This window comes from Aeromonas sp. FDAARGOS 1414 (assembly GCF_019047065.1).
GTDB classification, from domain to species: domain Bacteria; phylum Pseudomonadota; class Gammaproteobacteria; order Enterobacterales; family Aeromonadaceae; genus Aeromonas; species Aeromonas veronii_A.
In genome coordinates, this window is record NZ_CP077210.1 from 2,760,862 (window position 1) to 2,810,000 (window position 49,139).

40 protein-coding genes and 2 rRNA genes (2 of these 42 only partly in view) are annotated in these 49,139 nt (G+C 59.7%); 26 read left to right on the plus strand and 16 right to left on the minus strand.

Translation table 11 applies throughout. The features are described from left to right. From acs to I6L44_RS12305, 7 genes are all read left to right on the plus strand, one after another. Nucleotides 1-580, plus strand: the 3' portion of a protein-coding gene (gene acs / locus I6L44_RS12275; RefSeq protein ID WP_216951970.1) for an acetate--CoA ligase. 1,367 nt of this gene lie to the left of the window's left edge; only the last 580 of its 1,947 coding nucleotides appear in the window; its start codon lies beyond the left edge, outside the window; its stop codon occupies nt 578-580. 286 nt (nt 581-866) lie between these two features. Continuing rightward, nucleotides 867-1,316, plus strand: coding sequence for a type II 3-dehydroquinate dehydratase (aroQ, locus tag I6L44_RS12280; protein ID WP_139743401.1), 450 nt, complete (start codon nt 867-869; stop codon nt 1,314-1,316). 36 nt (nt 1,317-1,352) lie between these two features. Further along, nucleotides 1,353-1,808, plus strand: a complete 456-nt coding sequence (accB, locus tag I6L44_RS12285) for an acetyl-CoA carboxylase biotin carboxyl carrier protein (RefSeq protein WP_216951971.1) — start codon at nt 1,353-1,355, stop codon at nt 1,806-1,808. A 15-nt stretch (nt 1,809-1,823) separates the two neighbouring features. Beyond that, the gene (gene accC / locus I6L44_RS12290; protein WP_216951972.1) at nt 1,824-3,164 is read left to right on the plus strand and encodes an acetyl-CoA carboxylase biotin carboxylase subunit; all 1,341 of its coding nucleotides are present in this window, start codon (nt 1,824-1,826) and stop codon (nt 3,162-3,164) included. 207 nt (nt 3,165-3,371) lie between these two features. Next, nucleotides 3,372-3,635, plus strand: coding sequence for a DUF997 family protein (locus tag I6L44_RS12295; RefSeq protein ID WP_254204220.1), 264 nt, complete (start codon nt 3,372-3,374; stop codon nt 3,633-3,635). Further along, on the plus strand, nt 3,625-5,082 hold the full coding sequence (gene panF / locus I6L44_RS12300) for a sodium/pantothenate symporter (RefSeq protein WP_216951973.1): 1,458 nt from the start codon (nt 3,625-3,627) through the stop codon (nt 5,080-5,082). The genes I6L44_RS12295 and panF overlap by 11 nt, the downstream gene beginning before the upstream one ends. 89 nt (nt 5,083-5,171) lie before the next feature. Beyond that, nucleotides 5,172-6,599, plus strand: a complete 1,428-nt coding sequence (locus I6L44_RS12305; protein ID WP_042080616.1) for a PTS transporter subunit EIIC — start codon at nt 5,172-5,174, stop codon at nt 6,597-6,599. A gap of 1 nt (nt 6,600) precedes the next feature. Here I6L44_RS12305 and I6L44_RS12310 read toward each other — a convergent pair whose 3' ends face one another. Beyond that, on the minus strand, nt 6,601-7,473 hold the full coding sequence (locus I6L44_RS12310; protein ID WP_216951974.1) for a LysR family transcriptional regulator: 873 nt from the start codon (nt 7,471-7,473) through the stop codon (nt 6,601-6,603). 100 nt (nt 7,474-7,573) lie between these two features. Between I6L44_RS12310 and I6L44_RS12315 the strand changes: the two genes are divergently transcribed. The 3 genes from I6L44_RS12315 (at nt 7,574) to I6L44_RS12325 (ending at nt 10,724) form a co-directional block, all read left to right on the plus strand. Further along, the gene (locus I6L44_RS12315; protein WP_216951975.1) at nt 7,574-8,590 is read left to right on the plus strand and encodes a zinc-binding alcohol dehydrogenase family protein; all 1,017 of its coding nucleotides are present in this window, start codon (nt 7,574-7,576) and stop codon (nt 8,588-8,590) included. A 537-nt stretch (nt 8,591-9,127) separates the two neighbouring features. After that, nucleotides 9,128-10,006 carry a 50S ribosomal protein L11 methyltransferase gene (gene prmA / locus I6L44_RS12320; RefSeq protein WP_005338919.1) on the plus strand — a complete coding sequence of 293 codons (879 nt, stop codon included), beginning with the start codon at nt 9,128-9,130 and terminating at the stop codon, nt 10,004-10,006. 163 nt (nt 10,007-10,169) lie between these two features. After that, nucleotides 10,170-10,724 carry a sugar O-acetyltransferase gene (locus tag I6L44_RS12325; protein WP_216951976.1) on the plus strand — a complete coding sequence of 185 codons (555 nt, stop codon included), beginning with the start codon at nt 10,170-10,172 and terminating at the stop codon, nt 10,722-10,724. 380 nt (nt 10,725-11,104) lie between these two features. On the opposite strand, the gene I6L44_RS12330 is transcribed toward I6L44_RS12325, so the two are convergent. Both I6L44_RS12330 and I6L44_RS12335 read right to left on the minus strand, forming a co-directional pair. Continuing rightward, nucleotides 11,105-11,653: an NAD(P)H nitroreductase gene (locus tag I6L44_RS12330; RefSeq protein ID WP_005338924.1), complete on the minus strand. Its 549-nt coding sequence runs from the start codon at nt 11,651-11,653 to the stop codon at nt 11,105-11,107. Between the two features lie 114 nt (nt 11,654-11,767). Continuing rightward, entirely contained in the window at nt 11,768-13,795 is a 2,028-nt protein-coding gene (locus tag I6L44_RS12335; RefSeq protein ID WP_216951977.1) for an NADPH-dependent 2,4-dienoyl-CoA reductase, read from the minus strand. A 208-nt stretch (nt 13,796-14,003) separates the two neighbouring features. On the opposite strand from I6L44_RS12335, the gene sppA reads away from it, so the two are divergent. Together sppA and I6L44_RS12345 are read left to right on the plus strand one after the other, a co-directional pair. Next, a complete protein-coding gene (gene sppA, locus I6L44_RS12340; protein ID WP_216951978.1) occupies nt 14,004-15,848 on the plus strand; it encodes a signal peptide peptidase SppA in 1,845 nt (614 codons plus the stop codon). Between the two features lie 472 nt (nt 15,849-16,320). After that, nucleotides 16,321-16,626, plus strand: coding sequence for a type 1 fimbrial protein (locus tag I6L44_RS12345; RefSeq protein ID WP_216951979.1), 306 nt, complete (start codon nt 16,321-16,323; stop codon nt 16,624-16,626). A 78-nt stretch (nt 16,627-16,704) separates the two neighbouring features. On the opposite strand, the gene I6L44_RS12350 is transcribed toward I6L44_RS12345, so the two are convergent. The 8 genes from I6L44_RS12350 to I6L44_RS12385 all read right to left on the minus strand — a co-directional run bounded on the left by I6L44_RS12350 (nt 16,705) and on the right by I6L44_RS12385 (nt 25,861). Further along, complete coding sequence (locus tag I6L44_RS12350; RefSeq protein ID WP_216951980.1) at nt 16,705-17,631, minus strand: L,D-transpeptidase family protein; 927 nt, start codon at nt 17,629-17,631, stop codon at nt 16,705-16,707. Between the two features lie 510 nt (nt 17,632-18,141). Further along, on the minus strand, nt 18,142-19,386 hold the full coding sequence (locus I6L44_RS12355) for a lipopolysaccharide assembly protein LapB (protein ID WP_216951981.1): 1,245 nt from the start codon (nt 19,384-19,386) through the stop codon (nt 18,142-18,144). Nucleotides 19,387-19,397: 11 nt separating this feature from the next. Continuing rightward, entirely contained in the window at nt 19,398-20,033 is a 636-nt protein-coding gene (locus tag I6L44_RS12360; RefSeq protein WP_005343441.1) for an energy transducer TonB, read from the minus strand. Nucleotides 20,034-20,049: 16 nt separating this feature from the next. After that, nucleotides 20,050-20,457 carry a biopolymer transporter ExbD gene (locus I6L44_RS12365; RefSeq protein ID WP_005338933.1) on the minus strand — a complete coding sequence of 136 codons (408 nt, stop codon included), beginning with the start codon at nt 20,455-20,457 and terminating at the stop codon, nt 20,050-20,052. Between the two features lie 67 nt (nt 20,458-20,524). Next, nucleotides 20,525-21,052, minus strand: coding sequence for a MotA/TolQ/ExbB proton channel family protein (locus I6L44_RS12370; RefSeq protein WP_005338936.1), 528 nt, complete (start codon nt 21,050-21,052; stop codon nt 20,525-20,527). 10 nt (nt 21,053-21,062) lie between these two features. Then, a complete protein-coding gene (locus I6L44_RS12375; RefSeq protein WP_107682561.1) occupies nt 21,063-22,436 on the minus strand; it encodes a MotA/TolQ/ExbB proton channel family protein in 1,374 nt (457 codons plus the stop codon). Then, entirely contained in the window at nt 22,433-23,197 is a 765-nt protein-coding gene (locus I6L44_RS12380; protein ID WP_005343435.1) for a DUF3450 domain-containing protein, read from the minus strand. The genes I6L44_RS12375 and I6L44_RS12380 overlap by 4 nt, the downstream gene beginning before the upstream one ends. Before the next feature lie 108 nt (nt 23,198-23,305). Then, nucleotides 23,306-25,861 (minus strand): TonB-dependent receptor, encoded by a 2,556-nt coding sequence (locus tag I6L44_RS12385; RefSeq protein WP_216951982.1) that lies wholly within the window; start codon nt 25,859-25,861, stop codon nt 23,306-23,308. A 740-nt stretch (nt 25,862-26,601) separates the two neighbouring features. On the opposite strand from I6L44_RS12385, the gene I6L44_RS12390 reads away from it, so the two are divergent. The 5 genes from I6L44_RS12390 (at nt 26,602) to I6L44_RS12410 (ending at nt 32,847) form a co-directional block, all read left to right on the plus strand. Then, entirely contained in the window at nt 26,602-27,627 is a 1,026-nt protein-coding gene (locus tag I6L44_RS12390; protein WP_005349436.1) for an ABC transporter permease subunit, read from the plus strand. Nucleotides 27,628-27,733: 106 nt separating this feature from the next. Then, nucleotides 27,734-28,777 carry an ABC transporter permease gene (locus tag I6L44_RS12395; protein WP_201955111.1) on the plus strand — a complete coding sequence of 348 codons (1,044 nt, stop codon included), beginning with the start codon at nt 27,734-27,736 and terminating at the stop codon, nt 28,775-28,777. Between the two features lie 149 nt (nt 28,778-28,926). Further along, on the plus strand, nt 28,927-30,744 hold the full coding sequence (locus I6L44_RS12400; RefSeq protein WP_216951983.1) for an extracellular solute-binding protein: 1,818 nt from the start codon (nt 28,927-28,929) through the stop codon (nt 30,742-30,744). 31 nt (nt 30,745-30,775) lie between these two features. Beyond that, nucleotides 30,776-31,834: an ABC transporter ATP-binding protein gene (locus I6L44_RS12405; RefSeq protein WP_216951984.1), complete on the plus strand. Its 1,059-nt coding sequence runs from the start codon at nt 30,776-30,778 to the stop codon at nt 31,832-31,834. Continuing rightward, the gene (locus tag I6L44_RS12410) at nt 31,831-32,847 is read left to right on the plus strand and encodes an ABC transporter ATP-binding protein (RefSeq protein ID WP_120414864.1); all 1,017 of its coding nucleotides are present in this window, start codon (nt 31,831-31,833) and stop codon (nt 32,845-32,847) included. Before I6L44_RS12405 ends, I6L44_RS12410 begins: the two co-directional genes overlap by 4 nt. A gap of 101 nt (nt 32,848-32,948) precedes the next feature. On the opposite strand, the gene I6L44_RS12415 is transcribed toward I6L44_RS12410, so the two are convergent. Further along, on the minus strand, nt 32,949-33,560 hold the full coding sequence (locus I6L44_RS12415) for a YitT family protein (RefSeq protein ID WP_005349421.1): 612 nt from the start codon (nt 33,558-33,560) through the stop codon (nt 32,949-32,951). Nucleotides 33,561-33,869: 309 nt separating this feature from the next. Here I6L44_RS12415 and I6L44_RS12420 point away from each other — a divergent pair, with 309 nt between their 5' ends. From I6L44_RS12420 to glnE, 9 genes are all read left to right on the plus strand, one after another. Continuing rightward, entirely contained in the window at nt 33,870-34,883 is a 1,014-nt protein-coding gene (locus tag I6L44_RS12420; protein ID WP_216951985.1) for an NAD-dependent epimerase, read from the plus strand. 110 nt (nt 34,884-34,993) lie between these two features. After that, nucleotides 34,994-35,599, plus strand: a complete 606-nt coding sequence (locus I6L44_RS12425; protein WP_216951986.1) for a DUF2076 domain-containing protein — start codon at nt 34,994-34,996, stop codon at nt 35,597-35,599. 204 nt (nt 35,600-35,803) lie between these two features. Beyond that, a complete protein-coding gene (locus I6L44_RS12430) occupies nt 35,804-35,992 on the plus strand; it encodes a hypothetical protein (RefSeq protein ID WP_216951987.1) in 189 nt (62 codons plus the stop codon). A 155-nt stretch (nt 35,993-36,147) separates the two neighbouring features. Continuing rightward, nucleotides 36,148-37,005, plus strand: a complete 858-nt coding sequence (locus tag I6L44_RS12435) for a lytic transglycosylase domain-containing protein (protein WP_216951988.1) — start codon at nt 36,148-36,150, stop codon at nt 37,003-37,005. A 107-nt stretch (nt 37,006-37,112) separates the two neighbouring features. Further along, nucleotides 37,113-37,943 (plus strand): 5'-methylthioadenosine nucleosidase, encoded by an 831-nt coding sequence (locus I6L44_RS12440; protein WP_216951989.1) that lies wholly within the window; start codon nt 37,113-37,115, stop codon nt 37,941-37,943. A 188-nt stretch (nt 37,944-38,131) separates the two neighbouring features. Beyond that, entirely contained in the window at nt 38,132-39,799 is a 1,668-nt protein-coding gene (gene ettA, locus I6L44_RS12445) for an energy-dependent translational throttle protein EttA (protein ID WP_005338959.1), read from the plus strand. 93 nt (nt 39,800-39,892) lie between these two features. Then, nucleotides 39,893-40,222, plus strand: coding sequence for a hypothetical protein (locus I6L44_RS12450; protein ID WP_216951990.1), 330 nt, complete (start codon nt 39,893-39,895; stop codon nt 40,220-40,222). Between the two features lie 264 nt (nt 40,223-40,486). Next, a complete protein-coding gene (locus I6L44_RS12455) occupies nt 40,487-41,830 on the plus strand; it encodes an NCS2 family permease (protein WP_005343409.1) in 1,344 nt (447 codons plus the stop codon). 187 nt (nt 41,831-42,017) lie between these two features. After that, nucleotides 42,018-44,891, plus strand: coding sequence for a bifunctional [glutamate--ammonia ligase]-adenylyl-L-tyrosine phosphorylase/[glutamate--ammonia-ligase] adenylyltransferase (glnE, locus tag I6L44_RS12460; protein WP_216951991.1), 2,874 nt, complete (start codon nt 42,018-42,020; stop codon nt 44,889-44,891). A gap of 173 nt (nt 44,892-45,064) precedes the next feature. Here glnE and I6L44_RS12465 read toward each other — a convergent pair whose 3' ends face one another. The 4 genes from I6L44_RS12465 to I6L44_RS12480 all read right to left on the minus strand — a co-directional run. After that, entirely contained in the window at nt 45,065-47,227 is a 2,163-nt protein-coding gene (locus tag I6L44_RS12465) for an AsmA family protein (RefSeq protein ID WP_216951992.1), read from the minus strand. A 132-nt stretch (nt 47,228-47,359) separates the two neighbouring features. After that, nucleotides 47,360-47,866: an NUDIX domain-containing protein gene (locus tag I6L44_RS12470; protein ID WP_216951993.1), complete on the minus strand. Its 507-nt coding sequence runs from the start codon at nt 47,864-47,866 to the stop codon at nt 47,360-47,362. A gap of 182 nt (nt 47,867-48,048) precedes the next feature. Continuing rightward, nucleotides 48,049-48,163, minus strand: a 5S ribosomal RNA gene (rrf, locus tag I6L44_RS12475). Between the two features lie 122 nt (nt 48,164-48,285). Further along, nucleotides 48,286-49,139 (minus strand): 23S ribosomal RNA (locus I6L44_RS12480) (it continues 2,036 nt past the right edge of the window).

Genomic DNA, 49,139 nt, shown 5'->3' on the forward strand with positions numbered 1-49,139 from the left:
GGGGGCCACCGAGGGCAATCTGGTGATCACCGACTCCTGGCCGGGTCAGATGCGCACCGTATTCGGCGATCACGAGCGCTTTGAGCAGACCTACTTCTCCACCTTCCCGGGCCGCTACTTCACCGGCGACGGTGCCCGTCGCGACGAGGATGGCTACTACTGGATCACCGGACGGGTGGATGATGTACTGAACGTCTCCGGCCATCGCATGGGTACCGCCGAAATCGAATCGGCGCTGGTTGCCCATCCCAAGATCGCCGAAGCGGCGGTGGTAGGAGTGCCGCACGAGATCAAGGGTCAGGGTATCTATGCCTACGTCACCCTGATTGCCGGCGAAGAGCCGAGCCGCGAGCTGCATAAAGAGGTGAAGGAGTGGGTTCGCAAGGAGATCGGCGCCATTGCCACGCCAGATGTGATTCACTGGGCCGAGGGACTGCCGAAAACCCGTTCCGGCAAGATCATGCGGCGAATTCTGCGCAAAATCGCCACCGGCGAGACCGACAGTCTGGGGGATATCTCCACCCTGGCGGATCCGGGGGTAGTGGACAAGCTGATCCGCGAGAAGTCGGAAGCAGCCTGATCCCTCTGCCAACTCACTTACAAAGCCGGCCTTGTGCCGGCTTTGTTGTTTTCGGGACGGTGCAAACAGCCTGTGTTACCGGAACCTCGATCCAGGAGCGAGAGAGATCAATAAATAGGCAGATGTAGAGATTAGACCAGTAAAATGCTGCTAATTTTCACGAAATCAATATAATTGCGAAATCTGTGTGCCAGGGCACACCGATTTGCGCAGAAAATGGCTAGATTTCAGGTAGTCCACAAGATAGCTGACAGATAGCAGCATGATCATCGAGGATGCACTCAATATGTCGCAACATCGCCGAATTCTCCTGCTCAACGGTCCAAACCTGAATCTGCTGGGCAAGCGGGAACCGGGTATCTACGGCAGCAAGACGCTCGATGAGATCGTCGCCGATCTGAAGCTCAACGCCAGCGAACTCGGTGTCACTCTGGAACATCTGCAATCCAACGCCGAACATGAGTTGGTCAGCCGCATCCATCAGGCCATGGGTCAGGTGGATTTCATCATCATCAATCCGGCCGCCTTCACCCACACCAGCGTCGCCATCCGCGATGCGCTGCTGGGTGTCGCCATCCCCTTTATCGAGGTTCACCTGTCAAACGTTCATGCCAGGGAGCCGTTTCGTCATCACTCCTATCTGTCTGATGTCGCCAAAGGGGTCATTTGTGGTCTGGGGGCCGATGGCTATCAATTCGCTTTAACCGCGGCCGTGCGCCATCTGCACGCGGCTTGATAATCACTGATCAGATAAAGAAGAAAGAGAATGCTAATGGATATCCGCAAAATCAAGAAGCTGATTGAACTGGTTGAAGAGTCCGGCATCGCCGAACTGGAGATCTCCGAAGGTGAAGAGTCCGTTCGCATCAGCCGCAACTTCGCAGGCCAGGTCACTGCCGCACCGCAGATGATCATGCAGCAAGCAGCCGCTCCGGTTGCCGCTCCAGCCGCCGCCCCGGTTGCCGCTGCGCCGGCCGCAGATGCCGCACCGAGCGGTCACCTGATGCGCTCTCCCATGGTTGGCTCCTTCTACCGCTCCTCCAGCCCGGAAGCCAAGCCGTTCGTGGAAGTGGGTCAGCAAGTCAATGTCGGCGATACCCTGTGCATCGTCGAAGCCATGAAAATGATGAACCAAATCGAGTCTGACAAGGCCGGTGTGATCAAAGCGATCCTGGTTGAAAATGGTCAGGCCGTCGAATTTGACGAGCCGCTGTTCATCATCGAATAAGGGAAATCGCCACCCATGTTGGACAAAGTAGTCATCGCCAACCGCGGTGAAATTGCCCTGCGGATCCTGCGCGCCTGCAAAGAGCTCGGGATCAAGACAGTGGCCGTTCACTCCACCGCCGACCGGGAGCTCAAACATGTGCTGCTGGCCGACGAATCCATCTGTATCGGCAAACCAGCCAGTACCGACTCCTACCTCAACGTTCCGGCCATCATCGCCGCCGCCGAGGTGACCGGTGCCGTGGCCATCCACCCGGGTTACGGCTTCCTTTCCGAGAACGCCGATTTTGCCGAAGTGGTCGAAAAATCCGGCTTCATCTTCATCGGCCCGCGCGCCGAGACCATCCGCCTGATGGGTGACAAAGTCTCCGCCATCGAAGCGATGAAGAAGGCAGGCGTACCGTGTGTACCGGGCTCTGACGGTCCGGTGGACAACGACACCAAGCGCAATGCCGCTATTGCCAAGCGCATCGGCTATCCGGTGATCATCAAGGCTGCCGGTGGCGGCGGTGGTCGTGGCATGCGCGTGGTACGCAGCGAGGCCGAGCTAGCCTCCGCCATTGCCCTAACCAAATCCGAAGCAGGCCAGTTCTTCAAGAACGACATGGTCTACATGGAGAAGTACCTGGAAAACCCGCGCCACATCGAAATTCAGGTGTTGGCAGACGGCCAGGGCAACGCCCTCTATCTGGGCGAGCGTGACTGCTCCATGCAGCGTCGCCACCAGAAAGTGGTGGAAGAGGCGCCGGCACCCGGCATCACCGCCGAAATGCGCAAGTTCATCGGCGAGCGCTGTGTGCGCGCCTGTATCGAGATCGGCTACCGCGGTGCGGGTACTTTCGAGTTCCTGTACGAGAACGGCGAGTTCTATTTCATCGAAATGAACACCCGTATCCAGGTTGAGCATCCGGTCACCGAGATGGTCACCGGTATCGATCTGATCAAGGAGCAGCTGCGCATCGCCGCCGGTCAGCCCCTGTCGATCACCCAGCAGGATATCCGCATCCGTGGTCATGCCATCGAGTGCCGGATCAACGCGGAAGATCCGGCCACCTTCATGCCCTCTCCGGGTCTGGTGCAGCGCTTCCACGCGCCGGGTGGTCTGGGCGTGCGTTGGGACTCCCACATCTATGCCGGTTACAAGGTACCGCCCCACTATGATTCGATGATCGGCAAGCTGATCTGCTACGGCGAGAATCGTGACATTGCCATCGCCCGCATGCGCCATGCGCTGGACGAGCTGGTAGTGGAAGGGATCAAGACCAACGTACCGCTGCAAAAAGAGATCATGAAAGACGAAAACTTCCAGCACGGTGGCACCAATATCCACTACCTGCACAAGAAGTTGGGTCTGTAAGGATCGCTGATAGAGACCCGATGATATTGCACGGTGGCAGTACCAACGCCCACTATCTGCACAAGAAGTTGGGTCTGTAAGGATCTCTGATAGAGACCGGACTTCCGGTGGAAGTCTGCTCCGCAAGGAGCCTCTGCTGAAAAAGGGCCATGGCGACATGGCCCTTTTTTGTTATCCTTGCGCCCCTCAAAATTGTCGGAGGCCAAGGTGAACCGTTTTGCTCTCGCCCGCCGGGAAGCAGCTTTCTGCCTGCTGCTGACCCTACTCTATTTTCTTGCCTGGTATGGCACGGCTTATCTGATCCCGGAAGAGATCGAATGCTGGGACATTCCCCTTTGGTTCCTGCTCAGTTGCGTGGCGATGCCACTGCTGTTCATCGCACTATGTGCCCTGATGGTGGATCGACTGTTTGTGGATATCCCCCTCGATACCCCAGCCCCTTCCGGCAAGGAGTCATCCCATGAATCTTGAGCTGATGCTGCCGCTCTTCATCTATCTGGTGCTGGTGCTGGGGGTGGGTTTCTGGGCCAGCCGTCATAGAGCTGAAGGCAACTTCGTCCAGGAGTACTTCATCGGCAACCGCAGCATGGGCGGGCTGGTGCTGGCGATGACGCTAGTGGCCACCTACACCTCGGCCTCCTCTTTCATCGGCGGGCCGGGCGCGGCCTACAAGATCGGTCTGGGCTGGGTGTTGCTGGCGATGATCCAGCTGCCCACCGTCTGGCTCACTCTGGGGGTGCTTGGCAAGAAGTTCGCCATCATCGCCCGCCGGGTCAATGCGGTGACCATCAACGACATGCTGTGGGCCCGGTACCAGAGCAAGGCGGTGGTGATCCTCGGCTCCGTTACTATCATCCTCGCCTTTATCGCGACCATGGTGGTGCAATTCATCGGCGGCGCCCGCCTGCTGGAGACCGCCACCGGCCTCTCCTACCAGCAGGGGCTGATGCTGTTTGCCAGCTGCGTGCTGCTCTACACCATCATCGGCGGTTTTCGCGCCGTGGTGATGACCGATGCCCTTCAAGGGATCATCATGCTGATCGGCACCGGCGCCCTGCTGGCGGGGATTCTGGTCGCCGGTGACGGCTTGCCAAACCTTATCCACCAGCTCAAGGAGATCGATCCCAAGCTGGTGAGCCCGCAAGGGGCCGGCGACATGCTGACCCAGCCCTTTATGTTGAGCTTCTGGATCCTGGTCTGTGTCGGGGTGGTGGGGCTGCCCCACTCGGCGCTGCGCTGCTTTGGCTATCGCGACAGCAAGGCGCTTCACCGCGGCATCCTGATCGGCACAGTGGTCAGCGCCCTGCTGATGTTTGGCATGCATCTGGCGGGCGCCCTTGGCCGCGCCATCCTGCCCGGCATGGACAGCCCGGACAAGATCATGCCCTCCCTGATGATGGAAGTGCTGCCCCCCTGGCTGGCCGGGGTCTTTCTGGCGGCACCGATGGCGGCCATCATGTCCACCATCGACTCCCAGCTGATCCAGGCTTCCGCCACTCTGGTGAAAGATCTCTACCTCAACTATCTCAATCCAAAGCAGGAGAAGCTGGAGGTGCGCATCCCCCGCCTCTCCCTGCTCTGCACCCTGATCTTGGGCACCCTGGTGCTGCTGGCGGCGCTGCAACCGCCCGAGATGATCATCTGGCTCAACCTGCTCGCCTTTGGCGGTCTGCAGGCGGTGTTCCTCTGGCCACTGGTGCTCGGCCTCTACTGGTCGCGGGCCAACGGCCCGGGCGCGCTGGCCAGTATGGTCAGCGGCATCGTCAGCTATGGGGTACTGAGTCAGTGGGGGATCAAGCTGGCTGGTCTGCACGCCATCGTGCCAAGCCTCACGCTGGCGCTGGTGGTCTTTATCACGGTGAGCCTGCTGACGGCACCGCCCTCGCGGGAAGTGCGCGAGCTTTTCGGGCAGAAATAATAAAAATATAAATTAGGGGTTCCAAAACTATCCCCAAATAGGTGTTTTCCGGTTAAACTGTGCGCCAAGTCACAGAACGTAGCCGCTGTATGCCCGTTAAAGCCACTCGACAAGTCGTTACTCAAGCCCTGCAGCGGCTCGGTTATGCCCTGCTGCTGCCCGTCTCCATCCTGCCGATGGCGGCGCTGATCTACCGGCTTGGCCAACCCGACGTGCTCGATTTGGCGGTGCTCTCCCTCACCGGTCAGGCGATCTTCAGCCAGATGCCGCTTATCTATGCGGTGGCGATCGCCTTTGGCCTGAGTCGGCAGGAGCTGGGCGGACAGACGCTGGCGGGTGCGGTCAACTTCCTGCTGCTCAGCACAGCTTTCAATACTCTGGCCCCCAACCTGCACGCAGACATGATCTGCGGCCTGCTGGCGGGACTCACCACCGCCATTATCTATCCCTGGGTTCACCAGCAAACCCTGCCCCGCTGGCTGCAGATCGCCAGGGGGGAGTTTCCCAGCCTGCTGGTGTCGGCCTTGGCCTGCCTGCTGATCGCCATCCCCCTCTCGCTGCTGTGGCCGCCACTGGAGCGCGGGCTGACCCTGCTCACCTCCGAGCTGCTCACCACGCCGTTTGGCGCCTTCTGCTACGGCACCCTCAACCGGCTGCTGATCCCGCTCGGGCTGCATCAGGTATTGGGCAGCGTCATCGGCCTTGGCGAGAGCAACCTGCAGGCGCTGGCCACCGCCCAACCCCTTCATGAAGGGTATGTGGCCGGTCTCTACCCCATCATCATGTTCGGACTACCGGGCGCCTGTTTTGCCATCTGGCTGCACCGCCAGCGGATGCAGCGGCTGCCACAGGGCGGGCTGCTACTCACCCTGGCGCTCACCTCGGCACTGGTGGGTATCACAGAGCCTATCGAATTTCTGTTCGCCTTTACCGCCCCCTGGCTGTTTCTCGCCCACGCCCTGCTGACCGGGCTATCGCTCGCTGTCTGTAGCGGGCTGGGGATCAAGGTGGGCAGTTACTTCTCCGCCGGTCTGCTGGATCTGGTGCTGAGCTATCAGGCTGGGGAGCACAGCTTCTGGCTCATTCCGGTCGGTATCCTGTTTTTCGTCGCCTACACCCTGCTCTTTTACCAACTGCTGGAGCGCGCCCCCCTCAGCATGCCGAGCAAGCCCATCGCGGTGGAGCATCCGCGCCTTGCCAGCGTTGCCCCCTCAGACCCGCAGATGCTGGCGATCCAGTACCTCAAGGTGCTGGGCGGGATGGACAATCTGGTGGCGATGAGTGTCTGTATCACCCGCCTCAGCCTGCGGGTGCGCGATATTTCACTGGTGGATGAATCTCGCCTGCTGGGTCTGGGCTGCCTCTCCTGGATCCAGCTCAACGACCACCAGCTGGTGCTGGTGCTGGGCCCCAGCGCCAGCCTGATTGAAGGGCAGATCCGCATGCTGGCGGAGCGCCAGTCGGTCCCCCTCGGCCTCAAACCCAATCAGGAGTCGGCCAGCCAGAGCAGCTGGTAACTCAGGCGAACGGCAACCGCTCGGCCACGAAATCCATCAGGGTGCGCAGGGCGGGAGCCAGATGCTCCCGACTCGGATAGATAAGGTAAAACGGGTTGGCCGGAATGGGCTGATCCGGCAACACCTTCTGCAGCCGCCCCGCCGCCAAATCCCCTTCACAGACATGGTGGGGCAACAGGGCAATCCCCCCGTCATGAAGCGCCATCTCCCGCAGCGCCAGCAAGCTGTTGCTGACACAGGCCCCCTGCGGCCGCCAGCCCCCCTCCAGCAATGGCCACACCGGCATGGCCGAGTGCACCAGACAGGCATAGCGGCCCAGCTCGCTCAACTGTTGCGGCATGCCGTGGGCCGCCAGATAGGCTGGGGCCGCAACCAGATGGCGCGGCACCTGACCGATACGCCGGCAGATCAGGCTGGAGTCTTTCAGCGGCGCCGCCCGCAGCGCCAGATCGTAACCCTCGCCCACCAGATCAAGCTGCTCATCGCTCAGGGTCAGCTCCAGTACCACCTCGGGGTAAAGCGCACGAAACTCGGCCAGGATCCGGCCAAGCAGCAGGGTGCCGGTCGCCTCGGGGGCAGTGATCCGCACCCGCCCCGCCGGGGCCGAGCGCAGCCGTGCCATCGCCAGATTGGCACTGCGGGCCAGTGCCAGCAGCCCCTGACAGTGCTCCACATAGAGCTCCCCCTGCGGGGTCAGGCTCAACCTGCGAGTGGTACGCTGCAACAGCCGCACCCCGAGCTGGGATTCGAGCCGCGAGATCTTCTGGCTCACCGACGACTTGGGCATACCGAGCAGCTCGGCGGCTCGGGTAAAGCTTCCCTGCTCCACCACGGTGGCAAACAGCCCCATCAACTCCAGATCGACATTGTTCATATATTCAAACAGTCTTTACCGATTACCCATCTTAATCTTGATAATCAACCAGACTAGAGTGAGTGGCAATCCCGAACACAGCGATTTGAAAGGAAATACCATGAAAGCCATTGCCCTGACTCACTATCTGCCAAGCGACCACCCCGACTGCTTTATCGCAGCCAACCTGCCCGATCCGGTTCCGGGCCCGCGGGATCTGCTGGTGCGGGTCACCGCCACCTCCGTCAATCCGGTGGATACCAAGGTGCGCTCGCCCAAGGCAAAAATTGAAAGCTCACCCCGGGTACTGGGTTGGGATGCGGTGGGGGAAGTGGTCGCCACTGGCAGCGAAGTCACCCTGTTCAAGGCGGGCGACCGGGTCTGGTATGCCGGCGATATCAGCCGCCCGGGCAGCAACAGCGCCCTGCAACTGGTGGATGAGCGCATCGCCGCGATCGCCCCCACCAGCTTGAGCAATGTGGAGGCCGCCGCCCTGCCACTCACCGCCATCACCGCCTGGGAGACCCTGTTCGAGCGCTTCGCTCTTACCCGCGAAAGCCGTGGCAAACTGCTGATCATCGGCGGCGCCGGTGGCGTGGGCTCCATCGCCATCCAGCTGGCTCGCCAGCTCACCGTTATGGAGGTGATTGCTACCGCCTCCCGCCCCGAGAGCCGCGAATGGTGCCTCGAAATGGGCGCCCATCAGGTCGTGAACCACCACAAGTTGCAGGAGGAGCTGACCGCCCTTGGCATCACTCAGGTCGATGCCATCTTCTGCACCAACGCCACCGCCGAGCACTGGGCCACCATGGCCGGGCTGATCCGTCCGTTCGGCCATATCTGCACCATCGCCGAATCGAGCGAGCCGTGGGATCTCTCCCTGCTCAAGAGCAAGAGCGTCACCTTCAGCCAGGAGTTCATGTTCACCCGCTCCCTGTTCCAGACGCCGGACATGATCGAACAGCACCGCCTGCTCGGCCGGGTGGCGGCACTGGTCGATGAAGGGGTATTGCAGACCACCCTGACCAGAACCATCCCGTCGCTGACCCCGATCACGCTGGCTCAGGCCCATGCCGAGGTGGAAGCGGGCCGCATGGTTGGCAAGCTGGTGATCGACATGAGCGACTTTGCCAACTAAGCCCTCCAACGCACCATGATGGGATAAGTTCACCAAGGAGATGCCCCAAACGGGCACAACCAGCGGCACTCATGACTGCCTGTGGTAGGCCAACGTCCGACAATCAGCCAAAAAAGAGGCCATTTCGCGAGAAATGGCCTGAATACCTGAACATTGGGGTAACAATCACACACATATCCTTATGCAGGACATATAAGTCTTTGCATCTGGCGTGCCAACAGCAGCATGAATGCGCCAAAACGGCGTCAGCCCGTCCTTGAGCAAGGTGCCGACCTTGCTCTTTTTTTGTCTGGCAGACTGTTTACCAGGCAAACAAGTGCAGATAAAAAAATGCCACCCGAGGGTGGCAGTGAAAGATGACGGAACTTGAGCAAAGCGTTCAGCGAAAACCGGTCGTCTTCGCCTGCATAGAGCAATACAGGAACCGTGCCAATCCGGCAAAAGCCCCCGAATCCCTCCACGTCATGGGCAAACCACGACAGCACTGCCCCATGATGGTAGAATCTCGCGGTTTCACATTTATGAAGAGTCGACGCCATGCCCTGGATACAAATTCGAATCAACGCCACTGCCAAGACCGCAGACAAGGTGAGCAACATGCTGCTGGGGCGTGGAGCCCAGGCGGTGACCTTTATGGATGCCAAGGATGTGCCCGTCTACGAACCTATGCCCGGTGAAACCCCGCTCTGGGGCGAGACCGAAGTGATGGGGCTGTTCGATGCCGAAACCGACCCGGCTCCCACCATCGCCTTTTTCCAGCAGATCTTCGGCGAAAATGTCGGCTACAAGGTCGAGCAGCTGGAAGACAAGGACTGGGTGCGCGAGTGGATGGATCACTTCCACCCCATGCAGTTTGGCGAGCGCCTCTGGATCTGCCCGAGCTGGCGCGATGTGCCGAACCCCGATGCAGTTAACGTGATGCTGGATCCGGGCCTGGCCTTCGGTACCGGTACCCACCCCACCACGGCACTTTGCCTGCAGTGGCTGGACGGGCTGGATCTGACCGGTAAAACTGTGGTCGATTTTGGCTGTGGCTCCGGCATTCTCGGCATCGCCGCCCTGAAACTGGGTGCCGCCCGCGTCATCGGCATCGACATCGACCCGCAGGCGATTCAGGCAAGCCGCGACAACGCCGCGCGCAACGGCGTCGCCGACCAGATTGAGCTCTATCTACCAGCCGACCAGCCGCAAGATGTCGAAGCGGACGTGGTGGTCGCCAACATCCTGGCCGGCCCGCTGCGCGAACTGGCTCCACTTATCGCCGGTCACGGCAAAGCGGGCAGCCTGATGGCCCTCTCCGGCGTGCTGGAGAGCCAGGCCCCGGAACTGGAAACTATCTACGGCCAGTGGTTCGAGATGGACCCGACCGCCGTCAAGGAGGAGTGGTGCCGCCTCTCTGGCCGCAAACACGGCTAAACATAGCTCCCGCTCTCAAGGCGGAAAATCAGCATCTTTATCAAACAAGAGCCCCCACGGGTGCTCTTGTTGTTTCTCCCCCTTTCCCACTCTGGGGGACGGTTCACGCTTCTCTGGCCAATGAGGGATTAACATCGTTCTTCCACATCATTGAGGCCCTGCCATGAGCGAATACCAGAAGATGATCAGCAGCCAACCTTACAACTGCATGGCACCCGAGTTGGTCCAGTTGCGCCGGGAGGCGGCACGGCGCTATCGCCGTTTCAATCAGGCGGAAGAGGAGGCAGAGCAGCGGGCACTACTGGCGGAGCTGATTGGCGAACTGGCAGAGAACGCCTTCATCTGCCCGCCCCTCTACTGCACCTATGGCCGCCACATCCACCTGGGCAAGGACTCCTACATCAATATGGGAGCGACCCTGCTGGACAATGCCCCCATTCGCATCGGCGCCCATGTGATGATTGGGCCAAACGTGCAGATCTATACAGCGGCCCATGCACTGGAGGCCGACGAACGAATTCAGGGAACAGAGACGGCGCTGCCGGTCACCATTGAAGACAAGGTCTGGATTGGGGGCGGTGCCATCTTGCTGCCCGGCGTAACCATAGGGCGGGAGGCGATCGTCGGCGCGGGCGCCGTAGTCACCAGAGATGTACCGGCCGGTGCTCGGGTAGTCGGCAACCCGGCCCGGATCCTGCCAGCCAAAAACAGGTCATAAGGCTGCCAACCGGGCTGCATCTTGATGCCGCCATCAGTTCACAACAGCCCCTACACCCCATAAAAATAAAGCCCAATGTCACGAAGACGTTGGGCTGTTAAAAGGTGCTACGGAATTGCGACTCTCATCGCAGAAAAATTAGAAGGAGTGCCCTTCTAAACTGGCAGGGAGATATTAGCGAATGCGCAAACGTTTTACATAGTGAAATACAACAGGATTGCGAGGTACATCGCACTATTTAAATAATTACCTGCTATGGCGCGCGAAGCCTCTTTGACCCATTTATTTTCCCCAATTTCTCTGGTTACTATTCACGGTTAAACAGAAAAGCCCCGATTTCTCGAGGCTTTGCTTCTCTCAACCGCAACGTGGCCGAAAAGTCAGAAACGGCGGACAAACTCATCGAGCGGCAGCTCGCGCAGTTTGCGTGCTTCCAGCATGGGGGTGCCGAGATAGAGGAAACCCACCAGCTGATCCTCTGCCGCCAGTCCCAGTCCCTTGTTGATCTGCTCATCAAAGATAAACCAGCCGGAGCGCCAGATGCCGTTGAAACCCTGCGCCTGTGCCGCCATCTGCATCGCCATCAAGGCACAACCGGCAGAGAGCTCCTGCTCCAGTTTCGGCACCTTGGGGTGATCCTGATAACGGGTTGCCACGGCGACGACCAAGGGCGCCCGCAGTGGCGCTTCGCTGCACTTCTTGATGCTCTCTTCATCTTCGCCACGGGCACGGGCCGCCTCGGCTAGCAGCTTGCCCAGCCGCTCACGCCCCTCCCCTTCAAACAGAATGAACTGCCAGGGGGTCAGGGTGCCGTGATCCGGCGCGCGCAGGCCCGCCTTGAGGATATTGTCGAGCACCTCACCGCTCGGGGCGGGATCGGCGAGACGGCCACAGGAGTGGCGATTGAGCAACAGGGTGAGGGCATCCATGGGCAATTCCTTCTCTGGGGCAATGATGGCGCTACCTTAGCACAGCACCGAATGAAGAAAACCCCTGAGGCTCAGGGGTTTATCGCACTATAAAGGACAAGAGGGCACGGTTGGCTAGATGACCGCAGCCAGTTCGGCGCCCTGTCTGATCGCTCGCTTGGCATCCAGCTCGGCTGCCACGTCGGCACCACCGATGATGTGCACCGGCTTGCCTGCTGCCTGCAAACCCGCCTGCAGTTCTTTAAGGGGCTCCTGCCCGGCGCAGACGATAACCTGATCCACCGGCAGACACTGCTTGGTCTCGCCCACCTGAATGTGCAAGCCCTCGTCATCGATCCCCAGATATTGCACCCCGGAGAGCATCTGCACCTTGCGGTTCTTGAGCACGGTACGGTGGATCCAGCCGGTGGTCTTGCCAAGTCCGTCACCCACCTTGCTCTCCTTGCGCTGGAGCAGCCAGATCTGGCGCTCGGGGGCGTCGATTTCAGGAGCCGTGAGGCCACCGCGCTCGCCAAGCTGTTTGTCGATGCCCCACTCCTTGAGCCAGTGATCACGGTGCCCATCGGCATCCATCTCCACCTTCTTCTCGACCAGATACTCGGCTACATCGAAGCCGATGCCGCCGGCACCGATCACCGCCACCTTCTGGCCGACCGGTTTGTGATCCCGCAATACATCGAGATAACTCATCACCTTGGGATGTTCGATGCCCGGAATATTGGGGGTGCGCGGACGAATACCGGTAGCGAGGATCACCTCGTCAAAACCGCCGCCGAGCAGGCTCTCGGCACTCTGGCGCTGGCCGAGATAGAGCTCGACGCCGCACTTCTCCAGCCGTTTGGCAAAATAGCGCAGGGTTTCGTGAAACTCCTCCTTGCCCGGGATCTGCTTGGCGAAGTTGAACTGGCCGCCGATTTCGCTGGCCTGATCGAACAGGCTCACCTGATGACCGCGCTCGGCAGCGTAGCAAGCAAAGGCCAGCCCGGCGGGGCCAGCCCCCACCACCGCCAGCTTCTTGGGCTGGGGCACGCGGCCAAAGGTCAGTTCGGTCTCGAAACAGGCTCGAGGATTGACCAGACAGGAGGCGCGCTTCTGCTTGAACACATGGTCAAGGCAGGCCTGGTTGCAGGCGATGCAGGTGTTGATCTCATCCGCCCGGTTCTCGGCCGCCTTGATGACAAATTCGGGATCCGCCAGGAAGGGGCGCGCCATGGAGACCATGTCCGCCTCGCCCCCCGCCAGAATGCGTTCGGCCACCTCCGGGGTGTTGATACGGTTGGTGGTAATGAGGGGCACCTTGAGGTGTTTTTTCAGCTCGGCAGTCACCCAGCTGAAGGCGCCGCGCGGCACACTGGTGGCAATGGTGGGAATGCGCGCCTCATGCCAACCGATGCCGGTGTTGATGAGGGTCACCCCCACCGCTTCCAGCGCCTTGCCGAGCGCAATCACCTCTTCCAGGGTCGAGCCCTGCTCCACCAGATCCAGCATGGAGAGGCGGAAGATAATGATGAAGTCGGTGCCGACCCGCTCGCGGATGGCGCGGACAATCTCCACCGGAAAGCGCATCCGGTTTTCGCTGCTGCCGCCCCAGCCATCGGTCCGTTTGTTGGTGCGCTCGCAGATGAACTGGTTGATGAGATAGCCTTCCGAGCCCATCACCTCGACGCCGTCATAACCGGCCGCCTTGGCCAACGCTGCTGTAGCCGCGAAGTCGCGAATAGTGCCGCAGATCTGCCGCTCGCTCATGGCGCGCGGTTTGAATGGGGAGATGGGGGCTTTGAGGGCACTCGGCGCCAGACTAAACGGATGATAGGCGTAACGACCGGCATGGAGGATCTGCAGCGCAATCTTGCCCCCCTCCTGATGCACGGCGTTGGTCACCTTCTTGTGCTTGCTCACCTGCCAGGGAAAGCTCAGCTGGGAACCGTGAGGCACCAGCCGCCCGCGCAGATTGGGGGCGATACCGCCGGTGACGATAAGGCCAACGCCACCACGGGCGCGCTCGGCGTAAAAGGCGGCCAGCTTGTCAAAACCGCCCTTCTCCTCTTCGAGGCCGGTATGCATGGAGCCCATCAACACGCGGTTGCGCAGCTGGGTAAAACCAAGGTCGAGCGGGGTCAGCAGGGTCGGATAGCGGCTCACGATGCCTCCAGTTAATTTTTTGTTATCAAACTGAGGCTAGAGTAAAGAATCGAAAATTCTTTTTCAAACAAATGTTTGGACAATTTTTCAGCGAACAGCCGTGCCCTGAACGAAGATAGGCGGGATCCGCCAGTCGGAAATGGCAATTTCGCCCGCAACTGGTTAATAATGGCTCTTCTCTACCCATTAACAGGGCGATAACGCGACTATGTCTATTTTCAAAGGTCTGGGTTGGTTGTTCCGCAGCCTGTGGCGCCTGCTCAATTTCACCCGGCTGATGCTGGTCAATCTGCTGTTTCTCATCGTAGTGCTGGTCATCGTCTTCAGCGTCAGCCAGAAAGAGGCGCCCAAGGCGCCCATCGAAGGGGCGCTGACCCTCAATCTCAACGGCGTGCTGGTGGAGCAACGCTCCCAGACAGATCCCACCGTACAACTGCTGCGCCAGATGGACAGCAGCGACGAGCAGCCGAGCGAGATCGTTCTCTCCGACCTGCTGTGGGCCATCAAGAGTGCCAAGGATGACGAACGCATCAAGGCGCTGGTGATCAAGCCGCAAGGGCTGCAGGGTGCCAACTTCACCAAACTGCAGGAGGTGGCGAGCGCCATCGACTCCTTCCGGGAGAGCGGCAAACCGGTGATCGCCATGGCTGACTTCTACACTCAGGGGCAATACCTGCTGGCGGCCCACGCCGATCACGTGCTGCTCAACCAGAGCGGCGCCGTGGTGATCGAGGGGCTTGGGGTCTACCAGACCTACTTCAAGTCGGCGCTGGAGAAGCTCAACATCACCCCGCATGTATTCAAGGTCGGTACCTACAAATCCTTCGTCGAGCCCTATACCCGCGACGAGATGTCTCCCGAGAGCAAAGAAGCGAACCAGCGCTGGCTGGATCAGCTGTGGCAATCCTATGTGGCTGACGTAGCCGAGCAGCGGGAGATCGAACCCGATGCGGTCGCACCGAGCAAGGATCGCTTCCTCGAGCTGCTGCGCAAGGCCGGTGGCAATGCCGCCAACTACGCCCTCGACAACGGTCTGGTGGATCAGCTGGCCACCCGCGACGAGATGACCCAGGCGGTCATTAAAGAGGTGGGTGAAGCGGACGACCACGGCTGGAAAGGGGTCGGCCTGAAAGAGTATCTGGCTGCCATTCCGGAACAATATCCCCAGAGCGGCAAGGATGAGGTGGGTCTGGTGGTCGCCAGCGGCGCCATCATGGATGGCGTCCAGCCTGCCGGAACCATCGGCGGCGACAGCCTCTCCGACCTGCTGGCCGATGCCCGCCGCGATGACAAGGTCAAAGCCGTGGTCCTGCGGGTCGACAGCCCAGGCGGCAGCGCCTTCGCCGCCGAGCAGATCCGCGCCGAGCTGCTGGCCCTGAAACAGGCAGGCAAACCGGTAGTGGTCTCCATGGGCAGCTATGCCGCCTCCGGTGGCTACTGGATCTCCGCCGATGCGGACAAGATCTTCGCCTCCCCGACCACCCTCACCGGTTCCATCGGGGTGTTCGGCATGTTTGCCACCATCGACAAGGCGTTGGCCCAGTTCGGGGTGCATACCGACGGGGTCGGCACCACAGATTACGTCGGCGTAGGCCCGACCCGCGCCCTGCCGGATCACGTCGGTCAGGCAATCCAGCTGAGCGTGGAAGATACCTACCAGCGCTTCATCGGTCTGGTCAGCAAGGGCCGTGGTCTGAGCCCGGAAGAGGCCGAAAAAGCGGCCGAAGGTCGTGTCTGGACTGGTGAGGATGCCAAGGCCCTGGGTCTGGTGGACGAGTTCGGCAATCTGGATAACGCCATCAAGGCCGCCGCCGAACTGGCCAACCTCAAGGAGTGGCAGGTCACCCCCATCGAGCAGGAGGAGTCCACCAAGGACAAGTTCCTGCGCCAGCTGTTTGACAGCAGTGCCCGCGTGCTGGCCCCCCAGTTGCAAAGCTGGCTACCGGCTGGATTTGGCAAGGCATTGGTGGAAGTGAACCGCAGTCTCGACCCGCTCACCCGCTTCAACGATCCGCAAGGCACCTACGCCTTCTGCCCGGTCTGCGTGCAGTGATTCTGCCTAGGTAAAACGCTGACTCGAGCCCAGAAAAACGGCGACCATAATGGTCGCCGTTCAGCGTGATGAGAGCCCCTGGGCCCAAGCCAAGGGGTTGACCTCATATCGACATGGTCAATGCACGGACTGCGCCTTGCGCAAAGCCTCCAGCCGCTTGACGTCGAGATGACCCCCTTGACTCTTTCAGCCCCCAAGAGCACCGCCTGCTCAACATCGATAACTACTTCTCTTTTTACTTCAGCCGCGACAAGGTTCACTCCTGCTGTTAGCCCGAGAATGGTCGAACAGCCATTGACTCATCGGCATTAACCCCATGGGCGGCCCTCTTTTTTCTCCTGCTTTCTGAATTTGCCACTCCCGAGCAGGGATCAAATAACGCTCATCCCCCACCTGACACTGTCGATACTGATAATGCGAGGCAATGAACAAGCGGGTTCCTGCCCGCGAGCAAGACAATCAGGAGGTCTGCATGAAAACAAGCGCAGTAGTGTTCACTCTCGCCACGCTGGGCATATCGATGGCAGAGACGACCCAGGCAAGTAATACAGGACGCATCGAATTCAGCGGCGCCATCGTGGAGGATGCCTGCCGTGTCAACCAACTAGAGAAGCAGATGCAGGTCACCTGCCTCTCAGGCTCCGCACAAACAACCGAAACAGTTAATTTGCAAAAACTGGCAAGAGAGGCATCCTTGAATCTCTCCCACAGCCAGGTCTCCTACCAGTGGGTCGATGATCGCCACACTATGGCAATCGTCACCGTCAGTCACAAATAACGCCCACTGCCGCTGGCAGAAACAACAACGGCGACCATAGGGTCGCCGTTGTCATTACCGGGTCTCGAGTTCAAGTCATCAGGCTTGAGGATTGAGACGGGTCGGCATGCCGGTACGCTGTTCCAGCACCTGCTTGACCACGTTGGAGTCAGACTCGGCGTGAGCGATGAAGCGGGTGATGGCCGGTGTCATCGGGAGCGGCACGGAGGCGGTGGAGTTGAACTCCTCCTCGGTCCGTGACAGCGGCTCGTGCACTTCCATGTAGCGACCGCCATCCGGCTCGACCGTGGTCTTGACCGGCTGGTTGACGAACTGGACGCGGGTACCGACCGGCACGTTGTCGAACAGATACTTGATGTCGTCGGCACGCAGACGTACGCAGCCGCTGCTCACCCGCAGACCGATGCCGAAGGTGGCGTTGGTTCCGTGGATGGCATAGAGGTTGCCGATGTAGAGGGCGTGCAGGCCCATGGGGTTGTCCGGGCCGGCTGGCCAGACCGCAGGCAGTGTGATTCCCTTCGCGGCGTAGCGACGACGAATGTTTTCGGTCGGGGTCCAGGTCGGGTTGGCGCGCTTGCGCTCTACCTTGGTGATCCAGTTCTCCGGGGTGTTCACCCCCAGCTGACCGATGCCGATGGGCAATACCTGTACCACGTTCTTCCCTTTCGGATAGTAGTAGAGGCGCATCTCGGCAACGTTGATGACGATCCCTTCGCGGGGCGCGTTGGGCAGGATCAACTGGTGAGGGATGATCAGGGTGCTGCCCGCTTTGGGCAGATAGGGATCAACGCCCGGGTTGGCTTCCATGATATTGGTCAAACCCAACTGAAACTCGGAGGCAATCTGCTCCAGCGGACGATTGTCCGCAGGCACCACATATTCCAGATTCTCACCGATCAGACGGCTGTTGGCCGCAGGCAGACGATACTCGACGGCGGCAGCCTGCTGGCTGATCAGCGCAAGTGTGCATAAAAGGGCCGAAGCGGCAGTGCGAAGGGGGTTCATAAAATTCCTGTGTGGTTTCCTGTACCAAATGGGCCGGAGGCCATCTTATCTTCGGTCTGCCGGTGGTGGGTCAACCTGCACCACGGCGCCAAATAACCGAGCGCGCATTCTTTCTCGAGTCGGCCAAAATTTCAACTTCCATATGTTGCTTTTCTTGTTAAAAGTGGCCGTTTTCGGTGTGATGCTTATCAACAGAGCAAAAGCCCCCTTGGCAAGTCGCCATTGAAAGAGAGATGTACAGCATAGCCCCCTCTCTGCGGACCAACCCCGCCCCCTTAGACCACAGCGCTGTGCCACCTGGTGTCACGGTTGCAGCCCTGGCTGAAACGTTTGTCACCTCGGAGGAGATAGGCCAATGTTGACTGTGGCACTTTCATTGGAGCGAAAAGGTGGAAAATAGCGCTTCGACTACAGCAGGGACTGGCTGCCGCCATAAAAAAACCGCTCCGAAGAGCGGTTAATGGAGCCACCAGGCAACCATAAAAGGGACTTCAAGCGTTGTCATTGGAATTACTGGACGGCCGCCTCCCCCGCCGCACCACTCTGCTCTTTGAGGAAGCTGATCCAGGGGGATGCCCGACCGCTGACGTTGCCATTCTGAGCCGCCTGGGTGAAGGCGTTGAGGGCCTCCTTCGGCTTTTGTTGCTCAAAATAGGCGACCCCGGTCAGGAACTTGAGATCCGCCCGCTGTTCACCATTTGCATTGGCTGCCGGTTTGGCGGCCAGCGCCACCAGATCCTGATAGCGTTTGCTCTGGATCATCATGCGCGCCATTTTCAGCTGCAATTCGGCGCTCGGGGCCAGCTGGTAGGACTTGGCCAGGGTGTCGATGGCCGGATCCAGCTCCTTGGCCTGATGCCAGTAGTTGGCCAGGGTCTTGTAGTTGCCAGCGCTCTGCTCAATCACCCCGTCCTTCATCCCCTTCTCCATCACCCGTGCGGCGCGATGGGGAATGCCGGTGAAGGCGAGGTAGTTGGCGAGACGCTGCAGCTCGGCAGCCTCGGTCAACATGCCGAGGTTGTAGGCCGACTCCAGCGCCGCCAGCGCCTTGCCATCGTTGCCTGCCTGCATATGCATGGCCGACAGCTGGGTCCAGTACTTCTTCTTCTCCGGGAACATGTTGACCAGAGAGGTCAGCACCTCGGTCGCCGGTTTGTACTGTTTCAGCTCGTAGTGAGCGCCCATCTTCAGCAGATACCAGGACTCCGGCGCTTTACCTGCCGACAGCTTGATCGCCTGATCCACCGCCGGGATCGCGTCACGGTACTGCTTGAGCTGCACGTGGGCGTTGGCCAGCGTGATATAGGCATGGGAGTTGGGCTTGTCATCTTTGCCCTGGTTGGCAAACCACTCCTTCATGGTCTTGATCGAGCCCTGATAATTACCCTCAGCCATATAGAGCTGGGCCAGGTTGTAGCGCACCTGCTGGGCCACCGGTGGCGGCAGGCCGCCTGTCGCGATGGCATCGGCAAAGTACTTGGTCGCCTGACCGTATTTCTCCTGCTGGGCGGCCACGAAACCGAGAGTCTGCAATATGACCCCCTTGTCGTAGACCCGATCACCCACGCTGGAGAGTGCCTCCTGCAATCTGGCATTCGCCAGACCGTATTGCTTGTCAGTGATCAGCTCCTGCGCCTTGTTGACCGCCCGATAGGCCCGATCCGACAGGGCCGGCTGCTCGGCGGCCCAACTGGCGGTGCTGAGCAGCACCGCCATGGCGACCGGGGCGAGGATCATCTTGTGTAACTTGTTCATCGCCACCTTCCTTAGTTGACCGCAAACTCGATCTCTTGCTGCATACGGCTCGCCTGCGGCTTGCCATCCACCATGGCCGGTTTGAACGTCCACTTGGCGATGGTTTTGCGCGCCTCTTTGCCGAGGTCATAGCTGCGCGGCTCTTCCTTGACGATCCGCACGTTGCTGACGGTACCGCGCTCGGTGACGGTGAACTCCACCAGCACCTTGCCGGAGGCCAGCCCCGCCAGTGCCGCCTTGCGGGGCATCATGGGCTCGAAGGTTGCCAGCGGAATGGCGCCGTTGTTGCCACCGACGCCGCCACCACCGCCGCCGGTGCTGTAAGCACCCAGCGCGTTGCCACCACCGATGTTGACCGGGATGTCGAGCTTGGGCATGTCCATCGGCGCGCTCTCCATCTTCGGCCGATCTGTGCTGGCCACTTCCATCTCGGGAGGCGGCGGCGGACGCTTGGGCGGCGGCGGTTTGGGCAGCTCCCGCTGTTTCTCTTGCAGGGTCTCCTGGGGCTTGAGGCGGATGAAATCGGTCATGGTGACGTCATCCTTCTCCACCAGCTCCCGGTGATCCGGTGTGATCAGCTTGTTCATTCCCAGAAACAGAAAGAACACCACCACACAGGAGACCGCCAACGATATCAGGTATCTCATAGGTCTCTCTCCGGCATCAGCTGCTCTTGTCTGCCGCGATGGAGATGTTCTGGACACCGGCCATGCGGATCTGATCCATGACCTGCACCACCAGACCGGAACGGGATTCATTATCGGCCTGGATCACCACGGCGCTCTCCGGGTTTTCGGCCCGCAGCCGCTCGATGTTGGCGCGCACCGCCCCCACCTCGACCACCCGCTTGTCGACCCAGACCTGACCGTTTTCGCGCACCGCGACCATGATATTGCCCTTCTTCACCGTCTCGGCCGTGCTGGCACTGGGACGGTTGATCTCGACACCGGACTCCTTGACGAAGGAGGTGGTGACGATGAAGAAGATCAGCATGATGAACACTATGTCCAGCATGGGGGTCAAATCGATAGCCGCCTCGTCAGCACCGCTGTCGCTGTAACGTTTTCTCATAGCAGAAACTCCTTGCTTGTTCTGTGCCCCCGGCAGGCCATGCCTCGCCGGGGGTATGCATCCTGCATCAACCGTGTTTCAGGTTGTCTTCCAGCTTTTGCACCGCCAGTTTGGCCTTGTGATCGAGCTGGTTGACAAAAAACAGGCCGGAAAGGGCGGCGATCATGCCCGCCATGGTCGGTACCGTTGCCTTGGAGATCCCCGATGCCATCGCCCGCGGCGAACCGGTGCCTGTGATGGCCAAAGTGTCAAACACCTGCACCATCCCCACCACGGTCCCCAGCAGCCCCATCAACGGGCAGAGAGCGATCAGCACCTTGATGACCGGCATCCCCTTGTCCACCGCCATGGCAACCCGTGAGACCAGCTCGCGGCGGATCTGCTTGGCAGACCAGGAGAGATGATCGGTGCGGGCCAGCCAGGTGGCCTTGGTCTGCTTCACCTGCTTGGGGTAGACCGCCATGAAGTAGAACCAGCGCTCCAGCAGCAGGGCCCACATCATCAGGGTCAGGAAGAACAGGGCGACCAGTACATCGCCCCCCAATCCCAAAAACCGGCGGACCGACTCGACTTCTTCAATCAACCAGAACCACATGGGTGACTCCTTACGCTGCGGCTTTGGAGGCGTGCAGACGTTCCTGATAACGGGCGACGAAACCGGCGCTCTGCTCTTCCAGCACCTGGATCAGACGACGGCTCTGGGTCTGCACAATGGTGTAGAGGAACAGCATGGGCACCGCGACGACCAGACCCTGCATGGTGGTCACCAGCGCCTCCGAGATACCGCCCGCCATCAGCTTGGGATCGCCGGTACCGAACAATGTGATGGCCTGGAAGGTGGCAATCATCCCCACTACGGTACCGAGCAGACCCAGCAGCGGCGCGACCGAGGCGATCAGCTTGATGATGCTGATGCCCTTCTCGAACTTGGGCACGTTGCGCAGGATGATCTCGTCGAGCTTGGACTCCAGATCCTCGATGTTGTCACCGCGATGGCTCTGGTAGGCCCCCAGCATGTCACCAATGGGGTTGCCCTTGATGATCTGATCAGATTTCAGCTGCTTGCGCATGGACGAGCCGATCAGCGACAGGCGGATACCGCAGAAGATGGCCAGCAGGGTACCGAGCACACCGAGCACCATGATGACGTAACCCACTTCACCACCCTGATCGATCCGCTCCTTGAGAGTCGGTGACTGCACCAGCAGAGAGAGGATCACGCCGCGAGACGGGTCGATAAAGATGGGCTTGACCCCGTCACCGCCCTGTTCAAACTCGGCGATCGGTTCCAGCACCCCCTTGTCAGGTTGACGGGAAAGCTGCTCGAACTTGCCGGTCTCCGGCACGAAGGTGAGGTACTTGCCTTCGGAGACAGTGTTGAACTCACCGATCTGGGTGACCGTCTTCTCGGCCTGGTTGCCTTCGCCGTAGACCACAGTCGCCGGGATCTGGCTCACCTTGCCACCGTCCACCATGCGGCTAAGGGTGGTGGTCCAGAACGCTTCCAGATCGTCGCTGGAGGGGAGCTCTTTACTCTCGGCCAGACGGGTCAGCAGCGCGGTCTGTTCCGGATGCTCGACCCGACGGGCGGAGGCGTTGAAGATTCCCTTGAACTCACCGGCGAACTGACGCAGTACGCCGAACATCTCGCCCATGTTGCCGGAACGCTGGCGCAGGGTTTCAGTCAGCTCGGTCAGCTGCTTGTCATTGGCATCGAAGGTCGCCTTGAGCTGCTCGCCCTTGGCGGTTTCGGCAGCCAGCTCGGCCTTGGCCTTGGCCAGCAGCGCCCCCTGCTCGTTCTTGTCAGCCAGGAAGCGGGCTTCCCGCTCCTTGTTGAGTTGGGATTCGCTCAGGCTGGAGGCCTTGACCTGATTCAGCAGCGCATTGAGATCCACCGGTTTTTCGGCAGCGGTCACCGGCAGGGTGACTAGGGTTGCTCCCGCAATCAGGGAGGCAATCGCAAGTTTGATTCCTTTCATGATGCTTTCTCCGCAGTTTGAACCGGCAGCTTGATCAGAGCGGGAGGCGCCTGCTTCTTGGCGATGCGAAGGCCCTGTTCAACCGCACTGCGATACTCCTGGGGCAACTCTTCCCACTGGCGAGTCTTCTTGTTCCACATCCCGGTCTCATTGCCATCCGGGGATTGATAAAGCAGCGCGATGCGGCCAACCCGCAGGAACTCGTAGGTCTTCTCGCTACCATCCTTGTCCAGGCTCGCCTTGTAGGATTCGATGGTGCGGCTGAAGCCCTCCTCGATCTGGTAGGCCTCCAGGATCTTGCGGTACTTCTCGGAGATGGTGACATCGGCACGGTTCATCAGGTCGGTCAGAGCCGCCACGCGGTCCTCGCGCTCGACCTTCTGGAACGGCAGATCCAGCGCCACAAACTGCTCGAGGGAGTCGATCATCTTGAGCATCAGGGGGACAACTTCGGTGCTGGTCTGATCAATCTGGGCGATCTGCTTTTGCATCGACGCCAGCTCGGCACTCTGGGACTCGACCATCTTGCTCACCTGCTCGTTGTAGGTGCGCAGACTGTCGACCTGACGCAGGGCTGCCTTGTACTGGGCCAGTGCGGATTCGGCAGATTCGGCATAGCTGTCGATCTTCTGCTGGGAAACTTTGGATGCGTTGTCGGTGGCGGCTTGAGCGTCCACGGCCTGACCGGCAGTAGCGGCACTCAGATTGAAGCTGGTCAACAAGGCGGCCGAAACCAGGCTGCCAAGGAGCGCTTTCTTCATTGTAATGGTCCTTGTCTTCATAGGATTACCCTATCTCCGTAACTTCCTTGGACGTTGGGCACAGCCGGCCCGACCGGGCCGGCTGAGGTTGTATATCAACGGGGTTGATTAGAACTTCTGGGTGTAGTCGATGTAATAGACCCGTCCGTCAATGCTGTAGAGGTATTCATCGTAGGTGTAACCATCATTTGACAGGGAAGGTCCACGGTTGAACATGTTCTTCACGCCGGTCTGGATCTTGGCATTCCAGCTGGTATCGACCGCAACGTTCAGGTTCCAGATGGTGTTGGAAGCAATATGGCCCTCTTCCTTGTCATCCACATAGTCCTGGCTCTGGGAGTCGATATAGTTGGTGCTCAGGTAGGTATCCAGATTCCACAGCTGCGGGAAGTTGGCACCGATCCCGGAGTTGAAACGGAAATCGGGTTTGCCATTCCAGCCCTTCTTGTCAACCATTGGGCCACCAGCAAACAGACCTTCCTCATATTTCAGGATGTAGCTGCTGCCAAAGTCGTAACGCAGGGTGAAGGAGTTGAAGTCGTACTTGTAGTCCGCCTTGAAGTCGATACCACTGGTCTTGAGTTGCCCCAAGTTGACCATGCCGGCATAGACCTTCTCGACATCGCCGTTGGCGTCACGAATGACGTTCGGGTTGCTGCCGGTATTGAGCTCCTGATAGAACTGGGTCTGGGTGGTAGCCAACTGGATCACGTCATCGATCTTGATGTAGTAGTAATCGAGCGACAGGTTCAGATTGTCCAGCGGATTGTAGGCCGCCCCGATAGTGAAGGTATTGGCGGTCTCTTCCTTCAGGTTCTTGTTGGATTGGCGCGTTGTCTCGTACTGCTCTTCGGAACAGTTGGCAATACCATTGGCCTGGCAGTAGACATAGTCCTTGGCAAAGTCAGCTGACTGGGCATCCGCCGCATAGAGATCATTCAGACCCGGCGCGCGGAAAGACTGGGACCAGGAGGTACGGAACATCAGCTGGTCGAGTGGCTGATAACGCAGACTCGCTTTGGGCGAGAAGGCGCTGCCAAAGTCGCTGTACTTGTCGTAACGACCCGCCAGGTTCAGCTCGATCTGCTCGGTGATGGGGATCAGGCTCTCGATGTAGGTGGCAAACACATCGCGCACACCGCTACCGGAGTTGCCGGATGAACCCAGTACGTTACCCGCTTCGGACTGGCTGTCGTAGGTGTCGGAGTAAACCCAATCGTTATACTCGGCACCCAGATACCAGCTGACCGGGCCAGCAGGCAGTTCGCCCATCTCCCAACCCAGACCGCCATACCACTGGAAGAAATCCATCTTGGAGTTGCGGCTGGTGGTATAAGAGAGATCCTTGGTGGCATCAGCGGAGAAGCTGCCGTTGACGAAGTTTCCACTGTTTACCTGAGTCTGAACCGCCGGCTCCAATACATAGCCATTACCAATACTCTGGTTATCTGTCTTGGAGTACATGTAACCGGCGTTCCACTCCAGATCGCCAACCGCCTCGGTCGGAACCACCCCTTCAAAACCCAGGTTCAGAGTACCGGTCAAGTCGGTCACTTCGTTGTCACGGGGACCGACGTTGTTGAAGCGGTAGTAAACCGTCGCAGCCTTGGCGGTGCTGAAGTTGTTGGCAGACAGGACTGCAGCGCTTTCAGGGGTGGAGCCATCCACGGTGAAGGCACCTGCAGCAGGGGCGAAACGACCAAAACTGGTGACCCGGGAACCAATCATCTGTGGCACGAAATCCACATTGTCGTTGATATGGTAGCGGCCGTTGACATAGACGGTGTCGCGAGTACGCGAGGCGGTCTTGGCTGCGACCTGAGCAAAGTCGAAGCGGCAAGCCGTACCCTTGGTGACAAAACCGGCGCCGGTGCTTTCACAGTCGACCCCATTCAGAGTACGTGTTACGGTCTTGCCAGTTGCCGCGTCTACTCCCTTGATATTGCGACCATAGAGGCTAGGAGACTCAGCCCCCTGCTTGGCCAGATAGTCACGATCCTTGTAATAGATCTCGTCTTTCACATCATGCTCGTAGACCATCATCAGGGAACCTTTCTCACCCGAAATACCGCTGACGATGGAACCACTCTGTTCGTCACCACCTTCCTCGGTCGGTGAACCGACGCGCCCCTGGAATGACAAACCTTCAAAACCCTCTTTGAGGATCACGTTGATAACGCCACCGATGGCATCAGAACCATACAGGGCAGAGCCACCGTCCAGGTTCACTTCCACCCGCTCAACGGCCGCCATGGGGATGGTGTTGAGGTTGATGGCGGTGCCCCCCATGGAGGGAGAACCGGCGATACGCTTGCCATTGAGCAGCACCAGTGTGCGATCTTCACCAAGGCCACGCAGCCCTACGGTGGCTTGTGACTGGGCTGAGCTACCGGAGGATGGAGAGAAACCACCAAAGGAGTTGTAGGAGGCCTGTTTCAGATAATCAGCCACAGTCTGCTGGCCAGACTGTTCAATTTGGGCCTTGCTGACAGAGACAACCGGAGTCGCCCCCTCAACATCAACACGAGAGATACGGGAGCCAGTGACTTTGATTTTCTGCAGTTTTTCGACGTTCTGCCCTTCTTCGGCAGATACGGATGGGGCCGCCGCAAGGCTCGCCAAGGCGAACGCAATCGCAGCAGAGATTCTGCTCTTCCTAAGCATCGCTTATATCCTTCCTGGTTGTTTATTGTTTGCTTCCTGATACCGCCCTCTTTGGAGCGATGCGTAAGGCTTATCAATCTTTGACTAGCGACGTCAATGGAGTGGGGGGATCGGGAGGGTGAGATGTGGAATAAGCGGAGTGTATTAATTTTGACCGGCATAATTAGTGAATAATTCTGCCAAAAACATCCCGCGCAATGTGAAATCGTTGTTAAAACATGTAAAAGACGCTGAATTAAAAGTTGATGAACTTATTTGTTTACGTGCTGTCTCTTTATATCTTATTTCGATTTATTGGCAAAAATAAGAATAAAACTCTATTTTAATTATTATTGTGACTGACCACTCCGATGGGGGAGATAGATAAATTTGTCGAGATGATATCGTTTTCCCTTCTTTGGCAGCAGAAAGAAAATCACTTAAAATTCAATCACATAAACAAAAACAAGATTCAAACAAACAGCTGTTTATATTTTTTAAAATAATGTTGAGCAGTAGCGTTTTGTTTTGATTTTCACTTTTCAGATAAAAAACGTCATTTTTCGGTGCTTTTGGTCTCAGCGGGTCATTTGTCCCAGTTTTCCATTTCCTTGTACTTGATTTTTGTTGCAGAGCTTTTACAGTGGCCAAGCGGATTGTCTGCTGTTTGGCAACCAATCCAGCGCGTAATGCCAGGAAGGACAGGCCCGTCACCGGATTTGACTGGCCGCAAAAAAGAACAACAAGGACGAGGTTCCACCATGCTGTCGTATTTCCTACGCCGGATGCTTTTGATCATCCCGACGTTTCTCGGTATCACCCTGCTCGTCTTCACCATCACCCGTTTCGTGCCGGGCGGACCGGTCGAACGCATGCTGCTGCAAGCCCAGGTTTCCCAGAATGAATCTGGCCGCTCCAGTGGCAGCAAGGGGGCGCAGGCCCTCTCCGATGAACAGATCGAGGAGCTCAAGGCCTTCTATGGCCTCGACAAGCCCATGCTGGTCGCCTACTGGGAGTGGCTGCAGAAGCTGGCGGTACTCGATCTGGGCGAATCGACCCGCTACTACGAGCCGGTGTGGGATCTCATCAAGGATCGGCTCCCGGTCACCGCCTTCTTCGGGCTGGCGACCTTTCTGCTGAGCTATGCGGTCTCCATTCCACTGGGGGTGGCGAAGGCGCTCAGGCACAACAGCCGCTTCGACTCGTTGAGCTCCATGCTTATCTACATGGCCTATGCCTTGCCCGCCTACGTGGTGGGGATCTTCCTCATCACCGTCTTCGCCTTCCATCTGGAATGGCTGCCAATGGGCGGTTTTCCGGGAGACGACTTTGAGTACATGGAGAGCAGCTGGGATCAGATCCGCACTGTCTTTGCCCACGCCCTGCTGCCGCTTATCGCCTACGCCATCGGCGATTTCGCCATCCTCACCATGACCATGAAAAACAGCCTGATGGAGAACCTGTCGGCCGATTATGTGCGTACCGCCGTGGCCAAGGGACTGCCGTTTCGCAAGGCGGTCACCGACCACGCCATGCGCAACAGCCTGATCCCCATCGCCAGCCACCTGGGGTCTGTGCTTACCGTTTTCTTTGGCGGCTCCTTCCTCATCGAGACCATCTTCAACATCGACGGCATCGGCCTGCTCGGTTACGAGGCGATCGTCGAACGGGATTACCCCACCGTCATGGGCATTCTGGCCATCACCTCCATGCTGATGCTGATTGGCAATATCGTCTCCGATATCTGCGTTGCCCTGGTTGATCCGCGTGTGCGGTTTGGAGATTGACCATGAACCAGACCTCTATTGCCATGCCGATGCTGATATCACGCCATATCGTCTCCGATATCTGTGTTGCCCTTGTTGATCCCCGCGTGCGGTTTGGAGACTGACCATGAAGCTCAATCCGGTTACCTTGAAAAAACTCAAGCGCTTCAAATCGATCAAGCGCGGTTACTACTCCTTCATCATCTTCACCACCCTGGTGCTGCTCTCCCTGCTGGCGGAGCTGCTGGTCAACAGCCGGGCACTGATGGTGAGCTATCAGGGCCAGCTGCATTTCCCCACCTATGGCGATGTGATCCCCGGTCAGCAGTTCGGGCTCAATTACGAGTACGAAACCAACTACCGCCAGCTCAAGGCCAAATTTGCCGCAGAGGGCCAGGGCGACTGGGTGCTGCTGCCGCCGGTACCCTGGAACCCCTACGAGCAGGATTTCAAGGAGGATGCCTACCCGCCTTACGCCCCCAGCGCGGCCGAGCGCCACTTCCTCGGCACCGACACCAGCGGCCGCGACGTGCTGGCGCGACTGGTTTACGGCTTTCGCATCGCCATCGGCTTTGCCTTTATCGCGCTGGCGGCCAGTTACGCCATCGGGGTCACCATCGGCTGTCTGATGGGCTTTCTCGGCGGCCGCTTTGACCTCATTCTGCAACGCTTTATAGAGATCTGGTCCCAGGTGCCGTTTCTCTACGTCATCATGATCCTGGTGTCGCTGGCCAAGCCCAACTTCGGCCTGTTTGTCGCCATCAACGTGCTGTTCGGCTGGATGGGGATCACCTGGTATATGCGCACCCTCACCTACAAGGAGCGGGCACGGGACTATGTGATGGCGGCGCGGGCACAAGGGGCGACCACCGGGCGGATCATCTTCAACCACATCCTGCCCAACACCCTGATGATGATCGTCACCCTGGCGCCGTTCGCCGTGGTGGGCAATATCTCCACCCTGACGGCCCTCGACTATCTGGGCTTCGGGCTGGCACCGCCGACCCCGAGCTGGGGGGAGCTGCTCTCCCAAGGCATCAACAATCTGGATGCCATCTGGATCGTCAGCTCGGTGGTGGCAGCGGTGAGTCTGGTGCTGATCATGGTCTCCTTTATCGGTGAGGCGATCCGCGAGGCGTTCGATCCGCGCAAATTTACCCGTTACCAATAAGCCAGACGGTACCAGCGCATCGGCAGGCGTCGGGTAACGAACAGTGATTAATGAAGGACGGGCCGCCGCCATCGGCGGTCCCGGGAGCAAGGGATAATCCCGTTATCAATCAAGACCCCCAGTGCAGGGGCCAGACCTGGAAGTCAAACATGAAAAATAAAATCAAATGGATAGGTGCTCTCTTTGTGCTGGTAAACGGATCCTGGGTCTGGGCGGCCAGCCTGCCCGCGGATCTCAAATGGGAGACCAACGACACGGATCCTGTGTTCGCCTCCCCCAAGGCGCTGCCGGGTGGCAGCCTCAATATGTTTGTGGAGAGCTTTCCGCTGACGTTTCGTACCGTGGGGCCAGATTCCAACGGATCGTTCCGCTCCTTTATTCTCGATAACCAGTTGCGACTCATCAGCTTCCACCCCAATACCGGCAACCCCATCCCCTCACTGGCAACCCACTGGGCCATAGCGCCAGACAGCCAGACCGTCTACTTCAAGCTGGATCCCCGTGCCAAATGGTCGGATGGCAAGCCGGTCAATGCTGACGACTACACCTTCGGCTACGAGATGATGCGCTCCAAACACATCAAGGGGCCCTGGTTCAACAACTACTACACCACTGAAGTGGTAGCGGTAGAGAAGATCGATGATCACACCATTATGGTCAAAGCGGGCAGCCGCAAGGCCAAGATGGACCTGCTCAACACCACCGAGCTGTGGCCCCAGCCCAAGCACTACTACAAGCTGACCCCCAACTGGGTGAAGCAGTACAACTGGGCCGTGGTGCCCACCACAGGTCCCTACGTGATCAGCGACGTCAAGAAGGGCAAGTCGGTCACCTTCAGCAAGCAGAAGGATTGGTGGGCAAAGGATGATCGCTACAACCAGCACAGATTCAACATCGACACCATCAAGGTGCAGGTGATCCGCGACCACAACATCGCCTTCCGCCACTTCCTGAAAGGGGAGATCGATACCTTCGAGATGATCCTGCCCAACTGGTGGCATGAAAAAGCGGTCACCCCGGAGTACAAGAAGGGGTACGTGCAGAAGGTGATGGCCATGACCGACACCAAACAGGGCGGTCAGGGAGTTCACCTCAATGTGGCCAACCCCAAACTGGCAGACGTAAACGTGCGCCTCGGCATCCAGCACGCCTTCAACATCGACAAGATGATAGAGACCGTGCTGCGCGGCGACTATGACAGAGCCACCACCTTCGGCTCGGGTTTTGGCGAGTTCACCGACATGACGCTGCCGGAGCGGGCTTATGACATCGGCAAGGCGCGGGAGTACTTTGCCAAGGGCGGCTACAACAAGCCGGGGCCGGACGGCATCCTGCAAAATGAGAAGGGGGAGCGGCTGACGCTGGCACTCACCTACACCAGTCAGGAGCACTCCAAGCGCCTGACCGTGTTGAAAGAGGAGGCCAAGAAAGCGGGTCTCGATCTGGAGCTTAACCTAGTGGATGGCGCCACCGGCTTCAAGGTGATGCTGGAGAAGAAACACGAGGCGGCCTGGCTTGGCTGGGGCGGCGGCGGTCTCTATCCACAATATTGGGAGTCGTTCCACTCCGCCAATGCCAACAAACCGCAGACCAACAACCTGTTCAACGTGGCTGACAAGGAGCTGGACGCACTGATCGACGCCTACAACGTCGAATTCGACATGGCCAAGCGGGCCAAGCTCTCCCAGCAGATCCAGCAGCGCATCTATGATCTCGCCATCTTCGTGCCCGGGGTGCAGCTCAACTATGTACGGGCCAGCAGCTGGCGTTATGTGATGCTGCCGGAGGTGCCTGCCACCAAGAACACACCGGATCTGCTCTACTGGCCGATGGATGGTTATCCTCACAGTAGTGGCGGTCTGCTCTGGCTCGATCCCAAGGTGAAGGAAGAGACCCGCAACGCCAAGGAGGCAGGGGAGGCGCTGGCGCCCATCAACCTGCTCGACAAGACCTATGCACGTCATTGATATTCAGGCCATTGCGAAGGGAGCAGCCGTTATGCCCAACACTCAGGTCCCCATCCTTGACGTACCGGATAACGGGGGGGAGTTCGCCGCAGATAACGGCCAGCACCCAGCTCCAATCCTCGAAGTACGCGATCTCGAGGTGGAGTTTGCCGTCGACGACGGCAAGATCAAGGTGCTCGACGGGGTCAGCTTCAAGGTGGCCCCGGGCCAGACGCTGGGGATCGTCGGCGAGTCCGGCTGTGGCAAGAGCGTCACCTCGCTCGCCATCATGGGGCTCTTGCCCAAACCCCACGGTCAGGTGGTGGCCGGTTCCATCCGCTTTCAGGGGGAGGAGCTGCTGTCGCTTGCACCGGATCAGATGTACAAGGTGCGCGGCAACCGCATCTCGATGATCTTTCAGGAGCCGATGACTGCCCTCAACCCGGTGCAGACGGTGGGGGAGCAACTGATGGAGGTGTTTCGCCTCCACCGCCCGGAGTATGACAAGGCCCAGCGCAAAGCCGCGGCCATCGCCATGCTGCAGAAGGTGGGGATCCCTGAACCGGCCCAGCGCTTTGCGGTCTATCCCCACAACCTCTCCGGCGGTATGCGCCAACGGGTGATGATCGCCATGGCGCTCTCCTGCGAGCCAGACCTGCTCATCTGCGACGAGCCGACCACGGCGCTGGATGTCACCATTCAGGCCCAGATCCTCGAACTGATGAAAGAGCTGCAGGCCCAGACCGGGATGGCCATCATCTTTATTACCCACGATCTGGGGGTAGTGGCGGAGCTGTGCGACGAGGTGGTGGTGATGTATGCCGGGCGGGCGGTAGAACAGGCCGACGTGTTCGAGCTGTTTGACCACCCCCGTCACCCCTATACCCACGGCTTGATGAGCTCGATCCCGCGCCTTGAGGATGAGCCCAAGAGCCTGCTCAAGACCATCAAGGGACAGGTGCCAGCTCTGCACGAGATGCCCGCTGGCTGCCGCTTCTCCAACCGCTGCCCCCATGCGACCGATCTCTGCATCAGCGCCATTCCGGCGGTGGAGCAACTCAATCCGCGCCACCATGTCGCCTGTCACTACTGGAAGGAGTTGACCGTATGAGCACTCTGTTATCGGTCAGGGATCTGAAGCAGCACTTCCGGCTGGGAGGCGGGTTCCTGCGCAAGCAATATACGGTTCACGCGGTGGATGGCATCAGCTTCGACCTGAAACAGGGGGAGACGCTGGGGCTGGTGGGTGAGTCAGGCTGCGGCAAGTCCACCCTCGGGCGCAGCCTGCTCAAGCTGTTCGAGCCGACCGCGGGCACCATCACCTTCGAGGGGCGCGATATCACAGCCCTCAGCCCGAAGGAGATGCGCTCCCTGCGTCAGGAGATGCAGATGGTATTTCAGGATCCTGCAGAATCCCTCAACAGCCGCCACACCGTGGGCCAGATTTTGGAGGAGCCCTTTATCATCCACGGTAAAGGCAACACTGAGCAGCGCCGCGGCTGGGTGCAGGAGTTGCTGGCAAAAGTGGGCCTGCCGGGCAGCGCGGTGGATCGCTACCCCCACGAGTTTTCCGGCGGTCAGCGCCAGCGGATCGGCATCGCCCGCGCCATCGCCCTCAAGCCCAAGCTGCTGGTGTGCGACGAGGCGGTCTCGGCCCTCGATGTCTCGGTGCAGTCGCAGATCGTCAACCTGCTGCTCAGCCTGCAGCGGGAGATGAATCTCTCCATCATCTTCATCGCCCACGATCTGTCGGTGGTCAAACACATCTCGGATCGGATTGCAGTGATGTATCTGGGACGGATCGTCGAGCTGGCGGATGCCCAGTCGCTCTATCTGGCGCCACGTCACCCCTATACCCAGGCACTGATCTCCGCCATTCCGGTGCCGGACCCGCGCAGGCGCAGCCAGCGCATTCTGCTGACCGGCGATGTGCCCTCCCCCATCTCGCCACCAAGCGGCTGCCACTTCCACCAGCGCTGCCCCCATGCGACCGAGCTGTGCAAGAGCAAGGCGCCGAGGCTTGAGGTGTGCGATGAGGCCCATCATCAGGTGGCCTGTCACACCCCGCTCGCCGTCGGTAGTCACGCTATCAGCGGCGACAGCAGGCTGGAGCAGGCAAGCTAGGTGCAGCGAACAAACGCCAGGGTAGAAACAGACGAGGCGGCCATCAGGCCGCCTCGTGCTATCGGGTCACGCTTGTCTTATCGCGTCACGGCCGCTGCTCGTCAGGCAATCTGGTAGCGGCCCGGCTTGTGGTTGAGTGTCAACACCAGATTACAGATAACCGCCGCCACGATGGAGAGCGCCAGGATCCAGGGCTGCACCACGAAAAACGAGGCGACAACAATGGCGCAATCGAGCCCCATCTGCAGCTTGCCCGCCCGGATGCCAAAGCGATCCTGAATAAAGAGCGCCAGAATGTTGAAGCCCCCAAGACTCGACTTGTGGCGAAACATGATGAGCAGCCCCATGCCGATCAGGGTGCCGCCGATCAGCGCCGCATAGAGGGGCTCTATCTTGCCGATCTGCAACACCCCGTTGAGGTGATCGGTCATGTAGGAGACCGCCGCCACCGAGACAAAGGTGTTGAAGGTAAAACGTGGCCCCATCCGCAGCCATGCCAGCGCATAGAAGGGCAGGTTGATGCCGAAAAACAGCAGGCCGAAGCTGATGCCGGTCACCTTTTGCAGCAGCAGCGCCAGCCCGGCGGTGCCGCCGGTAAGCAGGCCAACCTGATGAAACAGAAAGATGCCGAGGGAAACAAAGCCGGCCGCCGTCAGCAGGGCCAGCACATCCTCATAAATAGGATGGGCAGTGCGAATCGAGGTGTTGTCCATAACCTGTATCCAAGCGAAGTAAAGAGAGAGTGTCTGTCGCCTGCCGTTGCGGGCGGGCTGCGAGCCCTGTCCACAGGGCTTCGTTATGGGGTCCAGTCTATTTTTTGTGAAAAGGATCACAACAGTCAGGCTGAACGCCCCATTCTGGTGCCTGTCATCTGGCATTGACACTCGCTGCACCAAGATGCAGCATGCCGCGCCGTCAGAGGCGGTTTGCCATGGCACAAACGCGCCGGCTCTGCTACAAAGCGCGCAGCCCCCTTTTCCCATCACCGTAAGGAGCCCCATGATCTGCACAGGACCCCAACCATGACGTATCTGGTCACCGGCGTCGCCGGTTTTATCGGTTTTCATGTGGCCAGCAAGCTGTGCGCCGCAGGCCATCGGGTGGTGGGGATCGATAACCTTAACGACTACTACGAGGTGATTCTGAAAGAGGCACGGCTGGCCCAACTGGCCAGTTTCCCCAATTTTCGCTTCGAGCGGCTGGATCTGGCGGATCGTGAAGCCATGGCGGCCCTCTTTGCCAGCCACGGTTTCGAGCGGGTGATCCATCTGGGGGCACAGGCGGGGGTGCGCTACTCCATCGACAATCCGTTCGCCTATGCCGACAGCAACCTTACCGGCATGCTGACGGTGCTGGAGGGGTGTCGTCACCACGGGATTCAGCACCTCATCTACGCCTCCTCCAGCTCGGTCTATGGCATGGGGGATCAGATGCCCTACTCCACCGCGCAGCAGGTGGATCACCCGGTCTCCCTCTACGCTGCGACCAAAAAGAGCGGCGAGCTGATGGCCCACGCCTATTCGGCGCTCTATGGCCTGCCCACCACAGGGCTGCGCTTCTTTACCGTCTACGGCCCCTGGGGCCGGCCTGACATGGCCATCATCAAGTTCACCCGCGCCATCCTCGCGGGCGAGCCTATCGACGTATACAACCACGGCGATCTCAGCCGCGACTTCACCTACATAGACGACATCGTCGCGGGGATCCTCACCGTGGCCGACCAGCCGCCCCGCCCCAATCCCGATTGGCATGCCAGCGAGCAGAGCGCGGCCGAGAGCGCCGCCCCCTACCGCATCCTCAATATCGGCAACGGCCAGCCGGTGCGGCTGCTCGATTTTATCGAGGCGCTGGAAGAGGCCATCGGCAAGCCCGCCATCAAGCGGATGCAGCCGATGCAGGCAGGCGACATGCACGCCACCTGGGCCGACAGCGAGCCGCTGCACACCCTCACCGGCCTGCGCCCCGCCACGCCCCTCAAGCAAGGTGTTGCCGAGTTTGTCCGCTGGTATCTCGACTACTACCGGCCCGTCCGCTGACGAGCACGGGCAGCCTCTCGGTCATTGATGAGTTAATCAGATACCACTGATGCCCCGCGGGTTTTAGGATGGCTGAACGCACTGTCTGCGCACCATAGCGAGGATTTGAGATGCAATCACAGGAACAGGGTCTGATCGATGGACTGTTCGACCGCCTCAAGCAAGCGCAAGTCAGGGATAGCAAACGAGACCCACAAGCGGATCAGCTGATCCGCCAGCATCTGGCCCAGCAGCCCGATGCCCCCTACTACATGGCCCAGGCGCTGCTGATCCAGCAGGCAGCCCTTACCCGCCTCAACGATCGAGTCAAGGAGCTGGAGGCCAGCCAGAACAGTTCGAGCGGCGGCAGTTTTCTCTCCGGCCTGTTTGGTAGCGAGAGCAGCACGCCCCCGCGCTTTACGCCGCCACCGGCAACCGCGCCTGCCCAGCCCGCGTCCCGTGCCAGCTCCTTTTTAGGGGGCGCCCTGCAAACCGCAGCCGGGGTTGCCGGTGGCGTGATGCTGGCCGACATGATCGGCGGACTGTTTCACAGCAACCGGCCCGAGGAGATCATCGACATCATAGAGCCAGCGCCCATCGCCAATCCGGTCGATGCGGAACCGGTACGCTGGGACGGCTGGGATTCACCTCCCGATGTTGGCAGCAGTTTTCTCGACGACGATAGCCAGAGTAGCGGCTGGGCCGACAGTGACGATAACAACGGCGGTTTCTTCTGACCGTCAAACCATTACTGGCCCCGTATCTGGCGGGGCCCAACTCGATACGAACCCCATGACTATGGAAAGTGTGATGACACCACGGATCGGCAACGGCATGACGCGATATACTCAGCGCGCTTCGTGCCACCCGGGAACAACTCCCGACCCCAGGCGCTCTGTCCGTGGCCACGCAACACCCCCATGACGACAAGGAGCCACCTCATGATCCGAACCCTGCTTTTGACCGGTACCGCCATTGCGGCCTATGCCCTGACCCAGAGCCACTCTCTGCTTCCCCTGCTCAGCCTGCTGGCCCTGCTTTCGCTCTGGGTTGTCAGCGAAATTGGCAGCTTCTATCGCACGCTTCCTCCCACGGTGCTGGATGAGCAGGAGTATCACCACGACTTCTAACCGGATGAAAAATGGTGTGAAACTGTCGAGATGCCGTTAGTTCCATACCGTTTTGCTCTCTGAAATCAACCGGCTATAACAACAGGATCCACTGGGTTCGTGGCGATAGCAGCCATGTTCCTCTATATCTTCTGTACTCAAACAGGAGATAACCCATGAGGCACATCAGCGAAAACGGACTGTTTTTGCTGCTTTTTTTGTCGTTGTTACTGGCAGGTACGCCGCGGGCGATGGCACAAGGCAGGGATTTCAGACAGGCCCCCAAGGCGCTGACGGCGATCAAGCAGGGTCAAGTGGCCCAGCAACACGGCAATCTGCAAAAGGCCATCACCCTCTACTGTGTCGCCGCCAGCACTGGCAACCCAGAGGGATATTTCCGAATCGGCCGCCTGCTCGCCACCGGCCCAGCCTCAGTGCGCAGCGCCAAGCTGGCCAACAGCTACCTCGCCATGGCAATGCGCCTTGGTAACCGGCAGGCTGCCCGCTACTACAACGCTCGCATCGGCAATGCCCCCATGGGTGATCAGTGCGGCATCGGGATCCGTGGCGGTCAGGGTGGCTATCTGGCCGGGCTCCCTTCCACCCCCTTCAATGTCGACACCTGGGTGGCCCGCCAGCCTCCTGCCAAGCAAGAACTGGTCACCATGCTGCGCCACGCCGCCAAACACCATAAGGTGGATGCCCGGCTGGTGCTGGCGATTGCCATCGCCGAATCCAATCTCAACAGCCGTGCCGTTTCACCCAAGAATGCTCAGGGGCTGATGCAGCTGATCCCCGAAACCCAGCAGCGGTTTGGTGTCACTCACCCCTTTGATCCGGCACAGAACATCAAGGGAGGCGTCAGTTATCTCAAGTGGCTGGATCGCCGCTTCGATGGCGACTGGGTACTGATCTCGGCGGCCTACAATGCCGGGGAAAAAGCGGTGGAACGCTATGGCGGGATCCCACCCTATGACGAAACACAGGAGTATGTAAAACGGGTGCTCTACTTCGCTGGCCACAAGCAGCCCTGAGGCCATTCATCAGCATGTCCGTTACTGACAAAACACGCACCAACGTTGCGCAACCGTTTTCCTTTCGGTAGGATCCGGCGCTTTCTCGCCAGCCCTACAGGTATCCCATGAATATCATCAAACGCTGTTCGCGCCTGCTCACCCTCTTTGCCCTCCTCTCCTCCAGCGTGATGGCGGCCACCCCGGCCCCCATCCTGATCCAGGGGGCGATGGACGTCGAAGTCGAAACTCTCGTTGCCGCACTGAAAGACAAGACGGAGCTGACTGTGGGGGCCTGGACATACTGGCAGGGTACTATCTCGGACTATCCGGTGGTCATCTCCCGCACCGAGGTGGGTCTGGCCAATGCCGCTGCCGCCACCACGTTGGCGATTGAGCGTTTCAAGCCGCGTCTCATCATCAATCAGGGTACGGCAGGAGGCCATGATCCGGCACTGCACCGGGGCGATATCGTTATCGGCACCAAGAGCTTCAACATGGGAGCCTATCGCAGTGACCTGATGCCCGCCGAGCAAGGCGTCGATCCGAGCAAATGGCACAACTTCGAGGTCACCATGCGTCTGCGCGATAACGGCAAGCTGGTGGAGCACAGCTCGTTCGCTGGCGATCCCGAGCTGATTGGCCGCGCCCTCGGTATGGCCGATCGCTATCGCCACGGCCGAGTAGTAGGCGGCATCATTGGCACCGCCGATGAGTGGAACCGACAGGTAGCGCGCATCAACTGGCTGCATCAGACCTACCAGACCGCCGCGGAAGAGATGGAAACCTCCTCCGCCGCCCTAGTGGCTGAGGCCTACAAGGTACCCTTTGTCGGCATCCGGGTACTCTCCAATACCGATCTCCACGGTGAAGAGTTTGACCCGCAGACTGCCATCCACTGCCAGCAATTTGTCATTGATTACGCAAACGCGCTGATCAACAGTTTCCACAAGGCATAAGGCCCTATAAGAGGCCGTCATGACAGGCGGCCTATCTTCCCCCCCCCCATCTTTGCCCCCCCTTGCCCATTGGTTTACAATCGGAACGTTTTTTGGAACCGGGTTGACCTGTGTCGACCTGGCCCCACCACGACATCAGTCTGTTAATGCCAAGACATTAACCTGCTGAAAAGGAAGAGAATTAGCCAATGGCTCAATTTATTTACACCATGAACCGGGTCGGCAAGGTAGTGCCGCCCAAGCGTCATATTCTCAAGAACATCTCCTTGAGCTTCTTCCCGGGCGCCAAGATCGGCGTGCTGGGTCTGAACGGCGCCGGTAAATCGACTCTGCTGCGCATCATGGCGGGCATCGACACCGAGATCGAAGGGGAAGCCCGTCCACAGCCCGGCATCAAGATCGGCTACCTGCCGCAGGAGCCGAAGCTGGAGCCGGAGCAGACCGTACGCGAAGCGGTCGAAGAGGCCGTTGGCGAGGTGAAACGCGCCATGGCCCGCCTAGACGAGGTCTATGCGGCCTACGCCGACCCGGATGCCGACTTTGACAAGCTGGCCCGCGAACAGGGCGAGCTGGAAGCCATCATCCAGGCCCAGGGCGGCCACAACATGGAAAACCAGCTGGAGCGCGCGGCCGATGCCCTGCGCCTGCCGGCCTGGGATGCCAAGATCAAACACCTCTCCGGTGGTGAGCGCCGCCGTGTGGCGCTCTGCCGTCTGCTGCTGGAAAAGCCGGACATGCTGCTGCTGGACGAACCGACCAACCACCTGGATGCGGAATCCGTGGCCTGGCTGGAGCGCTTCCTGCACGACTATGAAGGCACTGTTGTGGCCATCACCCACGACCGTTACTTCCTCGACAATGTGGCAGGCTGGATCCTGGAGCTGGACCGCGGCGAGGGTATCCCGTGGGAAGGCAACTACTCCTCCTGGCTGGAGCAGAAGGACGCCCGTCTGGCGCAGGAAGCCAGTTCCGAGGCGGCCCGTCGCAAGTCCATCGAGAAAGAGCTGGAGTGGGTTCGTCAAAACCCGAAAGGGCGTCAGGCCAAGTCCAAGGCCCGTATGGCTCGCTTCGAAGAGCTCAACACCAACGACTACCAGAAGCGCAACGAGACCAACGAGCTGTTCATTCCGCCCGGACCGCGCCTCGGCGACAAGGTGGTGGAAGTGGCCAACCTGCGCAAATCCTACGGTGATCGGGTGCTGATCGACGATCTGTCGTTTGCCATTCCGAAGGGTGCCATCGTCGGCATCATCGGCCCGAACGGTGCCGGTAAGTCGACCCTGTTCCGCATGATGTCGGGTCAGGAGCAGCCGGATTCCGGCGCCATCACCCTGGGTGAAACCGTGGTGCTGGCCTCTGTCGATCAGTTCCGCGACAGCATGGATGACAAGAAGACGGTCTTCGAAGAGGTCGCTGACGGTCAGGATATCCTGCGCATCGGCAACTACGAGTTCCCGAGCCGCGCCTATATCGGCCGCTTCAACTTCAAGGGTTCCGACCAGCAGAAGCGGGTTGGCGAACTCTCCGGTGGTGAGCGCGGTCGTCTGCACCTGGCCAAGCTGCTGCAGACCGGCGGCAACGTGCTGCTGCTGGATGAACCGACCAACGATCTGGATATCGAAACCCTGCGCGCCCTCGAGAACGCCCTGCTGGAGTTCCCGGGTTGTGCCATGGTCATCTCCCACGACCGCTGGTTCCTCGACCGTATCGCCACTCACATCCTGGACTATCAGGATGAGGGCAAGATCGAGTTCTTCGAAGGTAACTTTACCGAATACGAAGAGTGGAAGAAGAAGACCTACGGCGCCGAGGCGATCCAGCCCCATCGCGCCAAGTACAAGCGCATCGCCAAATAAGGCTGACTGCGTGTTGAGGGGAGCTCCGGCTCCCCTTTCTGTTGTCTTTTGGCTTACAATCCTAGACGGATGCCTTTGCATGGATGTAGCACGATGACGACCCCCATAGAGAAAAAACTCACCATCCAGATCCGGGTTGAACCGGGTTGTCTCGGGCCGGATGGCAAGACACATATAGAGACCTTCTGTGCCGCTGCTGCCAAGATTTTTGCCGCCGTGGAGCCCGAGCTGGTGAGCTGGGTGCTGATCCCCCGCTATGACAAGCAGCTGCCGGAGCAAGAGTTCTTTATCGAGGGGCGCAAGCTGACCGAAGAGCAGGCAAGCCTGTTTCTGCGCCGCTTCGGCCGTGAACTGGGTGAAGTGCAAGACCGGCTCGACTCGGTGCTGGCCCAGCTGGTCGAGCGCTACTTCAAAACCCTTTAAGCCTCCAATTTTCGATAAAAGGTTCTCTGCTGAGAACCTTTTTTCATGCTCAAAAAGCAAACGTTTGAATTTTTACTCTATTCATTGATCTGCTTCGCAGATCCGGGGTTTGTAAACGGCGCCGCCTGTGTAAAAATGTGCGCGCCGTCACGGTATCAGGACGAGTCTGGTTACTTAACCGCCAGAAACAGGGCAATTTACCCCGCATGGATGGGATAGCCCGTTCCCCTGCTGCTTATTTCACGTCACCTATTGGAATCCAACATGAATCAACAACACCAAGCTGCCAATCAGGCCGCCGGGCAAGGATTGCTTGAGCGCCTGTTTGCCCTGCAAGGCCATGGCACTACCGCCCGCACCGAAGTGATCGCAGGTATCACCACCTTCCTGACCATGGTCTACATCGTGTTCGTCAACCCGCAGATCCTCTCTGCTGCGGGCATGGACACCCAGGCCGTGTTCGTCACCACCTGCCTCATCGCCGGTATCGGCAGCATCCTGATGGGCCTGTTGGCCAACCTGCCGATCGCGCTGGCCCCCGCCATGGGCCTCAACGCCTTCTTCGCCTTCGTGGTGGTCGCCGGCATGGGTTACTCCTGGCAAGTGGGCATGGGCACCATCTTCTGGGGTGCCATGGGTCTGTTGATCCTCACCCTGCTGCGGGTGCGCTACTGGCTGATCGGCAACATTCCGCTCACCCTGCGGGTTGGCATCACCGCCGGTATCGGTCTGCTGATCGCCCTGCTCGGCCTGCACAACGCCGGGATCGTTGTGGCCAGCCCCGCGACCATGGTGACCGTGGGCAATCTCACCTCCCTGCCCTGCCTGCTGGGTCTGCTCGGTTTCTTCCTGATCTGCATCTTCTCCGCCCGCGGCGTTCATTCCGCCGTGCTGATCGCCATCGTGGTCACCACGGGTCTGGGCTGGCTGTTTGGCGATGTCACCTTCAAGGGCTTCGTCTCCATGCCCCCCAGCATCGAGCCAGTGTTCGGCCAGCTGGATCTGATGGGTTCGCTCGACATCAGCCTGGCCGGCATCATCTTCTCCTTTATGCTGGTCAACCTGTTTGACTCTTCCGGCACCCTGATCGGCGTCACCAACCGCGCCAAGCTGGCCGATGACAAGGGCCACTTCCCGCGCATGAAACAGGCGCTGATGGTCGATAGCGTCAGCTCCGTAGGCGGAGCTTTCATGGGCACCTCCTCGGTTACCGCCTTTATCGAGAGCAGCTCCGGCGTCGCCGTCGGCGGCCGTACCGGTCTGACCGCCATCGTGGTCGGCCTGCTGTTCCTGCTGGCTATCTTCTTCTCTCCGGTCGCCGCCATGGTGCCGGCCTATGCCGCCGCTGGCGCCCTTATCTATGTGGGCGTGCTGATGTGCTCCGAGCTGACCCGGGTGAAATGGGAAGATCTGACCGAAGCAGTACCGGCCTTTATGACCGCCGTCATGATGCCGTTCAGCTTCTCCATCACCGAGGGGATCGCCGTGGGCTTTATCTCCTACTGCGTGATGAAGGCGGGCACCGGCCGCTGGCGCGAGATCAACCCCTGCGTGCTGGTGGTGGCCCTGCTGTTCGTGCTCAAGTTCGTCTGGGTCGATAGCCACTGATAATGACCAGCGCAATCCGATGGGCTCCCGACAAGGAGCCCATTTTTATTTGCCGGATCATGCTTCTCGCCCCTGCGCTGTGACGCGGGGGCCTGACAGTGCTAGATTGGCAACCACCATTTTGAACCGGCAGCGTTGTTAACCCCGTGTCGTTAACCAGCTGTCGTGAACCACAAGGACGGCAACCGTGGCCCAGCACTCTCCCTCTTTCTCTGCCCTCTCCCCCCTGCTGCAAGAACAGGCCGAGCGCCAATGGCAACGGCTGATCGAACTGGCCCCCGACTATGGCAACCAGCCCGAGCCCGTTCGCCAGCCCCTGCTGACCCTGCTTGGCCTCTCCGATTTTGTCGCCGACTCCCTCTTCAAACAGCCGGAGTTGCTGACCGAGCTGCTCGCCTCCGGAGAACTGGATCAGGCCGAACGCTGGCCCGCCTACCAACGCGATCTGACCGCCCTGCTCGCCGAGGTAAGCGATGAAGAAGCGCTCAAGCGTATCCTGCGCCAGTTCCGCCGCAGCCGCATGCTGGTGATCGCCTGGCGCGAACTGCTGGGCCACTCTGAAGTGGAAGAGAGCTTTATCCACCTCACCAAACTGGCGGATGCCCTGATCTGCTCTGCCCGCGACTGGCTCTACGCCAAACAGTGTGGCGAGCTGGGCACCCCGATGGACGGCAATGGCAACCCGCAGCCGCTGCTCATTCTCGGTATGGGCAAGCTGGGTGGTGGCGAGCTCAACTTCTCCTCGGATATCGACCTTATCTTCACCTTCCCCGAGAACGGCTACACGGTTGGCGGGCGACGCGAGCTCGCCAACCAGCAGTTTTTTATCAAGCTGGGCCAGCGCATCATCAACGCCCTCCACCAGCCCACCCAGGATGGTCAGGTGTTCCGGGTCGATATGCGCTTACGCCCCTTTGGCGATGCGGGCCCGCTCGCCATCTCCTTCGCCGCCATGGAGGATTATTACCAGCACCACGGCCGCAACTGGGAGCGCTACGCCATGGTCAAGGCGCGGGTGCTGGGCCCCCAATGCGAGCACGCAGTGGAGCTCGCCGAAATGCTGCGCCCCTTCGTGTTTCGCCGCTATATCGACTTCGGCGTTATCGACGGCCTGCGCCAGATGAAGGCGATGATCGCCGCCGAGGTGCGCCGCAAGGGGCTGGAGGGCAACATCAAGCTGGGGGCTGGCGGCATTCGCGAGGTGGAGTTTATCGCCCAGGCGCTGCAACTTATTCGCGGCGGTCGTGAACCGGCGCTGCGGGTGCGCCACCTGCCGGAGGCGCTGGCCGCCATCGCCCAATGTGGCGCCCTCGAATCTGCCCATTGCGATCGCCTGCTGCAGGCCTATCGCTTCCTGCGTCGGGTCGAGAACATCTTGCAGGAGATCGGCGATCAGCAGACCCAGACCCTGCCCACCGAGGAGCGGGATCGCCAGCGGCTGATCGCGGCTCTGGGTTTTGCTGACTGGGGCGCCTTTATGGCTCATCTCGATGAGGAGATGGCCGCCGTCCATCAGGAGTTCGCCGCCGTGGTGGGGGAAGAGAAAGAGGCACCCGCCCATCTGGAGCAGCTCTGGCTCGATCTCTGGCGCACCGAGCTCGACGCAGCCGAGCTGGAAAAATTGCTGACTGCTCAAGGGGTCGTCGAGCCCGCTCCGCTCTGCGCTGCCCTGCTGCGCTTCAAGGAGGAGTACAAGCGCCGTCAGGTGGGGCCGCAGGGGCGCATCGCACTGGACTGGCTGATGCCGGAGCTGCTGCGGCTGGTGGTCGCCAGTGAGCAACCCGCCTGCCTGTTCGAGCGGGTATGCGAGCTGCTGACCCGCATCTTCACCCGCAGCGCCTATCTGCAACTGCTGGCGGAAAACCCGGGCGCCCTGCGCCAGCTGGTACGGCTGTGCGACGCCAGCCATCTGGTGAGTGAACAGCTGGCCCGCTACCCCATCCTGCTGGATGAGCTGCTCGATCCCCAGCACCTCTACCACCCCACCCCGCTCGATCAGTACAAGCCCCAGTTGCGCCAGTTCCTGCTGCGCATCCCCGAGGAAGACGTGGAGCAGCAGATGGAGGCGCTGCGCCAGTTCAAGCAGGTGCAGCTGCTGCGCATCGTGGCGGCCGACATCGCCGGCGCCCTGCCGCTGATGAAGGTGAGCGACCACCTAACCTGGCTGGCGGAGGCGATCACCGAAGAGGTGGTCAATCAGGCCTGGGCCCAAATGAGCGAGCGCTACGGGGTGCCGCCCGAGGTGGCAACCAGCGGCCAGCGCGGCTTTGCGGTAGTGGCCTACGGCAAGCTGGGCGGCATCGAGCTCGGCTACGGCTCGGATCTGGATCTGGTGTTCCTGCACGGTGGCGATCCCAACAGCTACACAGATGGTCGCAAGCCCATCGACAGCCGCCAGTTCTACCTGCGCCTCGCCCAGCGGATCCTGCACCTGTTCAGCACCCGCACCCCGTCCGGCATCCTCTACGAAATAGACATGCGGCTGCGTCCCTCCGGCGACTCCGGCCTGCTGGTCTCGTCCCTCTTGGCTTATGAGCAGTATCAGCAAAACGAGGCGTGGACCTGGGAGCATCAGGCGCTGGTGCGGGCCCGCCCCATCTATGGCGATGACGCCATCGTTGCCGAGTTTGCCCGCATCCGCCGCGATGTGCTGGCCAAGGAGCGGGAGCTGCCGACCCTGGCCCGCGAGGTGCGCGAGATGCGCCACAAGATGCGGGATCACCTGCTCAAGGCGGGGGCTGGCGAGTTCGACCTCAAGCAATCCCCCGGCGGCATGGTGGATATCGAGTTTATCGCCCAGTATCTGGTGCTGGCCCACGCCTGCGGCGAGCCCGATGCCCTCACCTGCTGGTCCGATAACGTGCGCATCTTCGATGAGTGCGTCATGGCGGGGGTGCTGACCCTGGAGCAGGCAGAGGGGCTGAAACAGGCCTATCTGGAGATCCGTAACCTCGGCCATCGCCTCAATCTCTCGGAGATCTCCCGCAAGGTGAGCGACGATCAGCTGCAGAGTGAGCGCAGCCATGTCCTCGGCGTCTGGCAAACCCTGCTGGGGGAGTAATTCCCGCCAGCGGCAATGAAAAAGGGCCCGCCTGAAGCAATTCGGGCGGGCCCTTCCCTATAGAGTTGCCAGGCCAATGCCTAGTCCGATACGACACTCACAGAACGGTCTCCACAATAAGAAAGAGCCCGCACGGGGCGGGCTCTGCATGGGGATAAAACGAAAGGCTGGGGCTATTTGAACAAGCCCTTGAGCAGCTGGTCAGCCACCCCTTTGACGGCTTCATTGTCGGCCTTGTCCCCCAGCAGCTTCTTGAGGCCGCGTTCGGCCTCCTTGCGGGCTTTATCCTCCAACAACTTGTTGTTGCTGAGCAGCGCCTTCACGTCGAGCTGGTAGCTGGGGGCTTGCCAGTGACCGCCGATCCGCACCGGAATGGTGATCTCCTTGAGCTCATCCACATCCTTCCCTCCCTGCCCCTTGCTGCTCTCGACGATGGAGGTAAGGAACAGGAAGTCGAGGCTTTCCGTCACCAGCGCAGTCTGCCCCTCCCCCTTGACCCGCAAGGCCGGGGCAAAGAGCTGGATGTCGTTGCTGCGGGCGACGCCATCGGCAATCTGGAAGCTGGCGGTCAGGGCGCTGAAGTCGGTCTTGCGCACCTCCTTCACCTGCTCGGCCCCCTTGCCGGTGAGGGTGGCCCGCGCCTCGCGGATCATCTCCGGCAGGTTGATGCCATGCAGGGCGCCGTCGCTCAGCTTCAAGGTCACCTTGCCCTGCATCCCGTTGCGCAGTGCCAGCACGGAGAGACCACGCCCCTGCACCTGCACATCGAGATCGCCCTTTCCCTCCAGCAGATCGCTCTGGGCCAGAGTCTGCAGCAAGGGACGAATGTTCACCCCAGTCACCTGCTTGTGCACCTTGTAGGTGGCGGGCTGCTGGCGTGCGTCGAGTACCCCGTTCGCGTTTACCTGACCGCCTGCCACGGTCGCGCTGAACTGTTTGAGCGTCAGCAGTCCCTTGGCCAGAGCCACCTGCAGATCGACTGCGCCAAGATCCAGCCCTTTCAGGCGCAGGCTGCCAAGTTGCAACCGACCATCCAGATCCACACCTTTGAGCGCACCCAGATCCGGTTCAACCGCGGAGAGGGCTTCGCTCTTGCCGGTTACCGCTTTATTGTCACTTGCAGCGGCACTGGAAGCACCGGCCGCCGGTTTGTCCTCTTTCGCCTGTGCGGTTGTGGTCGGTGCCGATTTGGCGAGCCATTTGTCGAGATCCAGCTTCTCCCCCTTGAGATCGAAGCTGATCGAGGGAACAGCGCCAAGCTGCACGGTTCCATCACCACTCAGCAGCGTCTCATCGGCACTCATCACCAGCTTGCTCAGGGTAATCAACTGCTTGTCGATCTCGGCGCGGGCAAAGCCGGCCAGTTTCAGCTTCATCTGCGGGCGTGGCAGCGCATCACCTTCCAGCGCAGCCGTCAGCACCATATCGGAGAGCTCGGCCAGCTTCATCTCTTTATCGAGCCTTCCCTTGAGTGTTCCTTCCAGCGAGCCAGCCAGTGAAGCTTGCTGCCCCTCTACCTTGGCACCCTTCAGCGCCAACGTGAGGTTGCTCCACTCACCAAGGGCCAATCGGTCTCCCTTGATGGAGAAACTGTCGAGTCGCAGGGATGGGTCACTCAGACTGCCACTAAGGCTCAAGTCTTTCAGTTCACTGGCCATCACCTCCTGCGCCAGCTTGATTTGGGTCTGCCCTTTAACATCGAAAGCGAGCTTGTCGGCACTCCCCTTAGCGTCCAGCGTCACGGGTACCCACTGACCGGTGGCCAGCTGCCCCATATCGAGATCGAGGCGATCCAGTCGCAGCGACGTGCCGCTGCGATCATCCTGTACCAGCGCACTGGCCTGGGAGAGCGCGACCCCCTGCAAGCTGATCTGCCAGGGCTTGCTATCAGCGGTTGGCGCAGGGGTTGCGGGGACGACCGGTTCGCTTGCATCAGCAGCGGCATCTTTGATCAGTCCGCTCAGATTGGAGCTGCCATCCGCCTTGGTCTGGATAAAGAGATGGGCGCCACTCAGGGTCACCTTGCCGATCTCCATACGATGGGAGAGCAGCGGCAACAGGGCCACCGAGGCCTCGCCCTGCTCGAAACGAACCAGATCCGGTTCGGCAAAACCGGCCGGATTGCGCAGAGCGACCTTCTCCAGCGAGAGGCCGAGACTCGGCCAGAAACGCCAGTCAATCTCCCCCGCCATCACCAGCTCCCGGCCTGTGCTCTTGCGCACCTGTTCAGCCAGTTGGGGCTTGAATTGATTGGGGTCGATAAGGCTTATCAGCGTCACTATGGCCAGCAAGGCCGCCACGGCGATGCCGAGCAAGATGAGAACTATCTTCTTCACGATATGCTCCTTGAATCCGGATCCACTGCTGACTATACCACTCACCGTCTGACGAATGGCGTCTGCGGGACAAAAGCGGACAAGGATGAGACAGGGATGGTCGCTGCCAATCCCCATCGTCATCAGCAGGGATCAGGCTTGCAAAGAGGATTGCTGCAGCCGCGCCACCGCGGTGCGCGTCGATTGGAAAGCAAAGCGGGACAAGGGAATATCGCTGATCTTCAGCCACTGACAGGCGGCCACATCATCAGCTGGCTGGATGACCGGTTTTTCACTCAGCCTGATGGCGAAGAAGGTGTCACAGGTGTGGTAGGTGATACTGTCGTAGGGATAGATATTGGGGTATGAACCAAGATAGGTAAAAGGTTGGGCGCTGACATTGAGCCCCAGCTCCTCCTGCAATTCCCGCACCAGCGCCCCCTCCAGCGACTCGCCGGGATCGACAAATCCGCCCGGCAGATCCAGCAACCCCTTGCCAGGATTACGGGCACGCACCGCAACCAGCACCTCGTCCTGCCAGCAAAGCGCCACCATCACAGCCGTCGCCACATTTTGGAAAAAATGAAAACCGCAGCCACAGCGAAACTCTTTAGGGCTGACGCTCTGCAGGGTTTGACCGCCGCATTTTGGACAAAACATGGGCTATCTCCGACGAAATAAAGCACCATTTTACGCTGTTGTGACCGTTTTTTATGAGTAAAACCGACGGGGAAGACTAGGCATTCAAAGGGAGAGGAATAAAACGGGACAATTATCAGACGATTTAATAAATTGCATGCAACAAAAAACCCCGCTCGATGAGCGGGGTTCTTAAATTTGGTGCCTGGCAGTGTCCTACTCTCGCATGGCGAATGCCACACTACCATCGGCGCTACCGCGTTTCACTTCTGAGTTCGGCATGGGATCAGGTGGTTCCACGGCGCTATGGCCGCCAGGCAAAATCTTAATCTAGAAAGCTGACGTGAATAACAACTTGGCTAGTTTGCCTTGTCACTATCACTGAATTTGAGTAGTTCGTTCTATTTGCTACAAGCCTTAGAACACTTCTTGGGTGTTGTATGGTTAAGCCTCACGGGTAATTAGTACGGGTTAGCTCAATGCATCGCTGCACTTACACACCCCGCCTATCAACGTTGTGGTCTCCAACGGCCCTTTAGGACCCTCAAGGGGTCAGGGATGACTCATCTCAGGGCTCGCTTCCCGCTTAGATGCTTTCAGCGGTTATCGATTCCGAACTTAGCTACCGGGCAGTGCCACTGGCGTGACAACCCGAACACCAGAGGTTCGTTCACTCCGGTCCTCTCGTACTAGGAGCAACTCCCTTCAATCATCCAACGCCCACGGCAGATAGGGACCGAACTGTCTCACGACGTTCTGAACCCAGCTCGCGTACCACTTTAAATGGCGAACAGCCATACCCTTGGGACCGACTTCAGCCCCAGGATGTGATGAGCCGACATCGAGGTGCCAAACACCGCCGTCGATATGAACTCTTGGGCGGTATCAGCCTGTTATCCCCGGAGTACCTTTTATCCGTTGAGCGATGGCCCTTCCATTCAGAACCACCGGATCACTATGACCTACTTTCGTACCTGCTCGACCTGTCCGTCTCGCAGTTAAGCTGGCTTATGCCATTGCACTAACCTCCTGATGTCCGACCAGGATTAGCCAACCTTCGTGCTCCTCCGTTACTCTTTGGGAGGAGACCGCCCCAGTCAAACTACCCACCAGGCACTGTCCGCGAGCCCGATTCAGGGCCCTGCGTTAGAACATCAAACATACAAGGGTGGTATTTCAAGGACGGCTCCAGCGCAACTGGCGTCACGCCTTCAAAGCCTCCCACCTATCCTACACATGTAGGTTCAATGTTCAGTGCCAAGCTGTAGTAAAGGTTCACGGGGTCTTTCCGTCT

Excerpts from the sequence above, each read along its gene's own strand:
- I6L44_RS12420 (WP_216951985.1), top strand. The coding sequence starts at position 33,870 with ATGACGTATCTGGTCACCGGCGTCGCCGGTTTTATCGGTTTTCATGTG.
- I6L44_RS12350 (WP_216951980.1), bottom strand. The coding sequence starts at position 17,631 with ATGAACCCCCTTCGCACTGCCGCTTCGGCCCTTTTATGCACACTTGCG.
- I6L44_RS12380 (WP_005343435.1), bottom strand. The coding sequence starts at position 23,197 with ATGAAGAAAGCGCTCCTTGGCAGCCTGGTTTCGGCCGCCTTGTTGACC.
- I6L44_RS12405 (WP_216951984.1), top strand. The coding sequence starts at position 30,776 with ATGCCCAACACTCAGGTCCCCATCCTTGACGTACCGGATAACGGGGGG.
- panF (WP_216951973.1), top strand. The coding sequence starts at position 3,625 with ATGAATCTTGAGCTGATGCTGCCGCTCTTCATCTATCTGGTGCTGGTG.
- I6L44_RS12305 (WP_042080616.1), top strand. The coding sequence starts at position 5,172 with ATGCCCGTTAAAGCCACTCGACAAGTCGTTACTCAAGCCCTGCAGCGG.
- I6L44_RS12345 (WP_216951979.1), top strand. The coding sequence starts at position 16,321 with ATGAAAACAAGCGCAGTAGTGTTCACTCTCGCCACGCTGGGCATATCG.
- I6L44_RS12390 (WP_005349436.1), top strand. The coding sequence starts at position 26,602 with ATGCTGTCGTATTTCCTACGCCGGATGCTTTTGATCATCCCGACGTTT.
- accC (WP_216951972.1), top strand. The coding sequence starts at position 1,824 with ATGTTGGACAAAGTAGTCATCGCCAACCGCGGTGAAATTGCCCTGCGG.
- I6L44_RS12310 (WP_216951974.1), bottom strand. The coding sequence starts at position 7,473 with ATGAACAATGTCGATCTGGAGTTGATGGGGCTGTTTGCCACCGTGGTG.
- accB (WP_216951971.1), top strand. The coding sequence starts at position 1,353 with ATGGATATCCGCAAAATCAAGAAGCTGATTGAACTGGTTGAAGAGTCC.
- I6L44_RS12450 (WP_216951990.1), top strand. The coding sequence starts at position 39,893 with ATGACGACCCCCATAGAGAAAAAACTCACCATCCAGATCCGGGTTGAA.
- I6L44_RS12440 (WP_216951989.1), top strand. The coding sequence starts at position 37,113 with ATGAATATCATCAAACGCTGTTCGCGCCTGCTCACCCTCTTTGCCCTC.
- I6L44_RS12415 (WP_005349421.1), bottom strand. The coding sequence starts at position 33,560 with ATGGACAACACCTCGATTCGCACTGCCCATCCTATTTATGAGGATGTG.
- I6L44_RS12360 (WP_005343441.1), bottom strand. The coding sequence starts at position 20,033 with ATGAGATACCTGATATCGTTGGCGGTCTCCTGTGTGGTGGTGTTCTTT.
- I6L44_RS12430 (WP_216951987.1), top strand. The coding sequence starts at position 35,804 with ATGATCCGAACCCTGCTTTTGACCGGTACCGCCATTGCGGCCTATGCC.
- I6L44_RS12400 (WP_216951983.1), top strand. The coding sequence starts at position 28,927 with ATGAAAAATAAAATCAAATGGATAGGTGCTCTCTTTGTGCTGGTAAAC.
- I6L44_RS12395 (WP_201955111.1), top strand. The coding sequence starts at position 27,734 with ATGAAGCTCAATCCGGTTACCTTGAAAAAACTCAAGCGCTTCAAATCG.
- ettA (WP_005338959.1), top strand. The coding sequence starts at position 38,132 with ATGGCTCAATTTATTTACACCATGAACCGGGTCGGCAAGGTAGTGCCG.
- I6L44_RS12325 (WP_216951976.1), top strand. The coding sequence starts at position 10,170 with ATGAGCGAATACCAGAAGATGATCAGCAGCCAACCTTACAACTGCATG.
- sppA (WP_216951978.1), top strand. The coding sequence starts at position 14,004 with ATGTCTATTTTCAAAGGTCTGGGTTGGTTGTTCCGCAGCCTGTGGCGC.
- aroQ (WP_139743401.1), top strand. The coding sequence starts at position 867 with ATGTCGCAACATCGCCGAATTCTCCTGCTCAACGGTCCAAACCTGAAT.
- I6L44_RS12425 (WP_216951986.1), top strand. The coding sequence starts at position 34,994 with ATGCAATCACAGGAACAGGGTCTGATCGATGGACTGTTCGACCGCCTC.
- I6L44_RS12370 (WP_005338936.1), bottom strand. The coding sequence starts at position 21,052 with ATGTGGTTCTGGTTGATTGAAGAAGTCGAGTCGGTCCGCCGGTTTTTG.
- I6L44_RS12330 (WP_005338924.1), bottom strand. The coding sequence starts at position 11,653 with ATGGATGCCCTCACCCTGTTGCTCAATCGCCACTCCTGTGGCCGTCTC.
- I6L44_RS12455 (WP_005343409.1), top strand. The coding sequence starts at position 40,487 with ATGAATCAACAACACCAAGCTGCCAATCAGGCCGCCGGGCAAGGATTG.
- I6L44_RS12315 (WP_216951975.1), top strand. The coding sequence starts at position 7,574 with ATGAAAGCCATTGCCCTGACTCACTATCTGCCAAGCGACCACCCCGAC.
- I6L44_RS12435 (WP_216951988.1), top strand. The coding sequence starts at position 36,148 with ATGAGGCACATCAGCGAAAACGGACTGTTTTTGCTGCTTTTTTTGTCG.
- prmA (WP_005338919.1), top strand. The coding sequence starts at position 9,128 with ATGCCCTGGATACAAATTCGAATCAACGCCACTGCCAAGACCGCAGAC.
- I6L44_RS12385 (WP_216951982.1), bottom strand. The coding sequence starts at position 25,861 with ATGCTTAGGAAGAGCAGAATCTCTGCTGCGATTGCGTTCGCCTTGGCG.
- I6L44_RS12470 (WP_216951993.1), bottom strand. The coding sequence starts at position 47,866 with ATGTTTTGTCCAAAATGCGGCGGTCAAACCCTGCAGAGCGTCAGCCCT.
- I6L44_RS12355 (WP_216951981.1), bottom strand. The coding sequence starts at position 19,386 with ATGAACAAGTTACACAAGATGATCCTCGCCCCGGTCGCCATGGCGGTG.
- I6L44_RS12365 (WP_005338933.1), bottom strand. The coding sequence starts at position 20,457 with ATGAGAAAACGTTACAGCGACAGCGGTGCTGACGAGGCGGCTATCGAT.
- I6L44_RS12375 (WP_107682561.1), bottom strand. The coding sequence starts at position 22,436 with ATGAAAGGAATCAAACTTGCGATTGCCTCCCTGATTGCGGGAGCAACC.
- I6L44_RS12410 (WP_120414864.1), top strand. The coding sequence starts at position 31,831 with ATGAGCACTCTGTTATCGGTCAGGGATCTGAAGCAGCACTTCCGGCTG.